This window comes from Streptomyces sp. NPDC031474, from assembly GCF_055581185.1.
On record NZ_JBVIJX010000001.1, the window covers coordinates 435,596 to 491,852 of the forward strand.

A 56,257-nucleotide genomic window follows, 5' to 3' on the forward strand; every position below is an offset into this window, starting at 1 on the left:
CTGGGCCTGCGAGGTGCGCGGCAGGGAGACCCCGGCCTGCGCGTACGACCACTGCATGAGGCCCGAACAGTCGAAGCCGGAGGGGCCGTTGGCGCCCCAGACGTAGGGCTTGCCGAGCGCGGAGCGGACGGCGGCGAGGGCGGCGGCCGCGCGACCGGACGCCGGGACGGCGCCCGCGAAGTCGGGCAGGTCGTCGCGGCCGGAGCGGGAGGCCCGGTCGTAGGCGGCGCGGTCCGCGGACGGCAGGGAGTTGAGCAACTGCCGTGCCCTGGCGAGCTTCTGCTCCACGGTCCGCTTGTGACTCGCCACCGCCTTGCGGCTCTTGTCCAGCTCGGTGAGCTTGGCGGCGGCCTCGGCGCGCTCCTGGGTGAGCTCACGCATGGCGCCCTGGAGTTCCCTGAGTTCACCGGCCTGGTGGGCGGTGATCCGGTTCAGGACGGACGCCTTGTCGAGGTAGTCCTCCGGGTCGTCGGAGAACAGCAGCGCCAGGGAGGGGTCGAGGCCGCCGGAGCGGTACTGGGCGCCGGCCAGCGAACCGAGCTGCTCGCGCAGGCCGTTGATGCGCGCCTGCTGCCGCGCGATGTGGTCCTGGGCCTCGCCGACCTGCTCGCGCAGGGTGTCGGCGCGTTCGTCGGCCTTGTTGTAGGCCTCGGTGGCCTTCTCGGCCTCCTCGTAGAGACGGTCCACCTCGGCGCGGGTGCCGTCGGGCGCGGCCGTGGCCGGTACTGCGGAGACGGCGCCGAGTGCGGCGGCCGCGAGGGACAGCACGCTCAGGGCGCTGACGGCGCCCCGGTCGAACCCGGACTGTGCAAGGCGGCGATGGGACCCCACGGGAAGCCGCGCTCCTTCCACTGGTGGACAGGGAAACGCGGCCGACAGTAGCCCCGCGGTGGGGCACCGGCCAAAGACCTCGGTGGGCACGCACAGTGACGCCCCGCCGCTGACGCAGGTCACCGGCGGGGCGTGGGGTCACTTCTCGTCGTCATGATTCGCCCGTTCGGGCGGCATGGTGTCCTGATCTTGGAGTTGATCAGGCCGGGGTCAGACCCGGACGCCGAACATGAACGGGCCGCCGATCGTGCTCATCGACTCGTAGCGCACGACGGTTCCGGTGCGCGGGGCGTGGATGATCTGGCCGTTGCCCGCGTACAGACCGACGTGGTGCAGGTCGTTGAAGAAGAACACCAGGTCGCCGACCTTGAGGTCGCTTTGCGAGTAGATGCGCGTCCCGATGGTGGCCTGCGACTCCGAGGTCCGCGGGATGCCGACGCCTGCCTGTGCGTAGGCCCAGGAGGTGAGGCCCGAGCAGTCGTACATGGCGGTGCCGGTGGAGCCGTAGTGGTACGGCTTGCCGAGCTGGCTCTGCGCGGCCTGGAAGGCGGCCATGGCCCGGCCGGAACCGACGGGGGCGTCGCCGAGGTCGACACGTCCACCGGAGTCCCGGCTGGCGCGGGCGTCGGCGGCGGCGAGGTCGGCCTTCTCCTTGGCCGTCAGCGTGTTGAGGAGCTTGCGCGCCTCAGCGAGCTTGGCCTGGACTTCCTTCTTGTTCTTGCCCAGCGTGGCACGGGTGGCGGCGAGGTCCTTGAGCTTGCCGGAGGCCTCGGTGCGCTCCTGTGCGAGCTCGCGCTGCTTCTCCTGGATCTTCTTCAGCGCCTCGACCTGCTGGGCGCTCAACTGGTCGGCGGCCGATGCCTTGTCCAGGAAGTCGTCCGGGTTCGAGGAGAGGAGGAGCTGCAGGGAGGAGTCTATGGACCCGGTGCGGTACTGGGCGGCGGCCGCCAGGCCCATGGAGTCGCGCAGCTCGTTGAGATCCGCCTGCCCCCGGGCCACGTTGTCCTGGATGGTGGAGATCTCCTTCTGGAGCTTCTCCTGCTTCTCCTGGGCGCCGTTGAACGCCTCGGTGGCCTGCTCCGCCTCTTCGTAGAGCTTGTCGACCTTGCTCTTGACCTCGTCCTTGGTGAGCTTCTCGCTGGGTGCCGCGTTGGCGGCCTGCGAGCTCAGAACGACAGCAGCAGCGGCTGCGGTGGTCAGCACCGTCACGCGTGCGCGACTGGGCTGCTTCGGTCGACGGTGGGACGCCACGGAAACGGGCTCCTTCTTTTGAGTGATCACCCGTGTGGAGGTTCGATCACCAGACCTTAGTGACCTCGCCGTGATCAGTTCAAATCCTCAGGCGAAAAAATCCCATCACGCAACGCAGTTTTTTCCCACAACTCACGTGCAGTGATGCGCGATTGACACTACGTTGCGTGACGATTGCATCAATTCGGTCATTAAACCTGCAACTTCGACCTTCAGGACAGTCGCTTCAGAAGTACCGCGGAAGCCACCGGCCGGGCGCCCGCCCTGGCGACCCCGTCGGCCACCTCCCGGTCGGTCGAGGCCACGATGACCGGCCGGCCGGGCGGCTCCGCCCGCACCAGCTGGCGGATCAGCTCGTCGGCCGTGACCCCCGGCTTGGAGAACAGCACCCGCACCCCGCGCGGCGGCGCCAGCAGCACCGGAGCCGCGAGTTCGGCCCCGTCGAAGACACAGGTGACCTCGGCGCCGGTCTGCGCGGCGAGCTGCGAGAGCTGCCCCAGGAGCCGCAGTCGCTGCTTCTCCAGGGGCATCTGCGGATAGCCGGTCTTGGTGACGTTGTAGCCGTCGACGACGAGATGCGCCTGGGGCAGCGCGAGGAGCTGGTCGAGAATGGCCGGATCGTGCTCGGACAGGGCGCGGGCGGCGATGTCCTTCGGAGTCATCCGCCCCGGCTCGACCGCGTCGACGGTCTCCGCCGGCCGCACCGACACCGGCGGCAACGCCAGTTCCCGGCGCAGCCCCTGCGCCGCGTCCAGCACGGTGTCCAGCAGCAGCCGCACCCGCATGTCCTCGACGCTGCGGCCCTCGCGCGCCGCCCGCCGGGTGGCCTCCAGGGTGGCCTCCACCTCGGCGAGCCGCGCCTTCAGCCGCCGGCTCTCGCTCTCCGCGGCGGACACCTGCGTGTGCCCCTCGGCGCGCACCGTCTCCATCTCGCTCTGCACCTTGCGCAGCGCGGCCTCGCCGCGCTTGACGTCGCTGAGGGCCGAGCGGAGCTTACGGTGCAGCGACTCGGCCTCCTTCTTCGCCGCGTCCAGGTCGGCGCGCAGCCGCTCGGTGTCCGTCCGGGTCTGCTCACGGGCCCGGTCGAGCTCCTCGCGCAGCCGCTCCAGCTCGGCCCGGCTCTCCTCGTCGGCGCGTTCGGCGTCCGCCCGCTGGGCCTCCTCGCCGGCCGCGGTGACCAGCTTCACCCAGCCCGTGGGCCGCAGCACATAGGCCGCGGCCGCCACGTCGAGCGGGTCCGCGGCCGGGGTCGGCGAGCCGGAGTCGAGCGCGCCGGACAGCTCCGGCTGGGCCTCTCTGAACTTCTCGGCGATGCGTTGCCGGAACAGCGGATCGGTCTCCAGCGCGGCCGCCATCGCGTTGCCCGCGAACTTGGCCCGCCGGTTCGGGGCGAACCGGGCGTACTGCCGCAGCTGGGCGGGCAGCTCGCCGACGGTCAGCCCGCCGAAGCCGTCGGAGACGATCGTGACGACCCTGCGCCGCACGCCGTCCGGCAGCGGACGGTCGAGCATCTCGGCGGCGCCGTCGCCCGGCCCCCCGCCTGCGCTCTCCACCATCCGTCACACCCCAATACCTGTGCGGGCCCGCCTCCCGTCAGGAGCCGGCACCCGGCCGATCCACGAGTTCCACCTGGTCCACGGCGTTGCACCAGCGGCACCGCACCGACTCGATGGTCTCATCGACCACCTGGCGCTCCTCGACCTTCGGCTCGCCCGCGAGGTCGAGGTGGACGTACTCGACGACCTTCGACGAGCGCGTCACGTCGAACCGCGTGAGGTTGCCGCAGAGCGTGCAGCGCCACCGCGTCGTGGCGGTCGGCAGGGGAACCGTCATCGTGACTTTCCGCTTCCTTCTAGTGTGGTGCTTGCGTCGTGCTGCCAGTGTCCGGGTCGGGCGCAAGGCTCCCCCGTACACATGGCTCGTAACCCTACGGCCTGGCGGGTACTCGACGCCCGTCCGTCCACCGGGCCTGTACGGCGCAACCCGTCGCGGACACGGGGCACGGCACACCCTCCCGCACCGCGCCGACCCGGTCCTGAGCCGTCCAGCCGGACGCACCATACCCCGCTCACCAGCGCCGATGAGGCGTCGTCTCGCCCCTCCGAGCCGACCCGCCGTACGGGCCCCGGCGGCGAGGCGGTCCGTGCCGATGCGTCCCGTTACGACATGCTCTGTGTTCGTGATCAGTGACTGGAGCGGGAACGTCCGCAGAGCCCTCCGCAGACCCTCGGCGCCGGTGACCTACACGGTGATCGCCCTGTGCTGTCTGCTCTTCGTGATCGGGCCGGCGTCGGGGCTCAATCCGGCGTACGGATCCGGTGACGAGCTGCCGGCGGCGCAGCGGGCCTACTTCCGGCGCTGGGGTGTCGTGCCCGCCGAGCTCTTCGAGGGGTCGGCGCGAGGCGCCCTGACGCCGGCCACGGCGCTCTTCGTCCACGGCAGCTGGGTGCACCTGCTGGGCAACATGCTCTTTCTCTACGTCTTCGGGGCGATGACCGAGGACCGGATGGGCCGCGTCGAGTTCACGCTCTTCTACCTCGGCTGCGGCTACCTGGCCCTGCTGGGCTACGCCGCCGCCAACTCCGAGTCGTCGCAGTCCCTGGTCGGCGCCTCGGGGGCGATCTCCGCGGTCCTCGGCGCGTTTCTGTATCTGTTTCCCCGGGCGCGGGTGACCAGTCTCCTGCCGTTCCTGTTCTTCCTGCCGTTGCGCTTCCCCGCATGGGTCGTGCTGCCGTTCTGGGCGGCCCTGCAGTGGGTGGCGGTGGGGCAGGCCGCCCAGGGACCCGGGGTGGCGTATCTGGCGCACCTGGTCGGCTTCGCCCTGGGGTTCGTCTACGCCTGGGCCCGGTTCGGCCGCGGGACCACCCGGGCGGTGCCCGACTCCGGCGCGGGATGAGACGCGGACACCCGAAGAGGGGACACGCGAAGAGAGACACGCGCATACGGACACGCCAAGAGGGGAGCGTCGCCGCTCCCCTCTTACGTCTTTCACGTCCGACGATCACGTCTCGCGCGCCCGCAGCTGTCCTGCGCCCGGGATCAGAGCCCCATGGACTTGGCGACGATGGTGCGCATGATCTCGCTGGTGCCGCCGAAGATCCGGCCGGCCCTGTTGTCGGCGTACAGCCGGGTGATCGGGTGGTCCATCGTGAAGCCGAGACCGCCGTGCAGCTGAAGGCACTTGTCGAGCACCCCGGTCGCCGCCTCCGTGCAGTACAGCTTGGTCGCGGCCGCCTCCTCCGCGGTCAGTTCCCCGGCGTCGAACGCCTCCAGGGCCTGGTCGACGACCGCCTGCAGCGCGTTCACCGTGACCTTGCAGTCGGCGAGCACGAACTTGGTGTTCTGGAAGGCGGCGACAGGCTTGCCGAAGGCGGTGCGCTCGCGGACGAAGGCGGTGGCGAGCCGGACGGCCGCGGCGGCGTGGGCGTACGCGCCGACGGCGATGCCCAGCCGCTCCTGCGGGAAGATGCCGGCCAGACAGGCGAAGGCGTCGCCCGGCTCGCCCACCACGTCGCCGACGGGGACGCGCACGTCCGTGAAGGTCATCCCGACGATGTCGGACGAGCGCAGCCCGAGCGTGGCAGGCTCCGCGTCGACCGTCACGCCTGGGGCGCCGGTGTCCACGGCGAGCAGGGACATGCCGCCGCGCCGGTCGGTCCCGTCGGCCGCGGTGCGGCAGGCGACGAGCACCAGATCGGCCTGGGCGCCCCCGGACACATAGGCCTTGCTGCCGTTGAGCACGTAGTGCGTGCCGTCCTCGGACAGCTCGGCCGCCGTCCGGATGCCGGCCACGTCGGAGCCGGCCTCCGGCTCCGTGATCGCGATGGCCGTCATCAGCTCGCCCGTGACGAACCCCGGCAGCCAGCGCCGCTTCTGCTCTTCGGTGGTGTAGTCCACCAGGGTGGCCGGGAGCGCCAGGTGCGCGCTGGCTCCGCCGAAGGTGACCCCGGCCCGCGCGCACTCCTCGGCGATGACGGCGTTGAACTTGAAGCCCTTGGGACCGGCCCCGCCGAACTCCTCCGGGACACCGAACCCGAAAATGCCGAGTTTGCCCAGTTTGCGATAGAAATCACGCGGCACTCGGCCGGCGGTTTCCCATTCCGGATAAACGGGTACGACCTCCGCCTCGATTAACTCGCGCACCTGAGTACGGAAGGCTTCGTGCTCGTCCTGGAAAACAGTGCGTCGCACCGCTCATCCCCCTGCTGCTCTGATCGGTGTCCTCGCCAACGACTCGAACGTAATACGGAGTCGAGGGCAGTGTCCAGGGAGGGCGGGCCTTGTCACCCACGGCCGCCATGTGCCTAGTATTCGACCACCGGGATCTCGGCCGCTTCGGCGGACCGGCGGTCCTGCCTGCCGATTTCATGGGGGAGACTGGCATGGAACCACCGGGCAACGAACCTCTATTCAATGCGCGCGATCCGCGATTGCGCACCGACCCGTATCCGCTCTACAAACGCCTCCGGGACGCGGAACCGGTCCATCGGACGCCGTACGGCCACTGGGTGGTCTCCGGATACGACGAGGTCGCCGCGATCCTGCGAAAGCCCGAATTATCCAGCGAATATCCGCAAGACCCGAAATGGGCCGCACAACGGGGCGGACAGGACAGCCCGATCGTGCAGGCCACCCGGAGCTGGATGCTGATGCGGGACGGGGAGGCGCACCGTCGACTGCGCGGCCTGGCCAACCCGGTGTTCACCGCCCGGGCCATCCGCGAGACGGCCCCCCGGATGACCGGCATCGTCCACCGGATCATGGACGAGATGGGCGACGGCCGGGACGTCGACCTCATCGGGTCCCTCGCGGCCCTCGTGCCCGTGACCGTCTTCTGCGGCCTGGGCGGCCTGCCGGTCGAGGACCGTGACCTGTGCCGGAAGTGGACCGACGCGCTGGGCCATGTCATCGACCCGGCCACCGACGACACCACCCGCCGGGCCATGAACGACGCGGCGGAGGAGTTCGGCGCCTATATCGCCGAACATCTTGCGCGACGGCGCGCGGATCCGCGGGACGACATCATCTCCCGCCTGCTGCTGGCGGACTTCGACGGCGGGAAGCTCTCCGACGACGAGATCATCGCCAACGTCATGATGTTCTTCATGGGCGGTCACGAGACGACCGTCAACCTCATCGGCAACGGCATGCTCGCCCTGCTGCGCCATCCCGACCAGCTGCGCGCCCTGCGCGCGGAGCCCGGCCTCGTCGACAACGCCGTCGAGGAACTGCTGCGGTACGACGCGCCCATCCAGCTCGTGGCCCGCATCACCACCGGTGACATCGAGGTGGGAGGCGTCCCGATCCCGGCCGGCGCCAAGGTGATGGTCCTGCTCGGCGCCGCCAACCGCGACCCGCGGCGCTACGCCGACCCCGACCGCCTCGACCTGCGGCGCGCGGACATCCGCCCGCTGTCCTTCGGGGGCGGCCCGCACTACTGCATCGGCGCGCTGCTGGCGAAGGCCGAGGCCCGCCTGGTCTTCACCGAGCTGCTGCGTCGGCACCGCGACATCAGACCCACCCGCGAGGACGTCGTCTGGCGCCCCCAGGTCAACATCCGCGGACTCAGAGAACTCCGCGTCGATCTGATCCCCTGACGCCGGCCGACCTGCGGTGCGCCGGGCGCTGTCGCCCCGCGGACCCCGTCAGGCCGAGACCTTCCCGGCGGGCGGCCGACCGTCCCTCTGCCCGCCCATCATCCGGCCCGTCGTCGGTATTTCCGTCCGAACGCCGTTTCCCATACCGCCGTGGGCGCCCAGCGCTCGGCGCGGCGCAGGGATGCCGGCGTATGCCGTCCTGTGCGCGGAACCGATTTGACGTGCCCTACGAGTGGGGATGTAGCGCAGAAACATGAGCACCCACACCATATCTCCCGACGTACTGGACCCGGTCGCCACGAGGGCCGCCGTGGACACCGTCATCTTTGATTTCCTGGACAATCACCGAAAGAACTCCGGGCAACGACAGTTGACCCATCTTGTGAAATTGCTTGAAGAATTCATGGTGGGCGGCAAGCGAATACGGCCGATTCTCACCGTGCTGGGCTGGCAGGCGGCCGGCGGAGAAAACGACTTGACGACCGTGGTACGTGTGGCCGCGTCACTCGAGATGTTTCACGCGTTCGCACTCATCCATGACGACATCATGGACGACAGCGACACCCGGCGCGGTCGTCCGACCATCCACCGGATACTCGCCGGAAAACGCGGCGACGACCGCACCGAGCGTTTCGGAATGGGCGGCGCCGTGCTGCTGGGCGACCTCGCCTTCGCCTGGTCGGACGACCTGCTGCACACGGCCGACCTCACCCCCGCGCAGTCGGCGGCGGTGCTGCCGATCCTCACCGAGATGCGCACCGAGGTCATGCTCGGCCAGTACCTGGACCTGCGGGCGACCGGCGAGCTCACCGACGACGTCGACGCCACGCTGACCGTCAACCGCTACAAGACCGCCAAGTACACGGTGGAACGACCGCTGCACATCGGCGCCGCCCTCGCGGGCGCCGACGCCCCGACCCTGGCCGCCTGCACGGCGTTCGCGCTGCCCCTCGGGGAGGCCTTCCAGCTCCGCGACGATCTGCTGGGCGTGTACGGCGAGATCCGGGACACCGGCAAGTCCCGCCTGGACGACCTGCGGGCCGGCAAGAACACCACCCTGGTCGCGCTGGCGCTGCGCGCGGGCGACGCGGCCCAGCGCGCCCGGCTGCGCACGCTGATCGGCGATCCCGGCCTGGACGAGACCGGCGCCGAGGAGGTCCGCGCGATCTTCGCGGCCACCGGCGCCCGGGACACCGTCGAACGCATGATCGACGACCGTTACCGGCGGGCGCTGGGCGTGCTGGACGCCGCCCCCTTCACCGCCGACGCGGTCACCGCCCTCAAACACCTCTCCGCCACGGCCACCAGGAGGAACTCATGACCACGGAGCTGACCGCACCGACCGCACCGGCCCCGGCGGAGACGGCCCGCCACTGGCAGGAGTGCACCGACCGGTTCGCCGCCCTCTTCGACCGGCACGTCGGGTACGAGGCCCAGAAGACGCCGATGACGGACGCCGAGCTGCGCGAGGTCATCGACGCCTGCAACCGCGCGGTCGCCCCGCTCGGCAAGAGCGTCTCGGACAAGCGCTGGATCTCCTACATGGACGTCGTGCGCTGGTCGCAGAGCGCCCGCCACATCAAGGACATGGAGGCGTTCAAGGCCGTCTGCGTGCTCAACTGCGTGACCTTCGTGTGGGACGACATGGACCCGGCCCTGCACGACTTCGACCTCTTCCTGCCCCAGCTGCGTGCGGTGTGCGAGCGGTACTACACCCCGCAGGACGCGGAGTTCGCCTATGAGGGCGCCCGCGCCTTCGTCACCAGCGACCACATGTTCCGTGACTCGGAGCTCAAGACGGTGCTCTGCGGCACCTCGCCCGAGCAGTACTTCCGCTTCCGCGTCACCGACGTCGGCGTGGACTTCTGGATGCGGATGTCGTACCCGATCTACCGCCACCCCGAACTGACCGAGCACTCCAAGACGGGGCTGGCCGCCCGGATGACGGCCCGTGGGCTGGCCATAGTCAACGACTTCTACTCCTACGAACGCGAGCAGGCCCTCGGGCAGATCACCAACTGCTTCCGGCTGTGCGACATGTCCGACGAGGCCGACTTCCAGGCGTTCTTCCAGGCCCGGCTCGACGACATGGCCGAGGACATGGAGTGCATCAAGGCGTTCGACCCGCTCACCCGGGACGTGCTGCTCGACCTCATCCAGGGCAACTTCGTGTGGACCACCCGGGACCGGCGCTATCAGGCCGCGGTCAACGACGTCAACTCACGGATCCAGTAGGGGACCCGGGATGCCCACCACTCCCAGGTCGCCCTCGGTGGAACGGTCCTGGCGGATCGGCGCCGCGCCCGGCGCGGTGCCGCTGCTCGGACACGTCCCCGCGCTGTGGCGCCGCCCGCTGGAGTTCCTCGCCTCGCTCCCCGCGCACGGCGACCTCGTCGAAGTCCGGCTCGGTCCCACCCGCGCCTATCTCGCCGCCCACCCCGAACTGGTCCGGCACGTCCTGCTCAACCCGCGTGTCTTCGACAAGGGCGGCGTCTTCGACAAGGCGCGCCAGCTCCTCGGCAACAGCCTGTCGGTCTCCCGCGGCGAGGAGCACCGCTTCCAGCGGCGGCTGATCCAGCCCGCGTTCCACACCACCAGGATCGCCGCCTATACGACGGCGGTGGCCGCGGACACCCGTACCGTCACCGACGGCTGGCGGGCCGGCGAGACCCGGGACATCGGCGACGCCATGCACGCCCTGCTGATGCGGGTCGCCGCCCGCACCCTGTTCTCCACCGGGCTCGACAAGGACACCGTCGAAGAGGCCCGGCAGTGTCTGCGGACGGTCTCGCACGGCATCTACCGGCGAACCGTCGCCCCGCTGGGCGTCCTGGAGAAGCTGCCCACACCGGGAAACCGCGCCTACGACCACGCCAACACGCGGCTGCGGCAGATCGTGGCGGACATGATCGCGCTGCGGCGCCGGTCCGACGCCGACCACGGCGACCTGCTGTCCACCCTGCTGCGGGCGGAGCACCCCGAGACCGGGGAGAAGCTGGACGACGACCAGATCCTGGACCAGGTCGTCACCTTCCTGGTCGCCGGCAGCGAGACCACCGCCTCCACCCTGGCGTTCGTCTTCCACCTGATGGGCACGCTCCCCGAGGTGGAGCAGCGGGTGCACGCCGAGGTGGACGGCGCGCTGGAGGGCCGGACACCGGTCTACGACGACCTGCCCGCGCTGCCGTACACGCGCAACGTCATCACCGAGGCGCTGCGCCTGTACCCGCCGTCGTGGATGGCGATGCGGGTCGCGGCCGAGGACGTGGAACTCGGCGGCCGGACCATCCCCGCCCGGACGATGATCCTCTACAGCGCCTACGCCCTGCATCACAATCCCGAGCTCTTCCCGGACCCCGAGACCTTCGACCCGGGGCGCTGGGAGGGCGAGCGGGCGACCCAGGTGCCGCGCGGGGCGCTGCTGCCGTTCGGCGCGGGCAGCCACAAGTGCATCGGCGACGTCCTCGCGCTCACCGAGACGGCGCTGATCGTCGCGACCGTCGCCGCGCGCTGGCGGCTGCGGCCGGTTCCCGGCAGCCGGCTGCGCCCCGAGCCGAAGGCCACCCTGGAGGCGGGCCCGCTGCCCATGGTCCTGGAACGCCGCTGACCCGCCTTTCCCCTTCTTCTCCCTGCTTCTCCCCTTCCCGTCTCTCCCGTCTCTCCCGTCTCTCCCGTCTCTCCCGTCTCTCCCGTCTCTCCCGTCTCTCCGTCCGTACCGTCTCAGGGGGCGCATCCGGCATGAAGACCCAATCCGACCCGGTCAGGCGCAGGTGGCGGATCGCCAAGGCGCCGGGCCGGCTTCCGCTGGCGGGCCACGCGCTGCACCTGGCGCGCCGCCCGCTGGAGTACCTCTCGTCGCTGCCCGCCCTGGGCGACCTGGTCGAGCTGCGGCTGGGTACCCGGCTCACCTATCTGCCCTGCCATCCGGAGCTGGTGCAGGACGTGCTGCTGAACGCACGGGTCTACGACACCGGAGGCCCGGTGAAGGAGAAGGCCCGCCCCATCCTCGGCAACGGGCTGATCACCTCCGACTGGGCCGACCACCGCAGACAGCGGCGGATGGTCCAGCCGGCCTTCCACACCACGCGCATCGCGACCTACGCCGAGGTGATGCGCGAGGAGTGCGCCGCTCACGCGCAGACCTGGCGGCCGGGCCGGCCGGTCGACGTCGGTGACGCGATGCAGGAGCTGACCGCGCGGGTGACGGCACGCGCGCTGTTCTCGACGGAGATGGCGCCGCACTCCGTGGCGGAGATCCAGCGCAGTCTGCCCGTCATGGTGCGCGGCGCGTTCCGCCGGGCGCTCGATCCGACCGGTCTGATCGCCAGGCTGCCGCTGGCCGCCAACCGTGAGTTCGACGCCGCCCTCGGCCGGCTGCACACCCTCATCGACGGCATCGTCGGGGACTACCGGCGCTCCGGCGAGGACCGCGGCGACCTGCTGTCGGCGCTGCTGGCCGCGCGGGACGACGAGGACGGCGGCGCGCTGACCGACCGGGAGGTCCACGACCAGGTCATGACCCTGCTGCTGGCCGGCGTGGAGACCACCGCGAGCGCCCTGACCTGGGCCTGGCATCTGCTGGCCGCCCATCCCGAGGCGGAGGCGCGGCTGCACGCCGAGGTCGACGAGGTGCTGGGCGGCCGGCCGCCGACGTACGCCGACGTGCCTAGGCTCGCCCACACCCAGCGGATCTTCACCGAGACCCTGCGCCTGTACCCGCCGGCCTGGATGTACACCAGGATGACCACCCAGCCCACCGAACTGGCCGGCCACCGGCTGCCGGCCGGGACGGACATCCTGATCAGCCCCTACGTCATCCACCGCATCCCGGAGTTCTTCCCGCGCCCGGAGGCCTTCGACCCGGACCGGTGGCTGCCCGAGCGCGCCAAGGACGTCACCCGTGGCTCGTATCTGCCGTTCGGGGCGGGCAGCCGCAAGTGCATCGGCGACGTCTTCGGGATGACGGAGGCGACGCTCGCGCTGGCCGCCCTCGCCTCCCGCTGGCGTCTGCGGCCCGTGCCGGGCGCCACCGTCACGCCCCGGGCCGAGATGAGCCTGACGGCCGGGCCGCTGCCGATGACGCCCGAACCGCGCTAGCGGAAGGCGACGGGGAGCGCGTGCAGGCCACGGAGCATCAGGCTGGGGCGCCACCGCAGGTCGGCGGGGTCCGTGTCCAGGGCCAGGCCGGGGCAGCGTTCCAGCAGGGTGCGGAAGGCGATCGCGCCCTGCATGCGGGCCAGCGGGGCGCCCAGGCAGTGGTGGATGCCGTAGCCGAAGGCGGTGTGCCCGCGGGTGTCGCGGCGGATGTCGAACCGGTCGGGCTCGGCGAACCGCTTCGGATCGCGGGACGCGGCGGCCAGCACGACGGCCACGGAGTCGCCCGCGCCGATCACCGTGCCGTCGATCTCCACGGGCTCCTTGGCGTAGCGGAACGCCGTGGTCTCCACCGGCCCCTCGTAGCGGAGCATCTCCTCCACGGCGTTCTCCAACAGCGACCAGTCGCCGCGCAGCGCCGCCAGCTGATCGGGGTGGCGCAGCAGGGCGAGCGTTCCGCTGGACAGCAGGTTGGCCGCCGTCTCGTAGCCGGCGACCAGCAGCACGAAGGCCATGCCCAGCATCTCCTCGGGCGTGAGGCCGTCCTCCTCCTCGCCCAGGCGGCCGGCCAGCGCGCTCAACAGGTCCTCGCCCGGCTCGCGCCGCTTGGCCGCGATGAGCTCGGCGAGGTACCCCGCCATGGCCTGGGCCGCGGCGGCGGCGACCTCGGGCCGGGTGAAGTCGGTGCTCTCCAGATACCAGTCGTGGAAGGTCTTGCGGTCGCTCGCCGGCACGCCGAGCAGTTCGCAGATCACGGCCAGCGGCAACGGCAGCGCGAACGACTCGACCAGGTCCGCGCGGCCCAGCGGCAGCATGGCGTCCACCAGTTCGTCCGCGATCCGCTGGATCTTCGGACGCAGCGCCTCGATGCGCCGGGAGGTGAACTCCTTCGCCACGAGCCCCCGCAGGCGGGTGTGCTGCGGCGGATCCGTCTGCACCATGTTCAGGCCGATCGAGTTGCCGCCGTCGTCCTGCCACCCGGCCGAGTGCCTGATGTCGTTGGACAGCCGCGCGTCGGCCAGCGCCGACCGCGCCTGCGCATGGCCCACGACCAACCAGAACTCCCCCGACGCGGCGGTGCGGACCCGGTGCACCGGCCCCTGCGCGCGCATCCGCTCGTAGACCGGATACGGATCGTCGACGAAAGGCCGGCCGAGTGCTGTCAGATCTTCGAATCCCGTCACGGACAACGGTGTTCCTCGCTTCGAACTCGCTGGTGCGGCTGAGCGGGGAGTGCTCCCCCGGTGGACGGCGCGACCCTAGCAACGAAACGGGGAGCTGTCCCCGGTTTTGCTGTTAGGGTGCCGCGCATGGACGGCGGAGACGAACGGCGGACACCTCGGCGCAGTGACGCGCGCCGCAACCGCGAGACGCTGATCGCCGCCGCCCGGGAGATCTACGCCGAACGCGGGGTGGACGCGCCGCTGGACGACATCGCCCGCCGGGCGGGGGTCGGCAATGCGACGCTCTACCGGCACTTCACCGACCGCGCCGCACTCATCGAGACCGTCTTCCACGACGCGCTGACCCCGATCCTGGACGCGGCCCGCGAGACCCGGGAGCGGGCGGACGCCTGGAGCGGCCTCACCGCCTACCTGGACCGGGTCTTCACGCTGCTGGCCGCCGACCGGGGCGCCGGCGATCTGATGACCACCGGCATCCGGGGCGTGCCCACTCTCGACGCCCTGCGCGAGGAGAACCGGCGCACGCTGGAGACGCTGCTGCGCCGCGGCCAGGAACAGCGCACGATCCGCCCCGACCTCACCGTCGAGGACCTGCTGTTCCTGCTGGCCGCGCTGGGCCTGGCCACGCCCGCCGCCCCCGGGTCCTGGCGGCGCCACCTGGCCCTGATGCTGGACGGTCTGCGCCCCGCGGCCGCCCACCCCCTGCCCGCGCCACCGCTCGACCAGGAGCAGTTCGAGGCCGCCCTGCACCGTCTCGGCGACGCCGACCGGGCGGCGACCCGACAGCAGAAGCCCCTTCGTCCACCGAGATCGGAGACCTGAACCACCATGACCCGTCAGCGCCCCATATCGCCGTTCGAGAGCATCTACTTCCTGGACCTGGGAGCGGCGGGCCTCCCCCTGTACGACATGCCGGCGTTCGTGGAGTCCCTGGTACGCGGCCGGCTGGACCCGGCGCTGATGCGGCGGGCGCTGGGCCTGCTGACCGAGCGCCATCCGATCCTGCGCTGCGAGGTGGCGGCCGGCGAGGCGGGCCTGCTGCTGCGGGTCCGCGACCGGGTCGAGCCGCCGCTCACCCTGCTCGACGGCATCGAGGACACCTACGCCGAACTGATCAACACGCGGCCCGACTGGACCGAGAGCCTGCTGCACGCCTGGCTGCTCACCGACGGCGAGCGCTCCCAGGTGGTGCTGGGCGTCCACCACGGGGTGGCCGACGGCCGTTCGGCGTTCGCCCTGCTCGACGAGTTCTGGCAGCACTACACCGCCCTGGCGGCCGGCGCGAGCCCGTCCGTCGAGCGACGCGAGGAACTGCCCGAGGCGATCGACACCCGCCTGGCGGGCGCCCTGCCGGACGCGGAGGTCGACGCCGTGGTCGACGCGATCGCGCAGGGCGCGGCGGCCGAGACCAAGCCCGCGGTCCTGCCCACCGAGGGTGTGGGGCGCCCCGACCGGCCGGCCGCGACGCGCCGCTTCGTGGTCGACCGGCTGGAGTTCGGCGCGCAGACCACCGACGCCGTGGTGGCCGCCGCCCGGACCCGCGGGGTGACCGTCAACAGCCTCGTCACAGGGCTGGTCCTGACCGCCGTCCGCGCACAACTCGCGCCCGAGCAGGGCCCGTTGACGATGACCTGCGGTCACGGTGTGGACCTGCGCACCCGGCTGACGCCCGAGCTGCCCCTGAGCACCGTGCTCAACTGCATCACCGGCCTGCAGACCACGCTGGCCGTCGGCCACGACGACCGGCCGGAGAGCGTGGGCCGGGAGGTCGCCGACCAGGTCGCCGGCGCGCTGGCCCGGCGCGACCCCGAGCGCTTCCTGCTGGCCGCGCTCAGGGCCGGCGCCCGGGGCGTCGCGGTGCCCGTCCCGGTCGTCAGCTACGGGATCTCCAACGTCGGCCGGATCCCCGCGCACCCCGTGCCCGAGGACGTGGAGCTGCTCCGCTTCGGCGGGACGGCCAACGCGCCGGGCATGCCCCCCAAGATCGGCGTCGCCAGCTTCGGCGGCCGGCTGCTCGTGCAGAACGAGTACGACAGCTGGACCTACGCCCCCGAGCAGATGCGGCAACTGCGCGAGACGCTGCGCGGATCGCTGACGGATCTGGCCCGCTGACGGATCCGGTCTGCCGACGGCGGCCGCGCCCGCGGCTCTCCCTTTGGTGAGCCACCCCTCACGTCATAGAGTGAAGCCCGCCCAGCTCCGGCCCCCCGAGGGAGAGAACCAGCCGTGATCACCGCGATCGTCCTCATCAAGACCAGCGTGGACCGGATCCCCGAGATCGCCGAGCGGATCGCCTCGCTGGATTCCGTGAGCGAGGTCTTCTCCGTCACCGGGACCTACGACCTGATCGCCATGGTGCGGGTGAAGCAGCACGAGGACCTGGCGGACGTCATCCCGGGCAGCATCAGCAAGATCCCCGGGGTGGAGGCGACGGACACACACGTCGCCTTCCGCACCTACTCGCAGCACGACCTGGAGGCGGCGTTCGCGATCGGCCTGGACTCCTAGGCCGTGTTTCGAAAGTCCCGTCTGCCCCAGGACTCTGCCCCAGGACAGGTCCTAGACCCTAGACCGCCGGGACGCAGCGGCCGTCCTGTGTGCGGTACTGCCACCGTGCGCCGTCGGCCACCAGTTCCCGCACCGCGTCGACGAACCGCTCCACGTGCTCGTCGGGGGTGCCGGCGCCGAAGCTCACCCGGATCGCGTTGAGGGACTTCTCGCCGGGGGCAGCCTCGGGGGCGCCGCACTCGCCCTGGCTCTGCGGGTCACTGCCCAGGAGGGTGCGGAGCAGCGGGTGGGCGCAGAAGAGGCCGTCGCGGACTCCGATGCCGTACTCGGCGGAGAGGGCGGCGGCGAAGTGGGAGCTGTTCCAGCCCTCGACGACGAAGGAGATCACGCCGACCCGCGGGGCGTCGTCGCCGAAGAGGGAGAGGATCCGGACCTCCGGCACCTCGGCCAGCCCCGTCCGCACCTTCTCGATGAGGTACTGCTCGCGGGCCACCAGCGTGTCGAAGCCGGCCTCCGTCAGCGCCGTGCAGGCCGAGGCGATGGCGTAGGCGCCGATCACGTTCGGGGAGCCGGCCTCGTGGCGGGCGGCGCTCTCGTGCCACTGCACGTCCACTCCCCCGTCCTCGCGCCGGGTGACCTTGCGGCTGGCGCCGCCGCCCGCGAGGTACGGGTCGGCCGCGCGGAGCCAGTCGGCGCGGCCGGCGAGGACGCCGGAGCCGAAGGGCGCGTACAGCTTGTGGCCGGAGAAGGCGACCCAGTCGACGTCGAGGTCCTGCACCGACACCGGGTGGTGCGGGGCCAGCTGGGCAGCGTCCAGGACGATGCGGGCGCCGTGGGCGTGGGCCGCCGCCGCGAGCTCACGGACGGGCCACAGCTCGCCGGTGACGTTCGAGGCGCCGGTGACGCACACCAGGGCCGGGCCGTATTCCCCTTCGTTGGACATGGTGCGGTCGGCGAGGGCGCGCTCCAGGGCCTCGACGGCCTGGCGGGGGGTGCGGGGGGCGTCGAGGTAGGTGACCCGGGCGTCCTGCCAGGGCAGCAGCGAGGCGTGGTGCTCGGTCTCGAAGACGAAGACCTGGCAGTCGGCCGGGAGCGCCTGCGCCAGCAGGTTGAGGGAGTCCGTCGTGGACCGGGTGAAGATCAGCTGGTCGTCGGCGCGGCAGTCGAGGAACTCGGCGACCGTCCTGCGGGCGTTCTCGAAGAGGTCCGTGGAGAGCTGGGAGAGGTAGCCGGCGCCGCGGTGGACGCTGCCGTAGTAGGGGGCGTAGGCCGCCACGTCGTCCCAGACGCGCTGGAGGGCGGGGGCGCTGGCGGCGTAGTCGAGCGCCGCGTAGGCGACCTCGCCGCCGGTGACGAGCGGGACGGTGACATCCCGGCCGAGAACGGGCAGGGCGCCCGAAAGGTCACTGCGAACGGTCCGGGCGGCGGCAGCGGTGGAGACAGACATGGCGAACTCCCGTGAGAGGCAAGGGGGAACCGCCGTGCGAGCGGGTACGGCTCAAGCACGGAGGAAGGTGAAAAGGGGGATGCGGAGGCGGGGCTCTACGCCCTATCGCATTCGCTTGCTCACGGAAGACTCCCTCGAACGACCCAGGACCCCTGGGCTGTGCTTGCTCGAAAGAGCGTGAGGGGCCCGCGCTTGCCGTAGACCTCGCTGCCTACGGCCTGGTCTTCACCCGGGGCACCCCGCCACGGAAGGAGGGTTGCCGGACAGTCGGCCGGGGCCTCATGACTGTCACTCATGACCTGGTACGGAAACCTACGTGAGGTGATCGCGGTCCCGCAACCCGTGTCCGGATCGCGGGACCGCGTCACCGACGGCTACGCGTTGCTGGCGGCCACCCAGCGCTCCAGGGACCGCTTGGCCGCGCCGGAGTCGATCGACTCGGCCGCCCGGTCCATGCCGGCCCGGATCTGCTCGGCCAGCGGCCCTGCGCCCGGGTCGAGGGCGACCAGCGCCGCCGCCGAGTTCAGCAGCACGGCGTCCCGCACCGGGCCCGTCTCGCCCGCCAGGAGGCGCCGGGCCACCTCCGCGTTGTAGGACGGGTCCCCGCCCCGCAGCGCCTCCACCGGGACCAGGTCGAGGCCGACGTCCCGCGGGTCGAAGGTCTCCTCGCTCACCTTGCCGTCGCGGACGACCCACACATGGGAGGTGGCCGTCGTGGTCAGCTCGTCCAGGCCGTCGTCGCCCCGGAAGACCAGAGAGGAGTTGCCGCGCTCGGCGAAGACACCCGCGACGACCGGCGCCATGCGCGGGTCCGCGACCCCGACCGCCTGGCTGCGCACCTGTGCGGGGTTGGTCAGCGGGCCCAGCACGTTGAACACCGTGCGGATGCCCAACTGGCCGCGGGCGGCGCCCACATGACGCAACGCCGGATGGAACTTGACCGCGAAGCAGAAGGTGATCCCGGCCTTCTGGGCCACCTCCGCCACCCGCGCCGGGGTCAGCTCCAGGTTGACGCCGAGCTTCTCCAGGACGTCCGAGGCGCCGGACGCGGAGGACGCGGCCCGGTTGCCGTGCTTGACGACCGTGGCGCCCGCGCCGGCCACGACGATCGCCGACATGGTGGAGATGTTGACCGTCTTCGCGCCGTCGCCGCCCGTGCCGACGATGTCGACGGTCCGGCCGGGCACCTCGATCAGGTTGGCGTGCTCGTACATCGCCCGCACGAGGCCGTTGATCTCCTCGACGGTCTCGCCCTTGGCCCGCAGCGCCACCACGAACCCGGCGATCTGCGCGTCGGTCGCCTCGCCGCGCATGATCCGGTCCAGCGCCCAGAACGTGGCGTCGGCGCCCTGGTCCTGGCCGTACAGCAGGCTGTTCAGCACCTCGGGCCAGGAACGGTCCGCCGCGGTGTCGCCTCCAGCGGGGGTCACAGCGCTCATAGCCGCTCCTGTGCGTGTCGTCGTGCGTCGTCGTGGGTCGTCCGGACCCGTGTGAACCCCACCCTATCCAGCCCGTGGGCACGGCAAAGGGCCCCGTCCGAAGACCGGACGGGGCCCTTTGGGGCGGCGTGGCGACGCCTGGGATCAGTGGTGGCCGTGGCCGCTCGTGATCTCCTTGTACTCCTCGACAGTGGGCTTCGGGATCTGCTGGTCCTCGCCGAAGTACGCGTTGCTGATCTTGGCGCGGAGCTTCTCCGAGCCCTTCACCTTGCGCTCGACGCCGTTCTCGTCGACGGTCGCGCCGATCGCGGCCGGCGCGTACTGCTCGTGCGCGGTGAGGGTGTGCAACTGCTCCTGGCTGAGCGGCTCGTGGATCTCGACGAACTCACCGTGCGGCAGCCGCTTGATGGTGCCGGTCTCGCGACCGTGCAGCACCTTGTCGTGGTCGCGACGCTGCAGGCCGAGGCAGATCCGCTTGGTGAGGATGTACGCGATGACCGGTCCGACGAAGAAGAAGATCCGGACGAACCAGGTGATCGAGTTGATCGACAGGTGGAAGTGGGTGGCCCACAGGTCGTTGCCACCGCCGACCAGCGTGATCATGTACATCGTGACCCAGGCGACGCCCAGCGCCGTACGGGTCGGCGCGTTGCGCGGGCGGTCCAGGATGTGGTGCTCGCGCTTGTCGCCGGTGATCCAGGACTCGATGAACGGGTAGGCCGCCATCGCGCCGAGGACCACACCGAAGAGGACCAGCGGGATGAACACGCCCAGGACGAGCGTGTGACCCCAGAGGTTGATCTCCCAGCCCGGCATGAAGCGGATCAGACCCTCGGCGAAGCCCATGTACCAGTCGGGCTGGGCGCCGGTCGACACCTGGTCCGGACGGTAGGGGCCCATGGCCCAGATCGGGTTGATCTGCGCGATCGCCGCGATCGCCGCGATGACACCGAAGACCAGGAAGAAGAAGCCTCCGGCCTTGGCCATGTACACCGGCAGCAGCGGCATGCCCACGACGTTCTTGTTGCTCTTGCCGGGGCCCGCGAACTGCGTGTGCTTGTGGTAGAAGACCAGGATCAGGTGGCCCACCACCAAGCCCAGCATGATGCCCGGCAGCAGCAGGATGTGGATCGAGTAGAACCGCGCCACGAAGTCGTGGCCCGGGAACTCCCCGCCGAACAGGAACATCGAGATGTACGTGCCGACGATCGGCATCGACAGGATGGCGCCCTGGGTGAAGCGGACACCGGTGCCGGAGAGCAGGTCGTCCGGGAGCGAGTAACCGGTGAAGCCGGTGAACATGCCGAGGACGAACAGCAGGAAGCCGAACAGCCAGTTGATCTCACGCGGCTTGCGGAACGCGCCCGTGAAGAACACGCGCATCATGTGCACGAACATGCCGGCGAGGAAGATCAGCGCCGCCCAGTGGTGGATCTGCCGGATGAGCAGACCGCCGCGCACGTCGAAGGAGATGTGCAGGGTCGAGCTGAACGCCTCGGACATCAGCTGTCCCTGGAGCGGGACGTAGCTGCCGTGGTACTCCACCTCGTTCATCGACGGGTGGAAGAACAGCGTCAGATACACACCCGTCAGGATGATGATGATGAAGCTGTAGAGGCAGATCTCGCCCAACATGAACGACCAGTGGTCGGGGAAGATCTTGCGCATGTTGGCCTTGGCCAGGGAGTAGATCCCGAGCCGGCCGTCGGCCCAGTCGGCGACGCGCTCGCCGGCCGGAGCCTTCCCGCGTTCGCGGGTCCCAGTGGACTCTGTGGTGCTCATCCGCGCTCCCAGAAAGCAGGACCGACGGGCTCTTCGAAGTCGCCGAGCGCCTCGAGGTAGCCCTCGTCGTTCACACCGATGCGCAGCTGCGGCAGGGCGTGACCGGCGGGGCCGAAGATCACTCGGGCACCGTCGGAGAGGTCGAAGGTGGACTGGTGGCAGGGGCACAGCACGTGGTGCGTCTGCTGCTCGTACAGGGAGATCGGGCAGCCCACGTGGGTGCAGATCTTCGAGTACGCCACGATGCCCTCGTGCGACCACTCGAGTTCGCGCTTGTCCTTGATGTTGTCCGGCTGCAGCCGGACGATCATCAGGGCCGCCTTGGCGATCTCGTTCTGGAAATCCTCGTCGTGCTCCTCCAGGCCCTCGGGCTTGGCGAAGGTGAGCGAACCGACGGCGACGTCCGAGGGACGCAGCGGCTCGTTCGTGTTCATGTTGACGAGCAGCTTGCCCTTGGCCCACAGCGTGTGCCGCAGCTTGTCCTCGGGCAGCGGGCCGAGGTCGCGCAGCAGCACGACGCCGGAGAGCGGCACCAGGGCGACCGCGCCGAACAGCGTGTTGCGGATCAGCTTGCGGCGGCCGAGCGCGGACTCCTTGGCGCCCTGCCTGAAGTCCGCGTGGACCTTCGCACGGACCTCGGGGTCGGCCGCGATCGCGTGCCGCTCGTCGGCGACCTCCACGTCCGACATCAGGGTGCGGGCCCAGTGGACCGCGCCGGCGCCGATCGTGAACAGCGCCGTGCCCAGCGTCAGCCCCAGCGCGAAGTTCAGCGCGCTGAGGTGACCGATCGGGAACACGAAGATCGACTTGTCGGCGGGGATCGTCACATACGAGGCGATGAAGCCGACCGTGGCGAGCATCGACAGCGTGAACAGGAAGGCGACCGCACGCTCGGACCGCTTGGCGGCCCGCTCGTCGATGTCCTGGACGCGGTGCTCGTGGGGCGGCAGGCCGGGGTCGGCGAACGGGTTCTTCTCGTCCGCGACGCCTACCGCCGTACCGTGCGCGTGGCCCTGCTCAGCGGGCAGGTTCTCTTCTGGAATGTCTTGGCTACTCATGACTTCTTGGCCTTTGCGGTCCGAGCGGCGACCCAGACGGCGACCGCGATCATGGCGCCGAGGCCGAAGATCCAGGAGAACAGGCCCTCACTGACCGGCCCGATGCCGCCCAGTTCCAGACCACCGGGGTTGTTCGTCTCGTCGCTGTTGACCGCGTGCAGGTACGCGATGATGTCCTTCTTGTTCTGCTCCGACAGGGTGGTGTCGGGGAAGGAGGGCATGTTCTGCGGGCCGGTCTGCATGGCCTCGTAGAGGTGCTTGGGGTCCACGTCCTCAAGGGTCGGAGCGAACTTGCCCTTGGTGAGGGCGCCGCCCTTGCCGGTGAAGTTGTGGCACTGCGCGCAGTTGGTGCGGAACAGTTCGCCGCCCTTGGCGATGTCCGCGCCCTCCGGGCCGTACTCGGCCTCGGTCGGGACGGACGGGCCGGCGCCGAGGGAGGAGATGAACGCGGCGAGCTGGTCGATCTCGGCCTGCGAGTAGATGACCTTCTTCGAGGGCACCTGGGCGCCCTGGGAGGTCGCCGCCGGCATACGCCCGGTGCCGACCTGGAAGTCGACGGCCGCGGCGCCCACGCCGACCAGGCTCGGACCGTCGGAGCTGCCCTGACCGCCGGTGCCGTGGCAGCTGGCGCAGCCTACGGCGTAGAGCTTCTTGCCCTCATCGATGGCGAGGGACTGGGCGGTGTCGTCTGCCTGCGCCTTGCTCGCGGGCGCGAGCGCGGCATACAGCCACCCTGTGCATGCCAGCGCGAGGACTAGGACGACGAGCGCCGCCAGCGGATGGCGTCGTCGTGCGGAGAGCTTTTTCACGGATTACCCCGGTGTCAGGATCTTCTGCGTCGATGCTTGCGGAGGTGCGGGAGCGGGCCCGGCTACTTGATCAGGTAGATCGTGGCGAAGAGGCCGATCCAGACGACATCGACGAAGTGCCAGTAGTAGGACACGACGATGGCCGCTGTCGCCTGCTCGTGGGTGAACCTCTTGGCCGCGTAGGTGCGCCCGAGAACGAACAGGAAGGCGATGAGGCCGCCCGTCACGTGCATGCCGTGGAAGCCGGTGGTCAGGTAGAACACCGAGCCGTACGGGTCGGAGGAGAGCGAGAGCCCGTCCTTCTTCACCAGCTCCGTGTACTCGAAGATCTGCCCGCCGATGAAGATCGCACCCATGATGAAGGTGACGATGAACCACATCCGGAGCTTCTTCACATCACCGCGCTCGGCGGCGAAGACGCCGAGCTGGCAGGTGAGGGAGGAGAGCACCAGGATCGTGGTGTTGGTGGCCGAGAACGGAAGGTTCAGGGACTCGGCCATTTCCTTCCAGTGATCAGGACCCGTCACCGATCGCAGGGTGAAGTACATCGCGAAGAGGGCCGCGAAGAACATCAGCTCGGAGCTCAGCCAGATGATGGTTCCGACGCTGGTGAGGTTCGGCCGATTGACCGACGGGTGCGCGTGCCCGGTTTCTACTGTCGTTGCTGTCGCCACGACCGACATTATGTCGGTCCCTTATCCCGCCCTCACTCCGGGGGGTGCCGTTCGGAGTGTTCGCACCGTGTGTACTGCCCGGATGGCCCATCGAAGTCGCGTTCCAACCGGTGTTGACGGGGTGTTCAAGGGAGTAGCATCCGCGACATCGGTTCTGTCCGTACGACGCTTACGACGCTGATGTCACGGAGGAAGCATGCAGGCGACCGCCACGGTGCTGGTCTACAGCGACGACTCCAACACTCGCGAGCAGGTACGGCTCGCGACCGGGCGCCGGCCCGCTCCGGACGCCCCTGTGGTGGAGTTCGTGGAGTGCGCGACGCCGGCCGCGGCCGTCAAGGAGCTGGACAAGGGCGGGATCGACGTCTGCGTCTTCGACGGCGAGGCCGTGCCGATGGGCGGCATGGGGTTGTGCCGACAGGTCAAGGACGAGGTGTTCCAGTGTCCGCCGGTGCTGGTGCTGATCGGGCGGCCGCAGGATGCGTGGCTCGCCACGTGGAGCCGGGCCGACGCGGCTGTGACGCACCCGGTGGAGCCCGTGGAGTTCGCCGCGGCTCTTGCTTCCCTGCTGCGGGAGAAGAGGCTTCAGCAGAGCGCGTAGCGCCCAAGGGGCGGGGGCGTCAGGTGGTACGGCGTCGCCCGCGCCCCTGCCGGCCTACACCGCCGTCGGGCTGAGGCGTGCTGTTACCTGGGCTGCTTCCTGCTTGGCGCCTGTCAGGGCGCTGCCCTGGGTCCACTTGGCCCAGTCCAGGTTCCAGTCGCCGAAACCGTTGCCGAAGGTTTCCATGGTGTCGCCGTTGCTGTTGACGACCTGGACGACGTCGCCGGCGCGGATGTGGTTGAAGAACCATGCGGCGTTCGACGTGCTCATGCCGGTGCAGCCGTGGCTGACGTTCGCGTAGCCCTGGGAGCCCACGGACCAGGGGGCGGCGTGCACGTACTCGCCGCTCCAGGTGACGCGGGTGGCGTAGTAGACGGGCAGGTCGTAGGAGTCCGATGAGCCTGCGGAGATGCCCACGGTGGTGCTGCGCATCCGGACGAAGTACTCCTTGCCGAGCACGACCTTGACTCCGTTGCGGGTCTCGAAGCCGGGCTTTCCGGTGGTGACGGGGATCTGGTTGATCTCCTCGTCGTTCTTGAAGACCGTCATGGAGTGCGCCGCCGCGTCGGTCACGGCGACGACCCGGTCGCCGATGGTGAGCTTGAGTTCCTTCGTGGGGCCGCCCCACAGCCGGTCGCCGATCTTGATGCCGTCCAGGTTGCTGTGGGCGCGGACGACGGCGTGGGCGGGCCAGTAGTCCTTGGGGCGGTAGTGGAGTTCCTTGTCGTCCACCCAGTGCCAGCCGCCCTGCACGGCGGGCGTGGAGTCGACCTTGAGGGCCCGTTCGACGACGGCCCGCTGGGCGGGGTCCTTGACGGGCTGGTCCAGCTTGGCGGTGACGGGCTGGCCGACGCCGTACTCCCCCGCGTCGGGGCCGAACGCGACGGTCAGGCGCTTCTTCGTGGTGGGCTTGCCCGTCTCGAAGCTGAGCACCCGGCGGCCGGGGGCGCCGTCGTCGTCCTCGGTGCTCACGCGGACCGTGTAATGGACGCCTGCGGCCAGCGGCTCGGTGCTGTGCCAGCGGCTGCCGTCGGCGGAGAGTTCGCCCGCCACGTAGCGGCCTGCGCCGTCCACGGCGGTGACGTCCGTGATGCGGTCGTCGTCCTCGGCGGTGACCTCCAGGGGCTTGTCCGGATCGACCTTCTTCCCGTCGCCCTTGAGGCCGGTGAAGGAGATCTGGTCCGTCGCGTCGTACGGGCGCGCGGAGAGGGGGTCGCCGTCCGAGCCGCAGGCGCTTGCGACCGCGCCCAGGGCGATCACCAGCAGGGTGCAGCCGACGACGGTGCGGGGGCGGGGTTGGTGGCTCATGACTTCACGCTAGGGAGCCGCGTGAACCACGGCGCGCTGGGTGACACGGACGGAGGACACCCGATACGGCAAAAGCGTGAGCCCGGACCCTCCTGACGGAGTGTCCGGGCTCTCGCCTCGTTCAGGACGTGCTACTGGGTGCGGTTCTCACCGCGGTAGTACTCGAAGACCCAGCCCCACAGGCCGATGAGGATCAGCGGCAGCGAGAAGTACAGCAGCCACCAGCCGACCGCGACCCCCAGGAAGGCCAGGGCGCCGCCGATGCCGAGCGACAGCGGCTGCCAGCTGTGCGGGCTGAAGAAGCCCAGCTCGCCGGCGTCGTCCGCGACGTCCGCTTCCTTGTTGTCCTGCGCGCCCGCGTCCACCCGCCGGGCGGTGAAGCCCAGGTAGAAGCCGATCATGATGCACAGGCCGAAGGCCAGGAAGAGGGCCGTGGTGCCGGCCGGCTCCTTCGACCACACGCCATAGACGACCGCCATGGCGAGGACGAAGACGCTCAGCCAGACGAACATCTTGCCCTGGATCTTCACTTGCCGGCCTCCTTGCTGCCCGTGATGGCACTGGCGCCGTGGCCGGCGTGCTCCAGCTGCTCGAGCGCGGCGATCTCCGGGTGGTGCAGGTCGAACGCCGGGGATTCACTGCGGATCCTCGGCAGGGTGAGGAAGTTGTGGCGCGGCGGCGGGCAGGACGTGGCCCACTCCAGGGAGCGGCCGTAGCCCCACGGGTCGTCGACGCCGACCGGCTTGCCGTACTTGGCGGTCTTCCACACGTTGTAGAAGAACGGCAGGACGGACAGACCGAGGACGAACGAGCTGATCGTCGAGATCGTGTTCAGGGCGGTGAAGCCGTCCTGCGCCAGGTAGTCGGCGTAACGGCGCGGCATGCCCTCGGCGCCCAGCCAGTGCTGGACCAGGAAGGTGCCGTGGAAGCCGACGAACAGCGTCCAGAAGGTGATCTTGCCGAGGCGTTCGTCGAGCATCTTGCCGGTGAACTTCGGCCACCAGAAGTGGAAGCCGGAGAACATCGCGAAGACGACGGTGCCGAAGACGACGTAGTGGAAGTGCGCCACCACGAAGTACGAGTCGGACACGTGGAAGTCCATCGGCGGCGAGGCCAGGATGACGCCGGTCAGACCACCGAAGGTGAAGGTGATGAGGAAGCCCGTCGCCCACAGCATCGGTGTCTCGAAGGACAGTGAGCCCTTCCACATCGTTCCGATCCAGTTGAAGAACTTCACGCCCGTCGGCACGGCGATGAGGAACGTCATGAAGGAGAAGAACGGAAGCAGCACGCCACCGGTGACGTACATGTGGTGCGCCCACACCGTCACGGAGAGACCGGCGATCGAGATGGTCGCGGCGATCAGGCCCATGTAGCCGAACATCGGCTTGCGGGAGAACACCGGGATCACTTCGGAAATGATTCCGAAGAATGGTAGGGCGATGATGTACACCTCTGGATGGCCGAAGAACCAGAAGAGGTGTTGCCATAGCAACGCGCCGCCGTTGGCGGCGTCGAAGACATGGGCGCCGAACTTGCGGTCCGCCTCCAGGGCGAACAGCGCGGCCGCGAGGACCGGGAAGGCCAGCAGGACCAGCACACCGGTCAGCAGCACGTTCCAGGTGAAGATCGGCATGCGGAACATGGTCATGCCCGGTGCGCGCATGCAGATGATCGTGGTGATGAAGTTGACCGAGCCGAGGATCGTGCCGAAGCCGGAGAAGGCCAGACCCATGATCCACATGTCGGCGCCGATGCCCGGCGAGCGGACCGCGTCCGACAGCGGGGCGTAGGCGAACCAGCCGAAGTCGGCGGCGCCCTGCGGGGTGAGGAAGCCGGCGACGGCGATGAGCGAGCCGAACAGGTACAGCCAGTAGGCGAACATGTTCAGTCGCGGGAAGGCGACGTCCGGCGCGCCGATCTGGAGCGGCATGATCCAGTTCGTGAAGCCGGCGAACAGCGGCGTCGCGAACATCAGCAGCATGATCGTGCCGTGCATCGTGAACGCCTGGTTGAACTGCTCGTTCGACATGATCTGCAGGCCCGGTCGGGCGAGCTCGGCGCGCATGAAGAGCGCCATGACGCCGCCGATGCAGAAGAACGCGAACGACGTGACCAGGTACAACGTACCGATGGTCTTGTGGTCGGTGGTCGTCATCCACTTGACCACGACATTGCCGGGCTGCTTGCGCCGGACCGGCAGCTCATTCTCGTAGGAGTCTTCAGCTGCCGCGGCACCCTGGGGTTCGTTGAGGATGCTCACAGGTTGTTCGTCTCCCGGTTCTTCTCGTGCGGCGTCTGCTCGATGCCCGCGGGAACGTAACCGGTCTGCCCCTTCTTCACGAGGTCCTTGAGGTGCTGCTCGTAGCGCTCCTGAGAGACGACCTTCACGTTGAAGAGCATCCGGGAGTGGTCGACGCCGCACAGCTCGGCGCACTTGCCCAGGAAGGTGCCCTCGTGGTTGGGGGTCACCTGGAAGGCGTTGGTGTGGCCCGGGATGACGTCCTGCTTCATCAGGAACGGCACCACCCAGAAGGAGTGGATGACGTCACGCGAGGTGAGGATGAAGCGGACCGTCTTGCCCTCGGGGAGCCAGAGGGTCGGGCCCGGGTTGTGGGTTTCCGGGTTCTTCTCGCCGGGGGTGCCGCAGGTGTAGGTGCCGCCCGCGTTGTCCGGGAAGTCCTTCTTGAACCGGTCCGGGATCGCGGCCAGGTTCTTGTCGGTCTTCGCGTTCCCGTCGGAACCTTCGACGTTCTCGATGTAGTTGAAGCACCAACTCCACTGGAAGCCGACCACGTTGACCGTGACGTCGGGCTTCTTGTCGAGGCTCAGCAGCTTCGACTCGTCGCGGGCCGTGAAGTAGAACAGCACCGAGACGATGATGATCGGCACAACCGTGTACAGCGCCTCGATGGGCATGTTGTACCGGGTCTGCGGAGGAACTTCGACCTTGGTGCGGCTGCGCCGGTGGAAGAAAGCACTCCACAGGATCAGGCCCCACACCAGCACGCCGGTGGCCAGCGCGGCAGCCCAGGATCCCTGCCACAGGGAGAGGATCCGCGGAGCCTCTTCCGTGACCGGGGTGGGCATACCAAGGCGGGGGAAGTCCTTGTATGTGCAACCGGTGGCGGTCGCCAGGACCAGGCCCGCGGTCATTGCCTGCAGCAGCTTCCGCCGCATCGGGCGCCGCGGCGAGCGGTCGGAGCCGTTGGGACTCACGTAGCGCCTTCCCGAGAGTCTCGCCCGCGCGGTTGGCTGCGGCCTGCCTTCTCGCTGGTCGGTCGCCGCCCTGCGTCGGGCAGGGGTTTGGATGTTTATGCGGACCAAACCCTAGCCGACGCCCTCCGGGGGTTCGCGGGGAGGGTGGCATACGCGCCGCCGGTCACCCCGAAGGGGTGGGGACGGGTGGCCGATAGCGCCTAATAGCTCGTCAATGCGGCTTGTATGGCGGCGGCGGGACCGCCGTGGCCGATCGCGCCGTGCGCGGCGGAGCCGCGGATCGAAACGGTCCCACGCCCCCGGGAGCCCGTCCACGTCTTAACGTTGCCGTGTGCCCTACTTCGACGCCGCCTCCGCCGCTCCCCTGCATCCCGTGGCCCGCCAGGCTCTGTTGGCCTCGCTCGACGAGGGGTGGGCCGACCCCGCCCGGCTGTACCGGGAGGGGCGGCGCGCGCGGATGCTGCTCGACGCCGCCCGCGAGGCGGCCGCCGAGGCGGTGGGGTGCCGACCGGACGAACTGGTCTTCACCTCCTCGGGAACGCGGGCCGTGCACTCCGGCGTCGCGGGCGCGCTGGCCGGGCGTCAGCGGGTCGGACGTCACCTGATCGTGTCATCTGTCGAACACTCCTCAGTGCTCCATTTGGCTGACGCGCATGAGCGGGACGGCGGCACGCTGACGCGGGTGGCCGTCGACCGGGCGGGAGCCGTGACCGTCAAGGCGTATGCCGAGGCCCTGCGGGCCGACACCGCGCTCGCCTGTCTGCAGTCGGCCAATCACGAGGTGGGGACCGAGCAGCCGGTGGCCGGGGTGGCCGAGGTGTGCCGGGCGGCGGGGGTGCCGCTGCTGGTGGATGCGGCGCAGTCACTCGGATGGGGCCGGGTGGAGGGCGACTGGTCGCTGCTCACGGCCAGCGCGCACAAGTGGGGCGGGCCGTCGGGCGTCGGGGTGCTCGTGGTGCGCAAGGGGGTGCGGTTCGCCGTCCAAGGCCCGGCGGACGAGCGGGAGTCGGGGCGGGCGGCCGGGTTCGAGAACCTTCCGGCGATCGTGGCCGCGGCGGCCTCGCTGCGGGCGGTGCGGGCCGAGGCGTCGGCCGAGGCGGTACGGCTGCGGGCGCTGACGGCGCGGATCCGGGCCCGGGTGGGCGCCGTCGTCCCGGAGGTGGAGGTCGTGGGGGATCCGGAGCGGCGGCTGCCGGGGATCGTCACCTTCTCCTGTCTGTACGTCGACGGGGAGGCGCTGCTGCACGAGTTGGACCGGGAGGGATTCTCCGTGTCGTCCGGTTCGTCCTGCACCAGCAGCACGCTGACTCCCAGCCATGTGCTGAAGGCGATGGGGGTGCTGAGTGAGGGAAACGTGCGGGTTTCGTTGCCGGCGGGGGCGGCCGAGGAGGATGTGGAGAGGTTCCTCGCCGTGCTGCCGGGGGCCGTGGCGGGGGTCCGGGAGAAGCTCGGGGCGCCCATGTCCGCGCAGGTGGCGGACGTACGGGGCGAGGAGCTCGTGGTGGACGCGCTGGGCAGGCGGTGCCCGATTCCCGTCATCGAGCTGGCGAAGGTCATCGGGGACGTGCCGGTCGGGGGCACGGTGCGGGTGCTGTCCGACGACGAGGCGGCCCGGCTCGACATCCCCGCGTGGTGCGAGATGCGGGGACAGGAGTACGTCGGGGAGGAGCCGGCGGACCGTGGCTTCGCCTACCTGGTCCGCCGGCTCTCCTGAGTCACGCCAGGTGCGTGCGGACCTCGGCCGCGGCCTCGTCGCCGTAGGCCTTGGTGAAGCGGTCCATGAAGTGGGCGCGGCGCAGCTGGTACTCCTGGGTGCCGACCGTCTCGATGACAAGGGTGGCGAGCATGCAGCCGATCTGCGCGGCGCGCTCGTGGGAGACGCCCCAGGCGAGGCCGGAGAGGAAGCCGGCGCGGAAGGCGTCGCCGACGCCCGTCGGCTCGACCTTGGCCTCCTCGTCCGGGCAGCCGACCTCGATCGGGTCGTCGGCGATGCCCTCGATACGGACGCCCCGCGAGCCGAGGGTGGTGACCCGGTGGCCGACCTTGGCGAGGATCTCGGCGTCGCTCCAGCCGGTCTTGGACTCGATCAGGCCCTTCTCGTACTCGTTGGAGAACAGGTACGTGGCGCCCTCCAGCAGCATCCGGATCTCGTCGCCGTTCATACGGGCGATCTGCTGGGAGAAGTCGGCGGCGAAGGGGATCGAGCGGGAGCGGCACTCCTCGGTGTGCCGGAGCATCGCCTCCGGGTCGTCGGCGCCGATCAGGACCAGGTCGAGACCGCCCACCCGGTCGGCGACGGTCTTCAGCTCGATCAGGCGGGCCTCGCTCATCGCGCCCGTGTAGAAGGAGCCGATCTGGTTGTGGTCGGCGTCGGTGGTGCACACGAAGCGGGCGGTGTGCAGGGTCTCGGAGATGCGGACCGAGTCGGTGTCGACGCCGTGCCGGTCCAGCCAGGCCCGGTACTCGTCGAAATCCGCGCCCGCGGCGCCGACCAGGACCGGGCGGGTGCCCAGCTGGCCCATGCCGAAGGCGATGTTCGCGCCCACGCCGCCCCGGCGCACGTCCAGGTTGTCGACCAGGAAGGACAGCGAGACCGTGTGCAGCTGGTCCGCGACGAGCTGGTCGGCGAAGCGGCCGGGGAACGTCATGAGGTGGTCGGTCGCGATGGAGCCGGTGACTGCGATGCGCACGGCGTGGACTCTCCTGTGGAATCAAAGGGGTGCTGCGCGATGGCGGACGGTTCACGCTACCCGGTCACCCGGGCCTGCTGAAGCAGCCGAAACTACCCGATAGTAGATCTTTCTTCGCGAGCCGGGACGTGCATACGGTTCGGTCATGACGAACCTCAAGGTCCACGCCCCCGTTCCGGCCGACCTCGACGGCGGCCTGGCGTCGCTGCGCGGTGACTGTGCCCGGATGGCTCCGCACTGGGCCGCCCCGGAGAAGATCACTTCCCGTCCGGTCTCCCCGTCACTCATCCACGGCGTGAGCGTCCCGGCGAAGTCGGCGCGGCTGCTGGAGGCCATGCTGGACGACGTCGCCCTTGATTACGGGAACTAGGGGGTTTTCCCTCGGTTTCTCTCGGCTTTCCTCGGCAGGGCGCTCGGAAGGGAACCGTGCGCTCCCCTGTCGCGTCCCATCGCCGTCCCCCGTAAAGGGGATGTGAGGTACGACAGCAGGGCAGCCGAAGGAGCGATGCGGTGAACACCGAGCGACCCGAGAACGACGACGCCGCGCGCGAGCCGGAGCAGACGGACACCGAGGGCGGTACGGCGAAGGGCGCCGGGGGCGCATCGGCGAAGGCGGACACCGCGGCCGGTGCGGCGGACACCGAGGCGAAGGCGGACGCCGGGGCCGGTGCGGCGGAGCCGAGCGCCGTTCCCGAGGAGACCCCGGCGAGTGAGGTATCCGAGGGAGCTCCGGGCCACGAGGTTCCCGAGGAGGCCACGGCCCGTGAGCTGCCCGAGGATGTTCCGGGCCGCGAGATTCCCGAGGAAGCCGCCGCCCGTAAGGTTCCCGAGGGAACTCCGGCCCGTGAGGTTCCCGAGGACGCCGAGGCGCGTGAGGTTCCCGAGGGAACTCCGGCACGTGAGGTTCCCGAGGACGCCGAGGCGCGTGAGGTGTCCGAGGGTGCCCGACTCCGTGAGATTCCTGAGGAAGCCGCGGTCCGTGAGGCTCCCGAGGATGAGGGGGTCCAGGTGGGCGGGGTGGGTGAGGAGGCGGAGGCCGCTGTCGGCTCTCGGCGGCGTTCCCCCGTGCTCATCGCCTCCGTCGCCGCCGCCGTGCTGTTGGTGGGCGGCGGCGGGGCGTACCTCACCTCCGGTGTCGTGAGCAGCTCGGGCGGCGGGTCCGGCGGGTCCGGTTCCGGGTCGCCCTCCGGGGACGGCGCCCCCGCCGCGCTTCTCCTGGACGACTACTCCGCAGGCACGGGTACCTCCAACGGCGGTGCGAACGGCATCGCGCCCGGCGAGCCGAACCCCTACGGGGTGACCTACAAGGCCGACGGCACGCTTCCGGACGGTCCGGGCTCCGCACCCGTGTACTGGCCCAAGGGCGCGGTCACCAAGGACGAGGTGGTCCGGCTGGCGAAGGTCCTGGGGGCCGAGGGGACGCCGGTGGTCGACGGCGAGGCCTGGAAGGTCGGCGCCGCCGACGGTTCGGGGCCGGTGCTGCGGGTGAACCGCCAGGCACCGGGAATCTGGACCTTCACCCGGTACGCGCCCGGCACCGACAACTGCACGGGCGGCACCGTCAAGTGCACCCGGGATCCCGCGGGCGCGGCCGGCGACACGGTGAGCGAGGCGGTCGCGAAGCAGGCTGCGGCGCCGATCCTGAAGGCGGTGGGCCAGGACGACGCCAAGGTGGACGCGAGCCAGATCATGGGCGCCCAGCGGGTGGTGAACGCCGATCCGGTGTTCGGCGGTCTGCCCACCTACGGCTGGACGACCGGCATCAGCGTCAGCGCGCAGGGCGAGGTCGTCGGCGCGAACGGCCAGTTGCAGGCGCCGCTGAAGGGCGACACGTATCCCCTGCTGAGCGCTCGGGAGGCGCTGGCCGCGCTGAACGGGGCGCCGGGGAGCAATCACCGGATGGGCATCGGAGGCTGCGCCAGCCCGGTGCCGCTGAAGGACCGGCTGGAGAGTCCGTGCGGTACGTCCACCGCGGCGCCGCAGCAGGAGACGGTGACGGTCGAGGACGCGGTGCTCGGGCTCGCCCCGCACACCTCGGGCGGCCGGCAGGTGCTCGTGCCGTCCTGGCTGTTCGACGTGAAGGGCGCGGGGGCCGCCGCCGGGTACACGGTGACGCAGCCGGCCGTCGAGCCGGCGTATCTGAAGTCCGCGACGACGCCCACGCCGACGCCGACCGGCAGCGCCCCGAAGACGCGTGACGTGCACCCGGACGGTTACACCGCCGAGGGCAAGGAGCTGATCGTGACCTTCACCGGCGGGGTGTGCGCCGACTACAAGGCGACGGCGACCGAGAGCACGGGCGAGGTGAAGGTCACCGTCACGGAGACGCCCTGGCCGAACAAGATCTGCATCCTGATCGCCAAGCAGTTCCACAAGACCGTGCGGCTGGACCAGCCGCTGGGCAGCCGGACGGTGGTCGGCACGGACGGCAAGGCGATCCCCCTGGAGAAGCCGGGGGCGCGGCTGCCGCAGGTCCAGTAGCGGTCGGCGCGGCGAACGCGAAGGCGGCGGCCCCTTTAGAAAGGGGCCGCCGCCTTCGTTGTGCGCTGATGCCTTCAGCAGCTACAGCTACTTGGAATTAGCTGAAGGAGTCGCCGCAGGCGCAGGAGCCCGTCGCGTTCGGGTTGTCGATCGTGAAGCCCTGCTTCTCGATGGTGTCGACGAAGTCGATGGACGCGCCGCCCAGGTAGGGGGCGCTCATGCGGTCGGTGACGACCTTGACGCCGTCGAAGTCCTTGACGACGTCGCCGTCGAGGGACCGCTCGTCGAAGAAGAGCTGGTAGCGCAGGCCGGAGCAGCCACCGGGCTGAACGGCGACACGCAGGGCCAGGTCGTCACGGCCTTCCTGGTCGAGCAGGGCCTTGACCTTCGCCGCGGCGGCGTCGGACAGGATGATGCCGTCGGTGACGGTGCTGGTCTCGTCCGATACGGACATCTACATCTCTCCCGGGTTGTACGGAGACTGCTTGCCGACGGTTGCAACCGACGGGGCCGCGGATTCATTCCGGGCCGAGCTCTTGTCTTTTTCGTTCCCTTCTCATGCTCGCACACACGGTTGCGGGCGGAAAACGCCTCACCGGGATTCATGTCACATCGACGCTATGACCATCGTCAAAGTGACGTGAAGCGGGTTATGATAGATAACGTCAGTTCGACGAAAAGTAGAAAGGGTGCGTGTCGTGACCACCGCCCAGACCACGGAGCTCGACGTACAGCCGTCTCCGCTCGCCCTGTTGCTGCTCGGCCGTGAGGCCGACCCGAGGAGCGAGCGGGGTGTCGAATGCCCCGGCGACCTGCCCTCCCCGTCCGACCCGGACCTTGTGGAGCGGGCCCGCGCGGCCAAGGAGAAGCTCGGGGACAAGGTCTTCGTGCTCGGCCACCACTACCAGCGCGACGAGGTCATCCAGTTCGCGGACGTCACGGGCGACTCCTTCAAGCTGGCCCGGGACGCGGCCGCCCGCCCGGAGGCCGAGTACATCGTCTTCTGTGGTGTGCACTTCATGGCCGAGTCCGCCGACATCCTGACGTCGGACGACCAGAAGGTGGTCCTCCCCGACCTCGCCGCCGGCTGTTCGATGGCCGACATGGCGACGGCCGAGCAGGTCGCCGAGTGCTGGGACGTACTGACCGAGGCCGGCATAGCCGAGCAGGTCGTGCCCGTCTCCTACATGAACTCCTCCGCGGACATCAAGGCGTTCACGGGCAGGCACGGCGGCACGATCTGCACCTCCTCCAACGCCCAGCGGGCCCTGGAGTGGGCCTTCCAGCAGGGTGAGAAGGTCCTGTTCCTGCCCGACCAGCACCTCGGCCGCAACACCGCGGTGCGGGACATGGGCCTGTCCCTGGAGGACTGCGTCCTGTACAACCCGCACAAGCCGAACGGCGGGCTGACCGCCGAGCAGCTGCGCGACGCGAAGATGATCCTGTGGCGGGGCCACTGCTCGGTGCACGGCCGCTTCAGCCTGGAGTCGGTCGAGGACGTGCGCGCCCGTATCCCCGGCGTGAACGTGCTCGTGCACCCCGAGTGCCGGCACGAGGTCGTGGCCGCGGCGGACTACGTCGGCTCGACCGAGTACATCATCAAGGCGCTGGAGGCGGCCCCGGCCGGCTCGAAGTGGGCGATCGGGACCGAGCTGAACCTGGTGCGCCGGCTGGCGAACCGTTTCGCGCCCGAGGGCAAGGAGATCGTCTTCCTCGACAAGACGGTCTGCTTCTGCTCGACCATGAACCGGATCGACCTCCCCCACCTGGTCTGGACCCTGGAGTCGCTGGCCGAGGGCAACCTGGTCAACCGCATCGAGGTCGACCGGGAGACCGAGACGTTCGCGAAGCTGGCCCTGGAGCGGATGCTGGCACTGCCGTAACCCCGGCGGCGGGCCCCCTTCCCCCGCGGGGGAAGGGGGTCGGCGCGGCGGACCGACGCCCGACGCCAGCGTCGGCGACGGCCGGGCTCACTCCGCCCTTGGTCGTACCAGTCCCGACTCGTAGGCGATCACCACGAGCTGCGCCCGGTCGCGCGCGCCCAGCTTGGCCATGGCCCGGTTGACGTGTGTCTTCACCGTCAGCGGGCTGACCTCCAGGCGCTCGGCGATCTCGTCGTTGGAGTGGCCGCCGGCGACCTGCACGAGGACCTCGCGCTCGCGCACGGTGAGCGCCTCCAGCCGAACGGAGCGGGCGGGGTCGTGCTCGTCGTCCGCCGCGCCGCCCTGGGCGAGGAAGCGGGCGATCAGGCCCTTGGTGGCGGTCGGCGAGAGCAGGGCCTCCCCGCCCGCGGCGACCCGGATCGCGCTCAGCAACTCCTCGGGCTCGCTGCCCTTGCCGAGGAAGCCGGAGGCGCCGGCCCGCAGCGACTGCACCACATAGTCGTCGACCTCGAACGTCGTCAGGATGACCACGCGGACGTGCGCGAGGGAAGGATCGGCGCTGATCAGCCGGGTCGCGGCGAGACCGTCGGTGCCGGGCATACGGATGTCCATCAGGACGACGTCGGCGCGCTGCTCCTTCGCCAGCCGGACCGCCTCCGCGCCGTCGGACGCCTCGCCGACCACCTCCATGTCGGACTCGGAGTCGACGAGCACGCGAAACGCGCTGCGCAGCAGCGCCTGGTCGTCGGCGAGCAGGACACGGATGGTCATGCGCTCTCTCCCGTGGTGGCCGTGCGGGTCTTGATCGGCAGGATCGCATGGACGCGGAAGCCGCCTCCGTAGCGGGGGCCCGTGGTGAGGGTGCCGCGCAGGGCGGTGACGCGTTCGCGCATGCCGAGCAGGCCGTGACCGCCGCCTTCCTGAGGCGACTCCTCGCCGTCCGGGCGACCGTTGTCGAGGACGGTGACCTCGATGTTCGGCCCCACGCGCACGACGCTGACCTCGGCCTTCGCCTCGCCTCCGGCGTGTTTTTGAACGTTGGTGAGAGCTTCCTGGATGACCCGGTAGGCGGCCAGGTCGACGGCGGCGGGGAGCTTGGTCCCGTGATCGGTGCGGGCCACCTCGACCTGGAGGCCGGCGTTGCGGAAGGTGCCGGCGAGCTCGTCGAGGCGGTCCAGGCCGGGCGCGGGCTCGGTGGGGGCCTCGGGATCGCCGGACTGGCGCAGCAGGCCGACGGTGGCCCGCAGTTCGTTGAGCGCCGAGCGGCTGGCCTCGCGGACGTGCGCGAGGGCCTCCTTGGCCTGGTCGGGCCGCTTGTCCATGACATGCGCGGCGACTCCGGCCTGCACGTTGACCAGCGCGATGTGGTGGGCGACGACGTCGTGCAGGTCGCGGGCGATGCGCAGGCGCTCCTCGGCGACCCGGCGGCGGGCCTCCTCCTCGCGGGTGCGTTCCGCGCGCTCGGCGCGGTCCCGGATGGCCTGGACGACGGCCCGGCGGCTGCGGACCGCGTCCCCTGCGGTGGCGCCGATGCCGGTCCAGGCGAGGATGCCCAGGTTTTCCTGCGCGTACCAGGGCAGTGGTCCGGCGAGCATGGCGGCGCCGGTGAGAACCGTCATGGTGAGCAGGCCGGCCCGCAGGCTGGTGGCGCGGTCGGTGCCGGCGGCGACGGTGAACAGCGCGATCACCGCGGACATGGCGACGGGGGCGCGGGGGTCGCCGGTGACGGACTCGATCGCGGAGGCGGCGCCGGTGAGGGCGAGGACCGCCATGGAGGCGCTGCGGCGGAAGACGAGGGCGACGGCGCCGAGGGTCATCAGCAGCAGGCTGAGCGGGTCCGGGCTGTGGATGCTCCAGCTGACGCTGTGCTCTCCGTGCGGGTCGACGAAGGAGCCCGCCAGCATGCAGAGCAGGACGCCTGCGGCGAGCGAGGCGTCCAGGGCCAGGGGGTGGGCCTTGAGCCGGCACTCGGCCCGGGCAAGGAGGGTCACCTCGTAGATACCGTCACTTTCCTTGCCGTGGCTGGGGGCTGCCGCCCCCGGACCCCGCTTCGGCCCCGAAGGGGGCTCGTCCGCACACGCCGGACGGGCTAGCACCGGACTGGCTGGAACCGGACTGGCTGGAACCGGACGGGCCAGAAGAAGATCACCCCGGGATCAGGCCGTCGTCGCTCAGCATCTCCCGGACCTCCTCCAGGCTCGCGTCCGGGGCCGGGAGGATGAGTTCCGAGGGTTCCAGGGCGTCGTCAGGCAGGGGGTCGCCCAGCCGGCGGACCGCGTCCAGGAGGGCGCCGAGGACGCGGTGGAAGCCTTCCTCGTCACCGCGCTCCATCTCGGCCAGCAGCTCGTCGTCCAGCTTGTTCAGTTCGACGAAGTGGGAGTCGGCCAGCGTCCACTGGCCCTCCCCCATGATCCGTACGATCATGTCGCCCTCCTCGGCTCCGGGCCCCGGCGCCGGTTACTGCTTGTCGAAGCGCGGGGTGTCCTGCGGCTGCTGCTGGGACTGCGACTGGCTCGTGCCGCCTTCGATGGCCTGCTGTCCGGAGGACGAGCCCCCGGCGAGCTCCGCCTTCATGCGCTGCAGTTCCAGCTCCACATCCGTACCACCGGAGAGGCGGTCCAGCTCGGCCTGGAGGTCGTCCTTCGCCATGCCCGTCGGGTCGTCCAGGGCGCCGGAGGCCATGAGCTCGTCGAGGGCGCCGGCGCGGGCCTGGAGCTGGGCGGTCTTGTCCTCGGCGCGCTGGATGGCCAGGCCGACGTCGCCCATCTCCTCGGAGATGCCGGAGAAGGCCTCGCCGATGCGGGTCTGGGCCTGGGCGGCGGTGTAGGTGGCCTTGATGGTCTCCTTCTTCGTACGGAAGGCGTCCACCTTGGCCTGGAGGCGCTGGGCCGCGAGGGTGAGCTTCTCCTCCTCGCCCTGGAGCGTGGCGTGCTGTGTCTCGAGGTCGGTGACCTGCTGCTGGAGGGCGGCGCGGCGGGAGAGCGCCTCGCGGGCGAGGTCCTCACGGCCGAGCGCGAGGGCCTTGCGGCCCTGGTCCTCCAGCTTGGTCGACTGCGACTGCAACTGGTTCAGCTGGAGTTCGAGACGCTTGCGCGAGGTGGCCACGTCGGCGACACCGCGGCGGACCTTCTGGAGGAGCTCCAGCTGCTTCTGGTACGAGTAGTCGAGGGTTTCGCGCGGGTCCTCGGCCCGGTCAAGGGCCTTGTTCGCCTTCGCGCGGAAGATCATCCCCATACGCTTCATGACACCGCTCATGGGCTTCGCGCGCCCCCTTCTGACGTCCAGCCTGAACCTCTGCGACAGAACCCACAGTACGGGCCCTGCATCCATTGACGCACTGTTCGGGGACGGATGCGCTCATCCCCAAGGACGACTGACCGCGCTCCTGCTCCGGCGTGAGGAGTAGGTGACCTTCAGGGTGAGCGACCGATCACCCTGTGCCCCTTCTTCCTCACTCCTGCCCGGTCTGTCCCCTCTACAGACGACTGGTGTTGCCGGATCGTTCCCCTCCGGGCTGGGGTCCATGCCCGGGAGCGCTTACCCTTGGGTTTTGTGTTCCGTAGCCGTGCCAAGGAAGAGAAGGCCCCCGCCGACGCGGTGGTGACCGACTCCAAGCAGACCCGCGACCCGCAGGCCCCCAAGGGCAGGCCCACGCCCAAGCGCAGTGAGGCCCAGTCCCAGCGCCGCAGCGTCGCCAGCACCTCGACGTCGCGCAAGGACGCCGCCAAGCGTCAGCGCGAGGAGCGCCGTGCCCAGCTGGACCGCCAGCGCCAGGCGCTGGCGGGCGGTGACGAGCGTTACCTGCCGGTCCGTGACAAGGGCCCGGTGCGCAAGTACGCCCGCGACTTCATCGACTCGCGGTTCAACGTGGCGGAGTTCTTCCTGCCGATGGCCGTGGTCATCCTGGTGCTGAGCATGGTGCGGGTGGGCTCGCTGCAGACCATCGCGCTGCTGCTCTGGCTGGTCGTGATCGTGCTGATCGTGCTGGACTCGTTCGTCACCGCCTTCCGGCTGCGCAAGCAGCTGGCGGAGCGCTTCCCCCAGCAGAACCGGCGGGGCGCGGTGGCGTACGCGCTGATGCGCTCGCTGCAGATGCGCCGGCTCCGGCTGCCCAAGCCGCAGCTCAAGCGTGGAGGACGGCTCTGAGCGCTGCGGCCTTCTCCGGGGGAGCGGCCGAGGCCTGGCTGAGCAGGCTGGGCGGGCTGCGTGACGTCGTACGACAGGAGCTGGTGGCCCGGCAGCTCGACGAGCAGATAGCGGCGCGCTACCCGGTGGGGCAGCGGCTGCGGGTCCTCGACGTCGGGATGGGCCAGGGCACGCAGGCGCTGCGGCTGGCCCGGCTCGGGCATCAGGTGACCGGTCTCGAGCAGGACGCGACGATGATCGCCGCGGCCCGCGAGGCGCTGTGCGGCGAACCCGAGGGCATCCGGGAGCGGATGCGGATCATCGAGGGCGACGGCCGCGACACCGGAGTGCACTTCCTGCCCGGCAGCTTCGACGTGGTGCTGTGCCACGGCGTGCTCATGTACGTCGCGGAGCCGGATCCGCTGCTCGCGGGGCTCGCGCGGATGCTGGCGCCGGGTGGTCTGCTGTCGCTGCTGGTCAGGAACGCGGACGCGCTGGCCATGCGGCCGGGCCTGTCCGGCGACTGGACGGGCGCGCTGGGCGCCTTCGACTCCGTCGCCTACCGCAACCGGCTGGGGCTCGACGTACGGGCGGACCGGCTGACGACGCTGACCGGCACGCTCGCCGGGATCGGCGCACCGCTGCAGGCCTGGTACGGCGTGCGGGTCTTCACGGACACGGCGGCGGACGGGGCGGAGATCCCGGGCGACGTCGAGACCCTGCTGGCCGCCGAGGAGCGGGCCGGGCGGACCGACCCCTACCGGCAGGTCGCGGCGCTGCTGCATCTGTGCGGGGTGCGCGGCTGAGCGGTCGCGCTCCGCTCGTACGAGTGAACGGCGTACGGGGTGGCCGTGGTGGGGCCACCCCGCTGTGCGGCTACGCCTCGTTCGCGTGCAGGCTCATCGGGCCGTAGATCTCGGTGGAGTCCTCGAACAGCCGTACCTGGTCCGCGCCGCCTTCGAGGAGGTCCTTCCACACTTCCCCGATCCAGGACTCGGCGTCCCCCTGAGTGGTGAACTCCTCGGGCTGCACCGCGGGTTGGACCTCCGTCCCGTCGGCCTTCTCGAACCGCCACGTCCATGCCGCCATGTACGCCTCCCAGCTGTGACCACGTGCAGAGCAGAAGCCGGATCTTGGTCCGGCTCCTGCCGAGCAGCCTAGTCGGATGCGCAAGACCAGGTCAGACAGGCGAAAATCAGCTCCGTGGAAGTCACTCTGCTCGGTACCGGCGCCCCCGCGGGCCTGCCCCGCCCCGACTGTTCCTGCTCCGTGTGCGCGACCTCGCTCGGTGCGCACGCGCGCGCGGCGACCGCGTTGCTCGTGGACGGGACGCTGCTGCTCGATCTGACGCCGGGCGCCGCGTTCGCCGCCGCGCGCGCGGGTCACTCGCTGGGCGGGGTGCGGCAGGTGCTGCTGACGCATCCGCACGACGGGCCACCGGTGGAGGTGCCGGCCGGGCTGCCGCAGCCCGGCCGGGTGCCGGACGGGCGGGAGTTGGCGCTGCTGACGGGGCATCGGGTGCGGGCCGTGGCGATGGACGCGCCGGGCACCGGGTACGCGGTCACCGGCCCGGACGGGCAGCGGCTGCTGTATCTGCCGCCCGGGGGCGCGCCGGCGGGCCTGGAGGAGGGGTCGGGGGCCGCCGAGCGGTACGACATGGTCCTCGCGGATCTCGTGGGGCGGCCGGACGCGCTGGCGAAGCTGCGGGCGGTGGGCGCGGTGGGGCCGACGACGGACGTGGTCGCCGTCCACCTGGACCACGACGTGCCGCCGGGCGTGGAGCTCGCGCGGCGCCTCGCGGCGGCGGGGGCGCGGGCGGTGGCCGACGGGTCGACGCTGACGGTGGGGGTGTACGAGGAGGTGCCGGACGTGCCGAGGCGGACGCTGGTGCTGGGCGGGGCCCGGTCGGGGAAGTCGGTGGAGGCCGAGCGCCGGTTGGAGTCCTTCCCGGACGTGCTGTACGTCGCCACCGGGGGGACGCGCGGCGGCGACACCGAGTGGGCGTCGCGGGTCGCGGCGCACCGGGAGCGGCGGCCGGGGTCCTGGCGGACGACGGAGACCTGCGATCTGGTGCCGTTGCTCGGGGCGGAGGGGGCGCCGCTGCTGATCGACTGTCTGTCGCTGTGGCTGACGGACGCCATGGACTCCGTCGGGGCGTGGGACGACGCGGTGTGGGCGGACGGCGGCGAGAAGGCGCTGCGCGCGCGGGTGACGGAGTTGGCGGCGGCCGTGCGCTCGGCGCGGCGGACCGTCGTACTGGTGTCGAACGAGGTCGGCTCCGGGATCGTGCCGGCCACGGCATCGGGGCGGCGGTACCGGGACGAACTGGGCCGGCTGAACGCGACGGTCGCCACCGAGTGCGAACAGGTCGTACTGGTGGTAGCAAGCCAAGCCCTACTACTACGCGGCTGACCGTCCGGTCCCGTTCCGCAACCTCCGCCCCGGAGCCGACCGCGGGCTCCGAGCCGCGGGTTCCCGGTCACGGGGCTCCGGACCGCGGTTCTCGGTCGCGGGACTCCGGACCGCGGGTCTCGGTCGCGGGACTCCGGACCGCGGGTCTCGGTCGCGGGACTCCGGATCGGGGCTCCGAGCCACCGGGTTCCCAATCGCGGGGCTCCAGCCGCGGGTTCTCGGTCGCCGGGCTCCGGATCACGGGCTCCGAGTTGCCGGGTTCTCGGTCGCGGGGCTCCGAGCCGCCGGGCTCCTGGGCGCTGGGCCCCGACTCGCCGGGCTCCAAGCCTCCCGGCACCGGGGCACGGGCCCCAACTCGCCAGGCCCCGGATCGCGGGGGGCCGGGCCGCCGGGGCCGGGGCGCGGGTTCTCGGTCGCGGGGCTCCGGACCGCCGGGCACCGGGGGGCGGGGCTCCGACTCGCCGGGCTCCAAGCCTCCCGGCACCGGGGCGCGGGCCCCGAGTCGCCGGGCTCCGGATCGCGGGGGGCCGGGCCGCCGGGGCCGGGGCGCGGGTTCTCGGTCGCCGGGCTCCGGACCGCCGGGCACCGGGGGGCGGGGCTCCGACTCGCCGGGCTCCAAGCCTCCGGACTCCAGATCGCGGGCTCCGGGCCGCCGGGGTCGGACCGCCGGGCACCGGGGCGCTGGGCCCCGACTCGCCGGGCTCCAAGCCTCCGGACTCCAGATCGCGGGCTCCGGGCCGCCGGGGTCGGACCGCGGGTTCTCGGTCGCAGGGCTCTAGATCGCCGGGCTCCCGGCCGCCGGGGTCCGGATGGCGGGCTCCAGATCGCGGGCTCCGGGCCGCGGGCTCCGGGGGGGGGCGGGGCTCCGACTCGCCGGGCTCCAAGCCTCCGGGCACCGGGGCACGGGCCCCAACTCGCCAGGCCCCGGAACACGGGGCTCCGGGCCGCCGGGCACCGGGGGCGCGGGCCCCGACTCGCCGGGGGTCCGGAACACGGGGCTCCGAGCCACCGGGTTCCCGATCGCGGGGCTCCAGGCCGCCGGGCACCGGGGCGCGGGCCCCGGATCGCCAGGCTCCGGAACACGGGGCTCGGGGCCGCCGGGGTCCGGGGCGCGGGGCTCCAAGCCGCCGGGCACCGGGGCGCGGGCCCCGGATCGCCGGGGTTCGGATCGTGGGGGGCCGGGCCGCCGGGGCGCGGGGGTTCTGGGGGCTTAGGGTTTGCGGGCGATGAGGCGGTAGGCGTTTGAGAAGCGGGTGCGGCGCAGGGCTGGGGCCAGGGCGTGGTCGAGGGTGGCGGCCAGGGCCGTCAGGGGGCCGGCCGCGCGGCGCAGCCGGGTCCGGTTCAGGTAGAGCGAGGCCGCCGTCGCCAGGTCGTGCGGGGTGTGCGGCGCCCTGCGGTCCGTCACGACGATCTCGCAGCCCCGGGCCTGGAGTTCCGTGCGGAGGTTGGCCAGGGGGATCAGGTGGAGGTGGCGGGGCTGGTCGTGGGAGTGCCACCACTTGCCGAGGACGGCGGCGGACGCGCTGGAGGGGTCCGGGAGTTCCAGGAGGAGGTGGCCGCCGGGACGCAGGGCGGTCAGCGCCGCCGCGAGCTCCTTCCTCGGCTCCCGGGTGTGTTCCAGGTGGTGGAGCATGCTGACCACGTCGTAGCGGCCCCTCACGCGGGACAGGACCTCCGGTGCCGTCAGATGGCCCACGTGGGCCTCCTCCAGGCGGCCCGCGGCTCTCGCCCGCTCCACCCTGAGCGTCGGATCCACCCCGTCGAACGCCGTGTAGACGAACAGTTCCTTCGCCGCCGCCGGGAAGGGCGCGTCCCCCGTTCCGACGTCCAGCCAGCTCTCCGGTTCGGGGAAGGGCAGCATGGCCCGTGCCGTGGCCCTCAGCTGCCGGTGGCCGGCCCGCTGGTCGCCCTCCGCGCCGTACAGCTGGAGTCCCTCGGTGGTCAGGCGCGGGTTCTGGAAGGCGTGGGCGCAGTCCCGGCACTCGTCGACCACGAACGTGCCGGGTCTGCGGTGGCGCAGGTCCGGTGCGCGCAACCGGGTGCGCAGGCGTTTCGAGCCGCACCAGGGGCAGTCGTCGCGGCGCGGCTCGTGGACGGGCCTGGGGGGCATGAGCGGCTCCGGGGGAGGACGGGATGAGCACACGACAGGCGAACGACAATTTGCGGCAAAACGGAACGTATGGGATACCGATCTCCGGTGCAATGACGTCACGGGGGCGCGGTGGGGGCGTGGTGACGATGTAGCGCTGAACCGTTCGATCAGTGCCGGTACTGTTCGGCGAATGAGCTCGCTTAATCTCGACGACTTCACCGATCTGATCGAGCGCCCCGACGGCGGGGTGCGCCGCGACGCGGAGGCGCGCCGGGAACGTCAGGTCGTGCCGCCCGGTTCACTGGGGCGCCTGGACGACCTGGGTGAGTGGCTGGCGGCGGCGCAGGGCGCGGCGCCCGTGCGGCCGGTCGAGCGGCCACGGGTGGTGCTGTTCGCCGGCGACCACGGCATCGCCGAGCTCGGCGTCTCCGTCCGACCCGCGGGCAGCGCCGCGGAGTTGGTGCGCGAGGTCCTGGAGGGCGGCCGTCCGGTCTCCGTGCTCGCCCGCCGTCTCGGCGTGCCGTTGCGGGTCGTGGACATGGCCCTGGACTGCGACCCGGACCTGTTCCCCGAGGACGTCGTACGGCATCGGGTACGGCGCGGCAGCGGCCGGATCGACATCGAGGACGCGCTGACGGTCGAGGAGGCCGAGGCCGCCTTCCGGGCGGGCATGGCCGTCGCCGACGAGGAGGCCGACTCCGGCACGGATCTGGTCGTGCTCGGCGACGTGAGCGTGGGCGGGACGACGGCGGCGGGCGTGCTGGTCGCCGCGCTGTGCGGGACGGACGCGTCCGTGGTGACCGGGCGGGGCGGCGAGGCGATCGACGACCTGGCGTGGATGCGCAAGTGTGCCGCCATCCGGGACGCGTTGCGCCGGGCGCGGCCCGTGCTCGGCGAGCAGTTGCAGCTGCTGGCGACGGTGGGCGGCGCCGACCTCGCCGCCATGACGGGCTTTCTGCTCCAGTGCGCCGTGCGGAAGTTGCCGGTCGTCCTGGACGGCGTCGTGGCGGCGGCGTGCGCGCTCGTCGGGCAGCGGATCGCGTTCCGGGCGCCGGACTGGTGGCTGGCCGCACACAAGAGCGGTGAACCGGGGCAGGCGAAGGCACTCGATCGGATGGCTCTGGAACCTCTCGTTGACCAGGGCGTGAGGGTCGGCGAGGGCGCCGGCGCCCTGCTCGCACTGCCGTTGGTGCAGGCAGCGGCGGCACTGGCCGCGGAACTCCCCGAGAAGCCGGAGGTGTCCGAGGACAAGACCGACGGCTCCGAGGAGGACCCGACGCAGGAGTAAGAGCCCGGGGGAAAACGGACAGGCGGCGCCAAAAGAGCGGTTTCCCGGAAGTGCACCCATATGATCACCACTCATGGGCAACACCCGGGGCGCCGCCGCCTTCGCCGTCTGGTACCTGCGGGCCGTCGCGTTCGTCAACTTCCTCAGTGCGGTGTGGGTCTCCCTGGGGCAGGACGTGCGGCGGCACAACCAGGAGAACCTGTTCACGCCGTATCTGCTGACGGCCGGCTTCGCGTCCGGGGTCTTCACTGCGTTCCTGGCCGTCACCATGCGGCGGCGCAAGCGGGCAGCGTGGATCCTCAACCTCGGTCTCAGCGGGGCGTTCCTGGGGCTGTTCTCGCTGGCCATGACGTTTCCGGAGATCAGACGCTGCCCGCAGAACTGGGTCTCCCTCGCACTGACCGCCGCGTTCGTGATCGCGCTGCTCGCCGGGCGGCGGGAGTTCTACGCCAAGGGCGACCGGTCCAACCCGAAGCTCGCCGCGGCCGTCGGAGTCGGCGGACTGCTGGGCGCCTCGCTGCTGGCCGCGCTGGTGGTGACGGTCACCAACCGGGCCGCTGCCCCCTCCACCTTCCTGGAGCGCTGGCGCTACGGCACGCTGCGGCTGGTCTCCGTCGCCGCCGACGACTACCGCGTCCCCGGCATCGCCACGCCCACCTGGGTGGACGTCGCCGTCAACGTGCTGAGCACGGTCCTCGTCCTCGCCGTGCTGTACGCGGCGTTCCGCTCCCGGCGCGCCGTCGACCCGCTCACCGAGGACGACGAGAAACGGCTGCGGGAGCTCCTCGACCGGCACGGTGAACGGGACTCGCTCGGCTACTTCGCGCTGCGCCGCGAGAAGAGCGTGTGCTTCTCGCCGACCGGCAAGGCGGCCGTCGCCTACCGCGTCCTCGGCGGGGTGTCGCTGGCGTCCGGGGATCCGCTCGGGGATCCGGAGGCCTGGCCGGGGGCGATCGAGCCGTGGCTCGCCGAGGCGCGGGCGCACGGGTGGATCCCGGCGGTGATGGGCGCGAGCGAGGAGGCCGGGACCGTGTACGCCCGGCACGGACTGGACGCGCTGGAACTCGGGGACGAGGCGATCGTCGAGGTCGCCGAGTTCACTCTCGAAGGACGTGCCATGCGGACCGTCCGGCAGGCGTACAACCGGGTCCGCCGGGCCGGGTACACCGTGCGGGTACGGCGGCACGAGGACATCCCCGCCGACGAGATGGCGTACCTGCTGCGGCGCGCCGACGACTGGCGCGACGGGGCCACGGAGCGCGGGTTCAGCATGGCGCTGGGACGGCTCGGGGACCCGGAGGACGGCCGCTGCGTGATGCTGGAGTGCACCGACGCCGACGGTGAACTGCGGGCCCTGCTCTCGTTCGTGCCGTGGGGACCGCACGGCCTGTCCCTCGACCTGATGCGCCGGGACCGCGCCTGCGACAACGGCCTGATGGAGTTCATGGTCCTCGAACTCCTGCGCAGGGCCCGGGAAACGCAAGAGATCCGGATCACCCAGGTTTCGCTCAACTTCGCCGTGTTCCGGTCGGTCTTCGAAAGGGGCGCACGCCTCGGCGCCGGGCCGGTGCTGAGGCTGTGGCGGTCGCTGCTCAGCTTCTTCTCGCGCTGGTGGCAGATCGAGTCGCTGTACCGCGCCAACGCCAAGTACCGGCCCATCTGGGAACCCCGCTTCCTGCTCTTCGAGAAGAGCGCGGACCTGCCCCGCATCGGGATCGCCGCGGCGCGGGCGGAGGGGTTCCTGGAAGCGCCGGGGCTGCCGAAGTGGCTGCACCGCAAGCACCTGGAGACCCACCGATGAACCGGATCGCCCGCTGGGCCCGCACCGAATGGGGTGCGCTGTACCTGGCCGTACGCGCTCCGTTGGTGCGGCGGCGCCGGGGGGCGGCACGCGTGAGCCTGTCGCCGATGACTCTCACGCCGATGACTCTCGCGCCGATGACTCTGGCGGCGGTGTGTCTGACGTCGGTGACGCAGGTCGTGCAGAACCAGTCTTGGGGCTATCAGCCGGTCCAGAACCTCGGTGCGGTGCGGGCGGAGGACGCCTTGTGGCTCGCCCTGCTGCGCACCCCGCTCTCGCTCTTCGTCCCGGCGCTGGACCTGCCGGTGTGGGGCGCCCTCGCGCAGCTTCTGCTGGTGTTCGGCGTCGCGGAGCTCTGCCTCGGCTGGTGGCGCACCCTCGTCATCGCCTACGCCGCCACCCTCGCCGGCACCCTGTACGCCCGCGTGGGCATCGCCCTGGGCCCCGACAGCCCCTTCGGCCTGCCGGTGGCCGACGCCCGCATCGTGGACACCGGGCCGTCGGCGGCAGTGGTCGGCCTCGCGGTGTTCCTGGGCTGGCGCTATCGCGCCCGCGCGACGGCGGCCGCGGTGGTCGTCGCCATGGTGGTGGAGGTCCTGCTGAAGAACAACCTGGCGGGCAAGGAGCATCTGGCGGCGATCGGGGCGGTGGTGGCGCTGTGCGCGTGCCGGCGCAGGGCGGGACAGCCGGCCGACGTCCCTCCCCCGCCCGTCGGCGCCCTCACTCCCCCTTACGGGACTGAGCGAGCTCGGCGTCCGTCTTCCCGCCCAGCCAGTCCCCCACCCGCCGCCGGGGCCCGGCCCACCGCCGGTCGTGGCGGTAGGCGCGCAGCACGGCCTTGGCCCGCGCACGCGGACGACGGCCGTAGAACCTCCGGGCCCACGGCGACCCCGGCCGGGCCAGCCGAATGAAGCCCAGCAGCCCCACGAACGGCACGAACACGCTGAAGACCGCCATCTTGGCCTTGCCCTTCGCCAGCACGGCCAGCGAGAACAGGAAGTTCACGATCACGGTCGAGATGACGCCCCCCCGGTCCTGAAGCTCCTCGTCGCTCATGTCGTTGACGCCGAACGGCGAGAAGCCCACCAGCAGCAGTCCGACCAGGGCCACGGTCAGCACCACGGCCTCCAGGCTCTTGCGGCCCGCCTCCGTCCAGTACACGTCGTCGAGATGCAGGATCAGCGCGAACTCGTCGAGGACGAGGCCCGTGCCGATGCCGAAGACGATCGCGAAGGCGCCCGAGCCGAAGCCCCGCAGGCCGCTCGCCACCGCGCCGAAGCCGCCCGCGACGGTCAGCACCACGCCCGGCACCACGTGGTGGATGTGCACCCCGCCGGAGCTGATGTTGCCGAACGGTCCCCTGCCCGCCCGAATCAGACGCGTGATGACCCGGGTGATCAGGAACGTGAGCACCAGCGCGGCCAGCGCGAGGAGCAGCGGGAGCTTGCCCGGTTCGACGATGTTGCGCTGCAACCACTGGCCCATGCCGCCAGTTTCCCGGCGGAAGGGGCGGGCTGCCTCGCCGGTGCGGCGTCCGGGCTAGTCTGCCGCGGTGTCCATGACCTCGCCCTTCGACGGCCTTCGGTTCGCCTTCGGTACCCTCAGCGTGCTCCCGGTCAGGGTGACCCGCTGGGATCGGCAAGCCGCCCGTGGGGGCATGCTGAGCGCCCCGCTGGTCGGGCTGGCCGTCGGCGGCTGCGCGGCCGGGCTCGGGCTGCTGCTGCTCCGGCTGGGCGCGAGCCCGTTGCTGGCCGGCGTCGCCTCGGCCGCCGTGCCCGCCGTCCTCACCCGTGGTCTGCACCTGGACGGGCTGGCCGACACCGCGGACGGACTCGGCAGCGGCAAGCCCGCCGAGGACGCGCTGCGCATCATGAAGCAGTCCGACATCGGCCCGTTCGGCGTGCTCACGCTCGTCTTCGTGCTGCTCGCCCAGGTGGCCGCGCTGACGCAGCTCTACGAGGTCTCGTGGGCCCTGGGCGCGCTGGCCGCCGTCGTCTCGGCGGCCGCCGCCCGGCTGGCGCTGACCCTGGCGGCACGCGACGGGGTGCCGGCCGCGCGGCCGGAGGGGCTGGGGGCGGCGGTCGCGGGCGTGGTCCCGGTGCGGGGTGCGGTGATCGCCGCCGCCGCGGTCACGCTGGCGGCGGCGATCACAGGTGCGTGGCTCGGACCGTACGGGGGCCACGGCGTCGTCGCCGTGATCGGGCCGGTCGAGCCGGGTCCCCTTTTCGAGCCGTACGACGCCGTCCGCCCGGCGCTCGCGATCCTCGCCGCCCTCGCCGCCGCCGAACTCCTCCTACGGCACTGCACGCGCCGCTTCGGCGGGGTCACCGGGGACGTTTTCGGCGCCCTCGCCGAAACGGCGGCGACCACCGCGCTCGTGGTCTTCTGCCTGGCCCACCAGGGGACCTAGTCAGCTATTGCTAGCAGGCCTCGCGCCACACTCCCAGTTCGTACTTCTTCAGCAGGGAACTCAGGCGCAGGCGGCGGGAGTCGGCGCAGAAGTCGCTGGTGGGGAGTTCGTACTCGACGTGGAAGACGGCCTTGCCCGCCTCGATGAAGGGGGTCAGGTCCTCGCACTCGTCGTACTGGGCGCACTGTTCGTTGACGGCGAAGTCGAAGTCGTCGACGAGGGCGGGGATCTGGTCGAGGTCGTTCTTCAGGCCGACGGACATGCCCCGGTCGTGGGCGAGGCCGGCGATGAGACGGTTGTAGCGGAGCTGGTCGGCGGCCTTGATCGGGAAGCCGGTGGTGTTCTTGTAGCCGTCCATGTTGTCCGGCTCGACGGCGTCGAAGCCCTTGGCCCGGCACATGTCGAGGCGGGCCGCCATCAGCGGTTCGAGGACGTCGGTCCGGCGGATGTCGAGCCAGCGTTCGCCGTCCCAGCCGTTGCCTTTGCCGATCACCGATCGGGGGAACTTCGCGGCGTCGGGGCGCCAGTCCTCCCAGGCGCCGGTGGAGAGGTAGCAGATGACCTTGCGGCCGTCGTCGTGCAGCCCGGCGACCGTGTCCTTGGTCTGGTCGAAGCCGTCGATGTCGTAGACGGGCACGTCGACGGAGGTGTCGAGGCGTCCGCTGAGCTGCCACTGCCAGTCGATGCCGGGGGCGGGCTGCCAGACCTTCCCGCTCGCCGACGTCGCGCCCGATGACGGGCCGTCAGGCCCATCCTGCGGTGGGTCGTCCGGTGCGGAGGCGCAGCCCGCGAGCAGCAGGCCGAGAAGGGGCAGCAGAACGGTCGGGCGTCTCACCGGGCGGGCTCCAGGATGTGCGGCAACGTACTCAAGGATGATCGCCTTCTGACGCACCGGAACCCGACGGGTGTGACCCAGTTCATGGAGTGCGAGGATCGAGAAGTGGCTACGACGCCACCGACGGGTGAACACTCGCGTGCTGGGCGAACGCACACGCACGCGTACGCTCATTGCGGGATTCGCCGCACCGGTCCGCCGCGCCGGTGAGGCAGACCCCGGATACGACCGCACCCTCTGCCCGGCTCTAGGGTCGGCTGTCGGGCCTGGTCGACCCACACCCTCCGGCCACAGCAACTCCACATCGGAAGCGAGATTTCACCACCGTGACTGCTCTCACTCTCAGCACCGCCGCGGCGCCCGGCCTCCGGGCCGACGCGATCGTGATCGGTGTCGCCAAGGGCGCCGCATCCAGGTCTGGCGACCTGATCGTTGCCCCAGGCGCCGAAGCCCTCGACAAGGCCTACGACGGCCGACTCGCCGGCGTCCTGGAAACCCTCGGCGCCTCCGGGGCCGAGGGCGAGGTGACGAAGCTGCCCGCCCCGGCCGGCTTCAAGGCGCCGCTCGTGCTCGCGGTGGGGCTCGGAGCCGAGCCCGAGAAGGACGCCGGTTTCGACGCCGAGGCGCTGCGCAGGGCCGCCGGCGTGGCCGCCCGCGCCCTCGCCGGCGCCAAGAAGGCCGCGTTCGCCCTGCCGGTGACCGACGCCGCCGACATCGGCGCGATCGCCGAGGGCGTGCTGCTCGGCGCGTACTCCTTCGACGCCTACAAGCAGACCGGCCCGGCCGGCAAGGACGCCAAGGCCAAGAACGGCAAGAACGGCAAGGCGCCGCTCGCCGAGGCCGCCCTGCTGGGCGGGAAGCCGCGCGACGCCGTCCACAAGGCCGCGCTGCTGCGTGCCGCCGCGGTCGGTGAGGAGCTCAACCGCGCCCGCGACCTGATCAACATGCCGCCGAACGACCTCGACCCGCAGGCGTTCGCCGCGCTCGCCCAGACGGCGGCCAAGGAGCACGGCATCAAGGTGCAGGTGCTCGACGACAAGGCCCTCGCCAAGGGCGGCTACGGCGGCATCCTGGGCGTCGGCTCCGGCTCGGCCGCCGCCCCGCGCCTGGTGAAGCTGTCGTACACCTCCGCCAAGGCGAAGAAGCACCTCGCCTTCGTCGGTAAGGGCATCACCTACGACTCGGGCGGCATCTCGCTGAAGCCGGCCGGCCACAACGAGACGATGAAGTGCGACATGAGCGGCGCGGCGGCGGTCTTCGCCGCGGTCGTCGCCGCCGCACGGCTCGGGCTCGAGGTCAACGTCACCGGCTGGCTGGCGCTCGCCGAGAACATGCCGTCGGGCTCCGCCACCCGCCCGGGTGACGTGCTGCGCATGTACAGCGGCAAGACCGTCGAGGTCCTCAACACCGACGCCGAGGGCCGGCTGGTCCTGGCGGACGCGCTGTGGGCGGCCTCCGAGGAGAAGCCGGACGCGATCGTCGACGTGGCGACCCTGACCGGCGCGATGATGCTGGCGCTGGGCAGCCGGACCTTCGGGATCATGGCCAACGACGACGCGTTCCGCTCCGCGGTGCACGAGGCCGCCGAGGAGGTCGGCGAGCCGGCCTGGCCGATGCCGCTGCCGGAGCACCTGCGCAAGGGCATGGACTCCAGCGTCGCCGACATCGCGAACATGGGTGAGCGGATGGGCGGCGGGCTGGTGGCCGGGCTCTTCCTGCGGGAGTTCGTCGGCGAGGGGATCACCTGGGCGCACCTGGACATCGCCGGGCCCGCGTTCAACGAGGGGGGTCCCTTCGGGTACACGCCGAAGGGCGGTACGGGTACGGCGGTGCGGACGCTGGTGCGGCTCGCGGAACTGACCGCCTCCGGCGACCTGGGCTGACGTTCGCCTGACAACTCGGTCCATTCCGTCACATGGCGACCGCAGGGGCGTGGGGGCTGGTCGCGCAGTTCCCCGCGCCCCTTTGGGGCGCTCATCTGAACGTGGGACGTCTCACACCCCGGCCCCGTGTCTCGTCTGCCTCCGACAAGTGCGAGGATGGGGCTCGGCAGGACAGGGCCCCCACCACAGGGCCGATAACAGAGCGGCCGGACACCAGCCGCCGACCGGTCACTGGAGACCGGCGTGGCGCACATGCATGGAGGACGTGACGTGGCGAACGACGCCAGCACCGTTTTCGACCTAGTGATCCTCGGCGGTGGTAGTGGCGGTTACGCCGCGGCCCTGCGCGGGGCGCAGCTGGGCCTGGACGTCGCCCTGATCGAGAAGGACAAGGTCGGCGGCACCTGCCTGCACCGGGGTTGCATCCCCACCAAGGCCCTGCTGCACGCGGGCGAGATCGCCGACCAGGCCCGCGAGAGCGAGCAGTTCGGCGTCAAGGCCACCTTCGAGGGCATCGACATCGCCGGGGTCCACAAGTACAAGGACGGCGTGATCTCCGGCCTGTACAAGGGCCTGCAGGGACTCGTCGCCTCCCGCAAGGTGACGTACATCGAGGGTGAGGGCCGGCTGTCCTCCCCCACCTCCGTCGACGTGAACGGCCGGCGGATCCAGGGGCGCCATGTGCTGCTGGCGACCGGCTCCGTGCCGAAGTCGCTGCCGGGCCTGGAGATCGACGGCAACCGGATCATCTCCTCCGACCACGCCCTCGTCCTGGACCGCGTGCCGAAGTCCGCGATCATCCTCGGCGGCGGCGTGATCGGCGTCGAGTTCGCCTCGGCGTGGAAGTCCTTCGGCTCCGACGTCACAGTCATCGAGGGTCTGAAGCACCTCGTGCCGGTCGAGGACGAGAACTCCTCCAAGCTTCTTGAGCGCGCGTTCCGCAAGCGCGGCATCAAGTTCAACCTGGGCACCTTCTTCTCGAAGGCCGAGTACACCGCCGACGGCGTCAAGGTCACCCTGGCCGACGGCAAGGAGTTCGAGGCCGAGGTCCTGCTGGTCGCGGTGGGCCGCGGGCCCGTCTCCGCCGGTCTGGGCTACGAGGAGCAGGGCGTCGCGATGGACCGCGGCTACGTCCTGGTCGACGAGTACATGCGCACCAACGTCCCGACGATCTCCGCGGTCGGCGACCTGGTGCCCACGCTCCAGCTCGCGCACGTCGGCTTCGCCGAGGGCATCCTGGTGGCGGAGCGTCTGGCCGGTATCAAGGCCGTCCCGATCGACTACGACGGTGTCCCGCGGGTGACGTACTGCCACCCCGAGGTCGCCTCCGTGGGCATCACCGAGGCCAAGGCCAAGGAGATCTACGGCGCGGACAAGGTCGTCGCTCTGAAGTACAACCTCGCCGGCAACGGCAAGAGCAAGATCCTGAACACCTCGGGCGAGATCAAGCTCGTCCAGGTCAAGGACGGTGCCGTGGTCGGCGTCCACATGGTCGGCGACCGCATGGGCGAGCAGGTCGGCGAAGCCCAGCTGATCTACAACTGGGAGGCGCTGCCGGCCGAGGTCGCGCAGCTCATCCACGCCCACCCGACGCAGAACGAGGCGCTCGGCGAGGCCCACCTGGCCCTGGCGGGCAAGCCGCTGCACGCGCACGACTGACCCTCGGTCGAAACACGTCGAAGCGACGACTCAGACTTCCGCAATTCGTAAGGAGCAACCGAAACCATGGCGGTTTCCGTAACCCTTCCGGCGCTCGGCGAGAGCGTCACCGAGGGCACTGTCACCCGCTGGCTGAAGGCCGAGGGTGAGCGCGTAGAGGCCGACGAGCCGCTGCTCGAGGTGTCGACCGACAAGGTCGACACCGAGATCCCCTCCCCCGCCGCCGGCATCCTGGCCTCCATCAAGGTCGCCGAGGACGAGACGGTCGAGGTCGGCGCCGAGCTGGCCGTCATCGACGACGGCACGGGCGCGCCTGCTGCCGCTCCGGCGCCGGCCGCCGAGCCCGTCGCGGCCCCGGCTCCCGAGCCCGCCCCGGCCGCCCAGCCCTCCACCGAGCAGGCCGCTCCCGCCCCGGCGCCCACCGCCGAGGCCGCCGCCGGCGCCGGTTCCGCGCAGGGCACGGACGTGGTCCTGCCCGCACTCGGCGAGTCCGTCACCGAGGGCACCGTCACCCGCTGGCTGAAGTCGGTCGGCGACAGCGTCGAGGCCGACGAGCCGCTGCTGGAGGTGTCGACCGACAAGGTGGACACCGAGATCCCGGCGCCCACCTCGGGTGTGCTGCTGGAGATCACCGTCGGTGAGGACGAGACCGCCGAGGTCGGCGCCAAGCTCGCCGTCATCGGCGCCCCGGGCGCAGCCCCCGCGGCTGCTCCGGCTCCCGCCGCCCCGGCCCCGGCGCCCGTCGCCGCCCCGGCGCCCACCCCGGCTCCGGCCGCTCCGGCTCCGGCGCCCGCCGCTCCGGCGCCCGCGCCGGTCGCTCCGGCTCCGGTCACCCCGGCGCCCGCGCCCGCGCCCGCCGCGCAGGCCACCGACGAGGGTGCGTACGTGACCCCGCTGGTGCGCAAGCTCGCCGCCGAGAACGGCGTCGACCTGGCCGCCGTCAAGGGCACCGGCGTCGGCGGTCGGATCCGCAAGCAGGACGTCCTCGCCGCCGCCGAGGCCGCGAAGGCCGCCGCCGCCCCGGCTCCGGCCGCTGCCGCGCCTGCTGCCGCCGCCGCGAAGAAGGCCCCGAAGCTCGAGGCCTCCCCGCTGCGCGGCCAGACCGTCAAGATGCCGCGCATCCGCAAGGTCATCGGCGACAACATGGTCAAGGCGCTGCACGAGCAGGCGCAGCTGTCGTCGGTCGTCGAGGTCGACGTCACCCGCCTGATGCGGCTGCGCGCCCAGGCCAAGGACTCCTTCGCCGCGCGCGAGGGCGTCAAGCTCTCCCCGATGCCGTTCTTCGTGAAGGCGGCGGCCCAGGCGCTGAAGGCCCACCCGGCCGTCAACGCCCGGATCAACGTGGAAGAGGGCACGATCACCTACTTCGACACCGAGAGCGTCGGTATCGCGGTGGACTCGGAGAAGGGCCTGATGACCCCGGTCATCAAGCACGCGGGCGACCTGAACATCGCCGGCATCGCCAAGGCCACCGCCGACCTGGCGGGCAAGGTCCGGGCGAACAAGATCACCCCGGACGAGCTGTCCGGCGCGACCTTCACCATCTCCAACACCGGCTCGCGCGGCGCGCTGTTCGACACGATCATCGTGCCGCCGAACCAGGTCGCGATCCTCGGCATCGGCGCCACGGTCAAGCGTCCGGCCGTCATCGAGACGGAGGAGGGCACGGTCATCGGCGTCCGCGACATGACGTACCTGACCCTGTCCTACGACCACCGCCTGGTCGACGGCGCCGACGCGGCCCGTTACCTGACCGCGGTCAAGGCGATCCTGGAGGCGGGCGAGTTCGAGGTCGAGCTCGGCCTGTAACCCCTGAGGTTCAGCCATGGGTGCCCCCGTCCGGAGCTTTCCGGGCGGGGGCGCTTGTTTTCCGGTCTGGGCCGTTCTGGGCAACCC

49 protein-coding genes, 1 pseudogene and 1 riboswitch (1 of these 51 only partly in view) are annotated in these 56,257 nt (G+C 71.0%); of the genes and pseudogenes, 24 read left to right on the forward strand and 26 right to left on the reverse strand.

Annotated features, from left to right (window positions below; all coding sequences use genetic code 11):
- From ACZ5SK_RS02040 to ACZ5SK_RS02055, 4 genes are all read right to left on the reverse strand, one after another.
- Positions 1-831, reverse strand: partial view of a C40 family peptidase gene (locus tag ACZ5SK_RS02040; protein WP_334580842.1) — the 5' portion only. 189 nt of this gene lie to the left of the window's left edge; only the first 831 of its 1,020 coding nucleotides appear in the window; the start codon lies at positions 829-831; its stop codon lies off the left edge, out of view.
- A 210-nt stretch (positions 832-1,041) separates the two neighbouring features.
- A complete protein-coding gene (locus ACZ5SK_RS02045) occupies positions 1,042-2,082 on the reverse strand; it encodes a C40 family peptidase (protein ID WP_334580841.1) in 1,041 nt (346 codons plus the stop codon).
- A gap of 212 nt (positions 2,083-2,294) precedes the next feature.
- Entirely contained in the window at positions 2,295-3,638 is a 1,344-nt protein-coding gene (locus tag ACZ5SK_RS02050) for an NYN domain-containing protein (protein ID WP_334580840.1), read from the reverse strand.
- A 37-nt stretch (positions 3,639-3,675) separates the two neighbouring features.
- Complete coding sequence (locus tag ACZ5SK_RS02055; RefSeq protein ID WP_079662861.1) at positions 3,676-3,915, reverse strand: hypothetical protein; 240 nt, start codon at positions 3,913-3,915, stop codon at positions 3,676-3,678.
- Positions 3,916-4,231: 316 nt separating this feature from the next.
- Between ACZ5SK_RS02055 and ACZ5SK_RS02060 the strand changes: the two genes are divergently transcribed.
- A complete protein-coding gene (locus ACZ5SK_RS02060) occupies positions 4,232-4,978 on the forward strand; it encodes a rhomboid family intramembrane serine protease (protein WP_468575114.1) in 747 nt (248 codons plus the stop codon).
- A gap of 143 nt (positions 4,979-5,121) precedes the next feature.
- On the opposite strand, the gene ACZ5SK_RS02065 is transcribed toward ACZ5SK_RS02060, so the two are convergent.
- Positions 5,122-6,273, reverse strand: a complete 1,152-nt coding sequence (locus tag ACZ5SK_RS02065; RefSeq protein WP_334580838.1) for an acyl-CoA dehydrogenase family protein — start codon at positions 6,271-6,273, stop codon at positions 5,122-5,124.
- Positions 6,274-6,512: 239 nt separating this feature from the next.
- On the opposite strand from ACZ5SK_RS02065, the gene ACZ5SK_RS02070 reads away from it, so the two are divergent.
- From ACZ5SK_RS02070 to ACZ5SK_RS02090, 5 genes are all read left to right on the forward strand, one after another.
- Positions 6,513-7,679 carry a cytochrome P450 gene (locus ACZ5SK_RS02070; protein WP_334580837.1) on the forward strand — a complete coding sequence of 389 codons (1,167 nt, stop codon included), beginning with the start codon at positions 6,513-6,515 and terminating at the stop codon, positions 7,677-7,679.
- 253 nt (positions 7,680-7,932) lie between these two features.
- Entirely contained in the window at positions 7,933-9,000 is a 1,068-nt protein-coding gene (locus ACZ5SK_RS02075; protein ID WP_468155735.1) for a polyprenyl synthetase family protein, read from the forward strand.
- Positions 8,997-9,914, forward strand: coding sequence for a terpene synthase family protein (locus tag ACZ5SK_RS02080; RefSeq protein WP_468575115.1), 918 nt, complete (start codon positions 8,997-8,999; stop codon positions 9,912-9,914). Before ACZ5SK_RS02075 ends, ACZ5SK_RS02080 begins: the two co-directional genes overlap by 4 nt.
- A 10-nt stretch (positions 9,915-9,924) precedes the next feature.
- The gene (locus tag ACZ5SK_RS02085) at positions 9,925-11,286 is read left to right on the forward strand and encodes a cytochrome P450 (protein WP_334580833.1); all 1,362 of its coding nucleotides are present in this window, start codon (positions 9,925-9,927) and stop codon (positions 11,284-11,286) included.
- Between the two features lie 131 nt (positions 11,287-11,417).
- Positions 11,418-12,776, forward strand: a complete 1,359-nt coding sequence (locus ACZ5SK_RS02090) for a cytochrome P450 (RefSeq protein WP_334580831.1) — start codon at positions 11,418-11,420, stop codon at positions 12,774-12,776.
- On the opposite strand, the gene ACZ5SK_RS02095 is transcribed toward ACZ5SK_RS02090, so the two are convergent.
- Complete coding sequence (locus ACZ5SK_RS02095) at positions 12,773-13,957, reverse strand: cytochrome P450 family protein (protein WP_334580830.1); 1,185 nt, start codon at positions 13,955-13,957, stop codon at positions 12,773-12,775. The two genes, ACZ5SK_RS02090 and ACZ5SK_RS02095, sit on opposite strands and share 4 nt — an antisense overlap.
- 126 nt (positions 13,958-14,083) lie before the next feature.
- On the opposite strand from ACZ5SK_RS02095, the gene ACZ5SK_RS02100 reads away from it, so the two are divergent.
- The 3 genes from ACZ5SK_RS02100 (at position 14,084) to ACZ5SK_RS02110 (ending at position 16,465) form a co-directional block, all read left to right on the forward strand.
- Positions 14,084-14,779, forward strand: coding sequence for a TetR/AcrR family transcriptional regulator (locus ACZ5SK_RS02100; RefSeq protein WP_361700015.1), 696 nt, complete (start codon positions 14,084-14,086; stop codon positions 14,777-14,779).
- Between the two features lie 6 nt (positions 14,780-14,785).
- The gene (locus ACZ5SK_RS02105) at positions 14,786-16,069 is read left to right on the forward strand and encodes a phthiocerol/phthiodiolone dimycocerosyl transferase family protein (protein WP_468575118.1); all 1,284 of its coding nucleotides are present in this window, start codon (positions 14,786-14,788) and stop codon (positions 16,067-16,069) included.
- A gap of 114 nt (positions 16,070-16,183) precedes the next feature.
- Positions 16,184-16,465, forward strand: a complete 282-nt coding sequence (locus tag ACZ5SK_RS02110; protein ID WP_079662851.1) for an Lrp/AsnC family transcriptional regulator — start codon at positions 16,184-16,186, stop codon at positions 16,463-16,465.
- Between the two features lie 58 nt (positions 16,466-16,523).
- Here ACZ5SK_RS02110 and ACZ5SK_RS02115 read toward each other — a convergent pair whose 3' ends face one another.
- The 6 genes from ACZ5SK_RS02115 to ctaE all read right to left on the reverse strand — a co-directional run bounded on the left by ACZ5SK_RS02115 (position 16,524) and on the right by ctaE (position 23,683).
- The gene (locus tag ACZ5SK_RS02115; RefSeq protein ID WP_468415243.1) at positions 16,524-17,912 is read right to left on the reverse strand and encodes an aminotransferase class V-fold PLP-dependent enzyme; all 1,389 of its coding nucleotides are present in this window, start codon (positions 17,910-17,912) and stop codon (positions 16,524-16,526) included.
- Positions 17,913-18,095: 183 nt separating this feature from the next.
- A riboswitch (SAM riboswitch) is annotated at positions 18,096-18,212 on the reverse strand.
- 74 nt (positions 18,213-18,286) lie between these two features.
- Positions 18,287-19,351: an anthranilate phosphoribosyltransferase gene (trpD, locus tag ACZ5SK_RS02120; RefSeq protein WP_334580825.1), complete on the reverse strand. Its 1,065-nt coding sequence runs from the start codon at positions 19,349-19,351 to the stop codon at positions 18,287-18,289.
- Positions 19,352-19,495: 144 nt separating this feature from the next.
- The gene (gene qcrB / locus ACZ5SK_RS02125; protein ID WP_361700004.1) at positions 19,496-21,133 is read right to left on the reverse strand and encodes a cytochrome bc1 complex cytochrome b subunit; all 1,638 of its coding nucleotides are present in this window, start codon (positions 21,131-21,133) and stop codon (positions 19,496-19,498) included.
- Complete coding sequence (gene qcrA, locus ACZ5SK_RS02130; protein WP_334580822.1) at positions 21,130-22,191, reverse strand: cytochrome bc1 complex Rieske iron-sulfur subunit; 1,062 nt, start codon at positions 22,189-22,191, stop codon at positions 21,130-21,132. The genes qcrB and qcrA overlap by 4 nt, the downstream gene beginning before the upstream one ends.
- Positions 22,188-23,000 carry a cytochrome bc1 complex diheme cytochrome c subunit gene (qcrC, locus tag ACZ5SK_RS02135; RefSeq protein ID WP_334580821.1) on the reverse strand — a complete coding sequence of 271 codons (813 nt, stop codon included), beginning with the start codon at positions 22,998-23,000 and terminating at the stop codon, positions 22,188-22,190. The genes qcrA and qcrC overlap by 4 nt, the downstream gene beginning before the upstream one ends.
- 62 nt (positions 23,001-23,062) lie before the next feature.
- Positions 23,063-23,683 carry an aa3-type cytochrome oxidase subunit III gene (gene ctaE, locus ACZ5SK_RS02140; RefSeq protein WP_079662845.1) on the reverse strand — a complete coding sequence of 207 codons (621 nt, stop codon included), beginning with the start codon at positions 23,681-23,683 and terminating at the stop codon, positions 23,063-23,065.
- A 187-nt stretch (positions 23,684-23,870) separates the two neighbouring features.
- Between ctaE and ACZ5SK_RS02145 the strand changes: the two genes are divergently transcribed.
- Positions 23,871-24,275: a response regulator gene (locus ACZ5SK_RS02145; RefSeq protein ID WP_079662844.1), complete on the forward strand. Its 405-nt coding sequence runs from the start codon at positions 23,871-23,873 to the stop codon at positions 24,273-24,275.
- A gap of 54 nt (positions 24,276-24,329) precedes the next feature.
- On the opposite strand, the gene ACZ5SK_RS02150 is transcribed toward ACZ5SK_RS02145, so the two are convergent.
- The 4 genes from ACZ5SK_RS02150 to ctaC form a co-directional block, all read right to left on the reverse strand.
- Complete coding sequence (locus ACZ5SK_RS02150) at positions 24,330-25,583, reverse strand: L,D-transpeptidase (RefSeq protein ID WP_468415245.1); 1,254 nt, start codon at positions 25,581-25,583, stop codon at positions 24,330-24,332.
- 131 nt (positions 25,584-25,714) lie between these two features.
- Positions 25,715-26,113: a cytochrome c oxidase subunit 4 gene (locus ACZ5SK_RS02155; RefSeq protein ID WP_099937520.1), complete on the reverse strand. Its 399-nt coding sequence runs from the start codon at positions 26,111-26,113 to the stop codon at positions 25,715-25,717.
- Positions 26,110-27,846, reverse strand: a complete 1,737-nt coding sequence (gene ctaD / locus ACZ5SK_RS02160; RefSeq protein WP_334580819.1) for an aa3-type cytochrome oxidase subunit I — start codon at positions 27,844-27,846, stop codon at positions 26,110-26,112. The genes ACZ5SK_RS02155 and ctaD overlap by 4 nt, the downstream gene beginning before the upstream one ends.
- The gene (ctaC, locus tag ACZ5SK_RS02165) at positions 27,843-28,802 is read right to left on the reverse strand and encodes an aa3-type cytochrome oxidase subunit II (RefSeq protein ID WP_334580818.1); all 960 of its coding nucleotides are present in this window, start codon (positions 28,800-28,802) and stop codon (positions 27,843-27,845) included. The genes ctaD and ctaC overlap by 4 nt, the downstream gene beginning before the upstream one ends.
- Positions 28,803-29,133: 331 nt before the next feature.
- On the opposite strand from ctaC, the gene ACZ5SK_RS02170 reads away from it, so the two are divergent.
- Entirely contained in the window at positions 29,134-30,516 is a 1,383-nt protein-coding gene (locus ACZ5SK_RS02170) for an aminotransferase class V-fold PLP-dependent enzyme (RefSeq protein WP_468415248.1), read from the forward strand.
- Between the two features lies 1 nt (position 30,517).
- Here the strand turns inward: ACZ5SK_RS02170 and ACZ5SK_RS02175 are convergent, their stop codons facing one another.
- Positions 30,518-31,492 carry a carbohydrate kinase family protein gene (locus ACZ5SK_RS02175; protein WP_334580816.1) on the reverse strand — a complete coding sequence of 325 codons (975 nt, stop codon included), beginning with the start codon at positions 31,490-31,492 and terminating at the stop codon, positions 30,518-30,520.
- Between the two features lie 145 nt (positions 31,493-31,637).
- Between ACZ5SK_RS02175 and ACZ5SK_RS02180 the strand changes: the two genes are divergently transcribed.
- Both ACZ5SK_RS02180 and ACZ5SK_RS02185 read left to right on the forward strand, forming a co-directional pair.
- Positions 31,638-31,862 (forward strand): hypothetical protein, encoded by a 225-nt coding sequence (locus ACZ5SK_RS02180; RefSeq protein ID WP_334580815.1) that lies wholly within the window; start codon positions 31,638-31,640, stop codon positions 31,860-31,862.
- 140 nt (positions 31,863-32,002) lie between these two features.
- Complete coding sequence (locus ACZ5SK_RS02185) at positions 32,003-33,973, forward strand: hypothetical protein (RefSeq protein ID WP_334580814.1); 1,971 nt, start codon at positions 32,003-32,005, stop codon at positions 33,971-33,973.
- Between the two features lie 97 nt (positions 33,974-34,070).
- On the opposite strand, the gene ACZ5SK_RS02190 is transcribed toward ACZ5SK_RS02185, so the two are convergent.
- Positions 34,071-34,427: a HesB/IscA family protein gene (locus ACZ5SK_RS02190; protein WP_030794551.1), complete on the reverse strand. Its 357-nt coding sequence runs from the start codon at positions 34,425-34,427 to the stop codon at positions 34,071-34,073.
- A gap of 244 nt (positions 34,428-34,671) precedes the next feature.
- Here ACZ5SK_RS02190 and nadA point away from each other — a divergent pair, with 244 nt between their 5' ends.
- Positions 34,672-35,856 (forward strand): quinolinate synthase NadA, encoded by a 1,185-nt coding sequence (gene nadA / locus ACZ5SK_RS02195; protein WP_334580813.1) that lies wholly within the window; start codon positions 34,672-34,674, stop codon positions 35,854-35,856.
- A gap of 87 nt (positions 35,857-35,943) precedes the next feature.
- Here the strand turns inward: nadA and ACZ5SK_RS02200 are convergent, their stop codons facing one another.
- From ACZ5SK_RS02200 to ACZ5SK_RS02215, 4 genes are all read right to left on the reverse strand, one after another.
- The gene (locus ACZ5SK_RS02200; protein ID WP_334580812.1) at positions 35,944-36,627 is read right to left on the reverse strand and encodes a response regulator transcription factor; all 684 of its coding nucleotides are present in this window, start codon (positions 36,625-36,627) and stop codon (positions 35,944-35,946) included.
- Positions 36,624-37,847 carry a sensor histidine kinase gene (locus ACZ5SK_RS02205; RefSeq protein WP_334580811.1) on the reverse strand — a complete coding sequence of 408 codons (1,224 nt, stop codon included), beginning with the start codon at positions 37,845-37,847 and terminating at the stop codon, positions 36,624-36,626. Before ACZ5SK_RS02205 ends, ACZ5SK_RS02200 begins: the two co-directional genes overlap by 4 nt.
- 154 nt (positions 37,848-38,001) lie before the next feature.
- Positions 38,002-38,280, reverse strand: a complete 279-nt coding sequence (gene pspAA / locus ACZ5SK_RS02210) for a PspA-associated protein PspAA (RefSeq protein ID WP_334580810.1) — start codon at positions 38,278-38,280, stop codon at positions 38,002-38,004.
- 33 nt (positions 38,281-38,313) lie between these two features.
- Positions 38,314-39,111, reverse strand: a complete 798-nt coding sequence (locus ACZ5SK_RS02215; RefSeq protein ID WP_079662831.1) for a PspA/IM30 family protein — start codon at positions 39,109-39,111, stop codon at positions 38,314-38,316.
- A gap of 297 nt (positions 39,112-39,408) precedes the next feature.
- On the opposite strand from ACZ5SK_RS02215, the gene ACZ5SK_RS02220 reads away from it, so the two are divergent.
- Positions 39,409-40,002, forward strand: a complete 594-nt coding sequence (locus tag ACZ5SK_RS02220) for a DUF3043 domain-containing protein (RefSeq protein WP_334580809.1) — start codon at positions 39,409-39,411, stop codon at positions 40,000-40,002.
- Positions 40,003-40,085: 83 nt separating this feature from the next.
- On the forward strand, positions 40,086-40,787 hold the full coding sequence (locus ACZ5SK_RS02225; RefSeq protein WP_334580808.1) for a methyltransferase domain-containing protein: 702 nt from the start codon (positions 40,086-40,088) through the stop codon (positions 40,785-40,787).
- 70 nt (positions 40,788-40,857) lie between these two features.
- Here the strand turns inward: ACZ5SK_RS02225 and ACZ5SK_RS02230 are convergent, their stop codons facing one another.
- A complete protein-coding gene (locus ACZ5SK_RS02230; protein WP_319346498.1) occupies positions 40,858-41,070 on the reverse strand; it encodes a hypothetical protein in 213 nt (70 codons plus the stop codon).
- A 114-nt stretch (positions 41,071-41,184) separates the two neighbouring features.
- Between ACZ5SK_RS02230 and ACZ5SK_RS02235 the strand changes: the two genes are divergently transcribed.
- A complete protein-coding gene (locus ACZ5SK_RS02235; RefSeq protein WP_334580807.1) occupies positions 41,185-42,393 on the forward strand; it encodes a bifunctional adenosylcobinamide kinase/adenosylcobinamide-phosphate guanylyltransferase in 1,209 nt (402 codons plus the stop codon).
- A gap of 1,210 nt (positions 42,394-43,603) precedes the next feature.
- Here ACZ5SK_RS02235 and ACZ5SK_RS02240 read toward each other — a convergent pair.
- On the reverse strand, positions 43,604-44,503 hold the full coding sequence (locus ACZ5SK_RS02240; protein ID WP_334580806.1) for a class I SAM-dependent methyltransferase: 900 nt from the start codon (positions 44,501-44,503) through the stop codon (positions 43,604-43,606).
- A 172-nt stretch (positions 44,504-44,675) separates the two neighbouring features.
- Between ACZ5SK_RS02240 and cobT the strand changes: the two genes are divergently transcribed.
- From cobT to ACZ5SK_RS02255, 3 genes and pseudogenes are all read left to right on the forward strand, one after another.
- Positions 44,676-45,773, forward strand: a complete 1,098-nt coding sequence (gene cobT, locus ACZ5SK_RS02245) for a nicotinate-nucleotide--dimethylbenzimidazole phosphoribosyltransferase (protein WP_334580804.1) — start codon at positions 44,676-44,678, stop codon at positions 45,771-45,773.
- 73 nt (positions 45,774-45,846) lie between these two features.
- Positions 45,847-47,574 carry a phosphatidylglycerol lysyltransferase domain-containing protein gene (locus ACZ5SK_RS02250; protein ID WP_334580803.1) on the forward strand — a complete coding sequence of 576 codons (1,728 nt, stop codon included), beginning with the start codon at positions 45,847-45,849 and terminating at the stop codon, positions 47,572-47,574.
- A pseudogene (locus tag ACZ5SK_RS02255) lies at positions 47,571-48,269 on the forward strand (hypothetical protein); the annotation flags it as partial. The gene ACZ5SK_RS02250 and the pseudogene ACZ5SK_RS02255, both read left to right, overlap by 4 nt.
- Before the next feature lie 25 nt (positions 48,270-48,294).
- Here ACZ5SK_RS02255 and ACZ5SK_RS02260 read toward each other — a convergent pair.
- Entirely contained in the window at positions 48,295-49,059 is a 765-nt protein-coding gene (locus tag ACZ5SK_RS02260; protein ID WP_334580801.1) for a hypothetical protein, read from the reverse strand.
- Positions 49,060-49,132: 73 nt separating this feature from the next.
- On the opposite strand from ACZ5SK_RS02260, the gene ACZ5SK_RS02265 reads away from it, so the two are divergent.
- Complete coding sequence (locus ACZ5SK_RS02265; RefSeq protein WP_334581396.1) at positions 49,133-49,984, forward strand: adenosylcobinamide-GDP ribazoletransferase; 852 nt, start codon at positions 49,133-49,135, stop codon at positions 49,982-49,984.
- Positions 49,985-49,994: 10 nt separating this feature from the next.
- Here ACZ5SK_RS02265 and ACZ5SK_RS02270 read toward each other — a convergent pair whose 3' ends face one another.
- Positions 49,995-50,819: an endo alpha-1,4 polygalactosaminidase gene (locus ACZ5SK_RS02270; protein ID WP_334580799.1), complete on the reverse strand. Its 825-nt coding sequence runs from the start codon at positions 50,817-50,819 to the stop codon at positions 49,995-49,997.
- 326 nt (positions 50,820-51,145) lie between these two features.
- On the opposite strand from ACZ5SK_RS02270, the gene ACZ5SK_RS02275 reads away from it, so the two are divergent.
- The 3 genes from ACZ5SK_RS02275 (at position 51,146) to sucB (ending at position 56,170) form a co-directional block, all read left to right on the forward strand.
- Positions 51,146-52,702 (forward strand): leucyl aminopeptidase, encoded by a 1,557-nt coding sequence (locus ACZ5SK_RS02275; RefSeq protein WP_468575123.1) that lies wholly within the window; start codon positions 51,146-51,148, stop codon positions 52,700-52,702.
- Between the two features lie 270 nt (positions 52,703-52,972).
- Positions 52,973-54,361, forward strand: coding sequence for a dihydrolipoyl dehydrogenase (lpdA, locus tag ACZ5SK_RS02280; RefSeq protein ID WP_334580797.1), 1,389 nt, complete (start codon positions 52,973-52,975; stop codon positions 54,359-54,361).
- A gap of 66 nt (positions 54,362-54,427) precedes the next feature.
- Entirely contained in the window at positions 54,428-56,170 is a 1,743-nt protein-coding gene (sucB, locus tag ACZ5SK_RS02285; protein WP_468155719.1) for a 2-oxoglutarate dehydrogenase, E2 component, dihydrolipoamide succinyltransferase, read from the forward strand.
- Positions 56,171-56,257 lie beyond the last annotated feature (87 nt).

What these genes read in the sequence shown, in the direction of transcription:
- ACZ5SK_RS02050 (WP_334580840.1), bottom strand. Translation starts at nt 3,638, where the DNA reads ATGGTGGAGAGCGCAGGCGGGGGGCCGGGCGACGGCGCCGCCGAGATG.
- ACZ5SK_RS02055 (WP_079662861.1), bottom strand. Translation starts at nt 3,915, where the DNA reads ATGACGGTTCCCCTGCCGACCGCCACGACGCGGTGGCGCTGCACGCTC.
- ACZ5SK_RS02060 (WP_468575114.1), top strand. Translation starts at nt 4,232, where the DNA reads ATGCGTCCCGTTACGACATGCTCTGTGTTCGTGATCAGTGACTGGAGC.
- ACZ5SK_RS02075 (WP_468155735.1), top strand. Translation starts at nt 7,933, where the DNA reads ATGAGCACCCACACCATATCTCCCGACGTACTGGACCCGGTCGCCACG.
- ACZ5SK_RS02080 (WP_468575115.1), top strand. Translation starts at nt 8,997, where the DNA reads ATGACCACGGAGCTGACCGCACCGACCGCACCGGCCCCGGCGGAGACG.
- ACZ5SK_RS02085 (WP_334580833.1), top strand. Translation starts at nt 9,925, where the DNA reads ATGCCCACCACTCCCAGGTCGCCCTCGGTGGAACGGTCCTGGCGGATC.
- ACZ5SK_RS02090 (WP_334580831.1), top strand. Translation starts at nt 11,418, where the DNA reads ATGAAGACCCAATCCGACCCGGTCAGGCGCAGGTGGCGGATCGCCAAG.
- ACZ5SK_RS02100 (WP_361700015.1), top strand. Translation starts at nt 14,084, where the DNA reads ATGGACGGCGGAGACGAACGGCGGACACCTCGGCGCAGTGACGCGCGC.
- ACZ5SK_RS02105 (WP_468575118.1), top strand. Translation starts at nt 14,786, where the DNA reads ATGACCCGTCAGCGCCCCATATCGCCGTTCGAGAGCATCTACTTCCTG.
- ACZ5SK_RS02115 (WP_468415243.1), bottom strand. Translation starts at nt 17,912, where the DNA reads ATGTCTGTCTCCACCGCTGCCGCCGCCCGGACCGTTCGCAGTGACCTT.
- trpD (WP_334580825.1), bottom strand. Translation starts at nt 19,351, where the DNA reads ATGAGCGCTGTGACCCCCGCTGGAGGCGACACCGCGGCGGACCGTTCC.
- qcrB (WP_361700004.1), bottom strand. Translation starts at nt 21,133, where the DNA reads ATGAGCACCACAGAGTCCACTGGGACCCGCGAACGCGGGAAGGCTCCG.
- qcrA (WP_334580822.1), bottom strand. Translation starts at nt 22,191, where the DNA reads ATGAGTAGCCAAGACATTCCAGAAGAGAACCTGCCCGCTGAGCAGGGC.
- ctaE (WP_079662845.1), bottom strand. Translation starts at nt 23,683, where the DNA reads ATGTCGGTCGTGGCGACAGCAACGACAGTAGAAACCGGGCACGCGCAC.
- ACZ5SK_RS02145 (WP_079662844.1), top strand. Translation starts at nt 23,871, where the DNA reads ATGCAGGCGACCGCCACGGTGCTGGTCTACAGCGACGACTCCAACACT.
- ACZ5SK_RS02150 (WP_468415245.1), bottom strand. Translation starts at nt 25,583, where the DNA reads ATGAGCCACCAACCCCGCCCCCGCACCGTCGTCGGCTGCACCCTGCTG.
- ACZ5SK_RS02180 (WP_334580815.1), top strand. Translation starts at nt 31,638, where the DNA reads ATGACGAACCTCAAGGTCCACGCCCCCGTTCCGGCCGACCTCGACGGC.
- ACZ5SK_RS02190 (WP_030794551.1), bottom strand. Translation starts at nt 34,427, where the DNA reads ATGTCCGTATCGGACGAGACCAGCACCGTCACCGACGGCATCATCCTG.
- ACZ5SK_RS02200 (WP_334580812.1), bottom strand. Translation starts at nt 36,627, where the DNA reads ATGACCATCCGTGTCCTGCTCGCCGACGACCAGGCGCTGCTGCGCAGC.
- pspAA (WP_334580810.1), bottom strand. Translation starts at nt 38,280, where the DNA reads ATGATCGTACGGATCATGGGGGAGGGCCAGTGGACGCTGGCCGACTCC.
- ACZ5SK_RS02215 (WP_079662831.1), bottom strand. Translation starts at nt 39,111, where the DNA reads ATGAGCGGTGTCATGAAGCGTATGGGGATGATCTTCCGCGCGAAGGCG.
- ACZ5SK_RS02230 (WP_319346498.1), bottom strand. Translation starts at nt 41,070, where the DNA reads ATGGCGGCATGGACGTGGCGGTTCGAGAAGGCCGACGGGACGGAGGTC.
- ACZ5SK_RS02240 (WP_334580806.1), bottom strand. Translation starts at nt 44,503, where the DNA reads ATGCCCCCCAGGCCCGTCCACGAGCCGCGCCGCGACGACTGCCCCTGG.
- cobT (WP_334580804.1), top strand. Translation starts at nt 44,676, where the DNA reads ATGAGCTCGCTTAATCTCGACGACTTCACCGATCTGATCGAGCGCCCC.
- ACZ5SK_RS02250 (WP_334580803.1), top strand. Translation starts at nt 45,847, where the DNA reads ATGGGCAACACCCGGGGCGCCGCCGCCTTCGCCGTCTGGTACCTGCGG.
- ACZ5SK_RS02260 (WP_334580801.1), bottom strand. Translation starts at nt 49,059, where the DNA reads ATGGGCCAGTGGTTGCAGCGCAACATCGTCGAACCGGGCAAGCTCCCG.
- ACZ5SK_RS02265 (WP_334581396.1), top strand. Translation starts at nt 49,133, where the DNA reads ATGACCTCGCCCTTCGACGGCCTTCGGTTCGCCTTCGGTACCCTCAGC.
- sucB (WP_468155719.1), top strand. Translation starts at nt 54,428, where the DNA reads ATGGCGGTTTCCGTAACCCTTCCGGCGCTCGGCGAGAGCGTCACCGAG.